This is a genomic window from Pseudomonas sp. NFX224 (genome assembly GCF_048565165.1).
Lineage (GTDB): Bacteria > Pseudomonadota > Gammaproteobacteria > Pseudomonadales > Pseudomonadaceae > Aquipseudomonas.
Map to the genome: position 1 here is coordinate 1,769,613 of NZ_CP183416.1, position 57,671 is coordinate 1,827,283.

Sequence of the window (57,671 nt, forward strand, 5' to 3'; positions counted from 1 at the left end):
CGATCAGCAGGGCGGCGGCAATGTGGATAGTTGTCGACATGACAAAAAGACCTTTGACTCAAAAACGGCAAGGATCACATGTCCGCCCTGTAGGCGCGAGCTTGCTCGCGATGGTCGTGAACGAAAACGCGTAAACCAGATGCCCATCGGCGCCCTCATGTTTATCGCGAGCAAGCTCGCGCCTACAGTTTCCTTTATGCAGCTTCCTGGAAATCCATCTCCGGCGGCTGGCGACGGAACCCACCGGTCAACACCGCGAGGTACACCACGCCAATGGCCAACCAGCTCAGCCCCAGGTAAATAGCCAGGTGATCGAGGCTGACCATCAACCACAAATCTGCCGCCAGACCGATGAACGGGAACAGCAGAAACAGCACGAATTCGCGCAGGCCTTTTTTCTCGCCGCCGATCCAGTAATGGAAGATCACCGACAGGTTCACCAGGCTGAACGCCAGGAACGCGCCGAAGTTGATGAACGAGGTTGAGGTGGTGACGTCGAGTTTCAGCGCCAGCAAGGCGACGACCGCACACAGCAAGATGCTGTTGATGGGTGTGCCGAAGCGCTCATGCAACGTGCCGAAGAACGACTTCGGCAGCACGCCATCGCGGCCCATGGCGTAGAGCAGGCGCGAGCCGCTGGCCTGTGCCGACAGACCCGAAGCGAACTGGCCGACGATCAGTCCGATCAGGAAGATCGAGACGAACAGGTCGCCGCCGATGTTGCGCGCAATTTCATAGGCCGCCGAGTCGACGCTGTCGAACTGGAACGACGGGTGGGCGATCTGCACGAAGTACGACACACCGACGAAAATCAGCCCGCCGATCAGGGTGATCAGCATGATCGCCCTTGGGATGGTGCGGCGCGGGTCGCGGGTTTCTTCGGTCAGGGTGCTGACCGCGTCGAAACCGAGGAAGGAGTAACAGGCGATGGCCGCGCCACTCATGATCAACGGCATCTGCATGTCGCCGTTGAAGAACGGTTTGATCGACCACAACGGCGTGCTCGCATCGCCGCCGAGGTAGTGCACGCACAGTGCGACGAAGGCGATCAGCACCAGGAACTGCACCAGCATCAGCAAGGCGTTGATGCCGTTGGCCAGTTTCAGGCCGACAATGTTGATGGCGCTGGTAATGCCGATGAACGCCAGCACCCAGACCCATTGCGGCACGGCCGGGAAGGCGGAGTTGAGGTACGCCGCGCCGATCAGCCAGATCGCCATCGGCAGAAACAGATAATCGAGCAGCACTGCCCAACCGGCGATGAAGCCGAGTTTCGGGCTGATGGCCTTGCGCACGTAGCTGTAGGCCGAGCCGGCCACCGGGAAGGCCGAGGCCATGCGCCCGTAGCTCATGGCGGTGAAGAACATCGCCACCAGTGCCGCCAGATACGCGGCGGGCACCATGCCGGCGGTGGATTGAGCGAGGATGCCAAAGGTGCCGAGCACAATGATCGGCGTCATGTAGGCGATGCCAAACAGCACCACCGACCCCAGTGACAGGGTGCGTTGCAAACGAGCCATGAGCGACTACTCCGGAATTATTAGATTTATGGCAGAGCCGAGTTCGGCGAAATTTCGGGGGTTGTGTTGTTGTTCTTGGGTGATGGTCAAACAGGTGTGTTGTTTGGGAGGGCCTCATCGCTGGCAAGCCAGCGATGAGGCCAGTCCAGGCTATGTAAAATCCGGATCAGCGCGCAGGAATCAGCAACTCTCGTAACCCATCCGCATGCTCAACCATCTCCCCCGGCAACTTCAGCCGCTGATCATCCAGATAGCGATAATCCTGGCGCGCCGCCGTCAACCGGTTCAGGTCCAGCTCCACCGCAAACTGTCCCTCTTCACGACCGGCCTCGAACAGCAACGTACCCAGCGGATCGACCAGCGCGCTGCCGCCGGCGAACAACAACCCGCCATCGCCCTCTTCCACCCGGTTGACCATCAGCGCGAACGCCTGGTTTTCCTGGGCGCGGGCCATGATCGCGGTGCGGTGGGTCGGGCCATACGGGTCCATGTTGCCGTTGGTCACCAGCAGCAACTCGGCACCGAGTTGCGCCAGGGCGCGGGCGGTTTCGGGGAATTCGATGTCGTAGCAAATCAGCAAACCCACGCGAACGCCGTTCCACAGGCACGTGGCGTAGCGGTCGCCGGCCTCGAACACACCGCGATCCGACGCCCACAGGTGCGTCTTGCGGTATTTCAGCGCGATGCCTTCGGGGGTGATCAGCAGCGTGGTGTTGTAGAAACGACCGTTGTCGTTCTCGGCGGTACCGACGACCACGGCAATCTTGCGTTCACGGGCGGCGGCGACAATCGCGCTGACGGTCGGACCGTCCAGCGGCTCGGCGACATCGACCACGGACTCGGCGCTCGGGAAGCCCATCAAGTGGCTTTCCGCAAACATGATCAGTTGCGTCTCGGCGGCGCAGGCGTTGATCGCCTCCAGAGCACGTTCGAGGTTGTAAGCCGTGTCGTTGTCACGGCCCGCCAATTGGGCGAGTTCGACCTTCATGGGTATTCCTTGTTCTAAGGCCGGGCTGGGAGAAAGATTGCCCGGTCGCTGTCTGTGCGCCAGTATGCGCAGCAAGCAAGCGGCCGGGAAATCACGCCGCTGGGGTAACACGATAGGGGTAGATGCATGACACTCTCATTGGACGACATCGCCTGGCACCGTTCGGTGGGGCAATTGATCGACGCCCTGGACAAGCCCAATTTCTGGACGCAACTGGTGCGTTTGCTGGACCAGTACGTGCCCTGCGACAGCTGGGTGGCGCTGCTGTTCAGCGCCGACCAACACCCGCAAGTGTTCGCCGAATGCCCCGGTGAAGACGGCGGCCCCGACCCGTTGTTCCAGGATTACCTGCGCGGCCTGTACCTGCTCGATCCGTTCTACATCGCCTGCCGCGAACAGTCGCGCACCGGTTTGTATCGCCTGTCGGAAGTGGCCCCGGAGCATTTCGAACTCACCGAGTACTATCAACGATACTTTCGTGTGAATGTCGTGGCCGACGAAATACAGTTTAATTGCCAGCTCGAAGGCGACCGCACGTTGTGCCTGTCACTGGGCAGCAAGCAGCGGTTCAGCGCGCAGCAAATAGCCTTGCTGTCGTTGATTCAGCCGTGGGTGCTCGGATTGTTGCGCCAGCGTCTACCCTATGAGATCAACGAAGTGGTGGCGCTCACCTCGGCGCCGGTACAAGGCGACTGGCGGGTGCAACTGGAAGCTTCAGTGCAGCAACTCAAAGGCGCACAGTTGACCGCCCGGGAGCTGGATGTCGGGCGTTTGATGCTCAGCGGCTGCTCGAGCAAGGAAATCGCCCGCAAACTGGAAATCTCCATCGAAACCGTGAAAGTCCATAAGAAACACATGTACAGCAAGCTGGGCATCAAATCCCAGTCCGAGCTGTTTTCGATTTTTCTCCAGGCACAAAATGCCTGAATAAAAACTGTAGGAGTGAGCTTGCTCGCGAAAATCGCCAAGGCAACGCAGTCATTCAGACTGCATGCGTTATCGTTGACGACCATCGCGAGCAAGCTCGCTCCTGCATGAGTCCGAACCCAAGGAAACCGTATGAGCCTGTCACTCCTGAGCCGCTACGCCTTCTTTGCCGCCTGTGTGATCTTCACCCTCGCCAGCCTGCCTTTCCTCGAACATGACTGGCTCTGGCCAATCACCGCTGTCACCAGCGTGCTCAGCCTGATCGGCCTGTTCGATTTACTGCAAAGCCCTCACGCAGTGCGCCGCAACTATCCGATCCTCGGCAACATTCGCTATCTGGTCGAAGGCATTCGCCCGGAAATCCGCCAGTACCTGCTCGAATCCGACAGCGACGCCCTGCCCTTTTCCCGGGCTCAGCGTTCGCTGGTCTATTCCCGGGCCAAGAATGAAAGCGCCGACAAACCGTTCGGCACCCTGATTGATGTGTACCAGTCGGGCTTCGAATTCATCGGCCACTCCATGCGCCCGGCGCCGTTGAGCGACCCGAGCGGTTTCCGCGTCACCGTCGGCGGCCCGCAGTGCACCCAGCCGTATTCGGCGTCGGTGTTCAATATCTCGGCCATGAGCTTCGGCTCACTCAGCGCCAATGCCATTCGCGCGTTGAACCAGGGCGCCAAGCTTGGCAACTTCGCCCACGACACCGGTGAAGGCAGCATCAGCCCCTATCACCGCGAACACGGCGGCGACCTGACCTGGGAACTCGGCAGCGGCTACTTCGGTTGCCGCACCAGCGACGGCCGTTTCGACCCGGAACGCTTCGCCGCGCAGGCGCAAACGCCGCAAGTGCGGATGATCGAAATCAAGATGAGCCAAGGCGCCAAACCCGGTCACGGCGGTATCCTGCCCAAACACAAAGTCACCAAAGAGATCGCCGAAACCCGCGGCATCCTGATGGGCGAAGACTGCGTCTCGCCGTCACGCCACAGTGCGTTTTCCACGCCGATCGAGATGATGCATTTCATCCAGCAATTACGTGAACTGTCCGGTGGCAAACCGGTGGGCTTCAAGTTCTGCCTGGGGCATCCGTGGGAGTTCATGGGCATCGCCAAGGCCATGCTGGAAACCGGCATCCTCCCGGACTTCATCGTCGTCGACGGCAAGGAAGGCGGCACCGGCGCGGCGCCCGTGGAATTCACCGACCACATCGGCGTACCGATGCGCGAAGGCCTGTTGTTCGTGCACAACACCCTGGTCGGCCTGAACTTGCGAGACAAGATCAAACTCGGCGCCAGCGGCAAGATCGTCAGCGCCTTCGACATCGCCAGCGTGCTGGCCATTGGCGCTGACTGGGCCAACTCGGCACGCGGCTTCATGTTCGCCATCGGCTGCATCCAGTCGCAAAGCTGCCACACCAACAAATGCCCGACCGGCGTCGCCACTCAGGACACCCTGCGCCAACGCGCGCTGGTGGTGCCGGACAAGGCCCAGCGCGTCTACAACTTCCACCGCAACACCCTCAAGGGCCTGGCCGAAATGCTCGCCGCCGCCGGCCTCGAACACCCGTCGCAGTTGTCGGCCAAGCACCTGGTGCGACGCATGTCGGCGACCGAGATCAAGCTGTTCTCGCAGTTGCACGTGTTCCTCAAACCGGGGGAATTGCTGACCGGTGAAGTGAATGGCGAGTTTTATTCGCGGATGTGGCAGATGGCGCGGGCGGACAGCTTCGAACCCAACGAAGTGGTCGCTGCCTGAACCGGACGGCCCCGGCAATGCGCTTCACCAACGAAGCGATTTGATCGGGGCCGGCTCTTTGAAGACGATGAAACCGTAATCACCGATCAGGTAAATCCGGTAGTACCGGGTCTCGAGCAGCGGCAGGAAATGCTGATACCCCACCCGCGTTGCATTACGCCGCTCTTTCTCCGAGACCACGTTGGTAATCCCCACCTTGGGCAGGTTTTCGGCCAGCATGTAAAAGTCGATGTTCAGCAGATAGTGCAACACCGGCATCTGCTTGAACGAGCCTGCGGCGCCTCGCAACCAGTGATCGGAATAGGTGACCGACATGTAAATGCGCTTGGCTTCGCGCAAGCCTTGATGGCTACTGATATCACGATCAAGGCTATTGAGCGCACTGGTGGCGAAGGTTTTCTGCACCGTCAGCACACGGCCATAGGCGAACGACAACGACAGCATCGCCAGCAGCGGCACCAGCAACAGCAGCGGCAATCGCTCATGCACAGACGCCAGCGCCAGATGGCTCAGATAGAACAGCAGCACCAGCAACACCGCAAACCCCATCAGCGTTCTGGCGCCTTCATTGAAGTCGCGAAAGAGCAGCGCCACCCCCGACACCAACAACAGCAGCGCCGGTACGCTCAGAACGCACAGCAGGCCGATCAACAGCCGCTTCGCCGCGCTCTCCTTGCGCTGAACGATGTTCATCCCCAGCCCGACCGCACCGGCGATGGCGCACAGCAACAAACCGGCGAACACCCAGGCAAATCCGCCATGGAACAGCAGCACGACTTTTTCCAGTACCCGGAGGATGTTGACGTCCAATTGCAGCAGGGGCTGCGCCGACCAATTCAGCAACAAGGCGCGGTTCTGCCCCAAGAATGGATAGGCGGTAACGCTGTAAATCAACCAGCCCAACACCACTTGAGCCAGCTTCCAGCCAATCAAGGCAGGCCACTGCGGCCAAGGCATTCTGTCGTTGGCAACCCTGAGCAACTCCAGGCAACACAACCCCAGAAACACGTTCAGGCTGATCTGGTAAAGACCCAGTGCCAAAGCAATCAGAAACGCAGGAACCAGCCATTGCACGCTGCGCCTGTGGTGACGGAAAGTGATCGCATAAATCACCGCGACCACGCTCAACGCCATTGCCGCGCCGTCATATTGATAGGACAGGTTCTGCAGGAAAAACGGGTTGTACCAGAGCGGCAACAGCACCAGGCAGCCGGTGATCGTCGGTTGTCGAAAATAGTGAAAGGTCAGGCTGGTCAGCGCCGATGCCATCGCCAGCGAGGCGATCAATAACGGCAAGGGAAAGATGTTCGGCGCTGCATTGTTGAAGGTCAGCGCGTTGTAGAACAGTTCGGTAAACAATCGCCCCTGCTCCGCCCACGCCATGCCGGCGGAGAGCGAGCGCCAGTTGTCATCGATGTAGGGATAGTCCGCGAGGATCAGCGGCAGCACATACACCAGCGTCGCCAACAGAAAAAACCGCCAGACCTGACGGCGCCCGAGCTCCTTGATGAAAAAATCGCTGAATCGCCCCATGTCAGCGCTCGCGCCGGTCTTTGCCGCCAATGATGTCTTTGACCACATAGCGCGGCCGGTGCTTGGCCTCGATGTAGATCCGGCCAATGTACTCGCCGAGAATGCCGATGCCGATCAATTGCACGCCGCCGAGAAACAGAATCGCCGTCATCAGCGACGGATAACCTGGCACGCTGTTGCCGAAGAAAATCTTGTCCATCACCATGTACAACGCATACAGCACGGCAAAAATTGAAACCGCGCCGCCGACATACGTCCACAAGCGCAACGGCACGGTGCTGAACGACGTCACGCCTTCCAGCGCCAGGTTCCACAGTTTCCAGCCATTGAACTTGCTGCTCCCTGCCACGCGCCGGGCCCGTTCGTATTCCACCACCACGGTGTTGAACCCGGCCCAGGACAGCACGCCTTTCATGAACAGCTGATGCTCGGGCAAAGTGCGGATCACATCGACCACTTTGCGATCCATGAGCCGGAAATCTCCGACGTTTTCCTCGATCCGGGTGTAGGCAATCCGATTCAACAGGTGGTAGAACAGCGACGCACTGTGGCGCTTGAAATAACCATCGGCCCCACGGTCCCGACGTTTGGCCAACACGACATCTGCGCCTTTCTGCCATTGCTCGACCAACAGCGGGATGACGCTGATCGGGTCCTGCAGGTCGACGTCCATCGGGATGACCGCATCGCCGGTGGCATGTTCCAGGCCGGCGAACAGCGCGGGCTCCTTGCCGAAGTTGCGGGAAAAGTTGATCAGCATGACCTGATCGTCCGCTTGCGCCAGGGTGGTGGCCTGTTCGGCCGTGCGGTCGAAACTGCCGTCGTTGACGAACACAATCTCCACCTCGGCGTCGAGCTTCAACTCACGCCGCACAGCCTGGTAGAAAATGTCGATCGCCTGTTCTTCATTGAACACCGGAACAATGAGCGAGATTTTCATGCGTCACGCTCGCGAAACACCACGTACCTGGAAAAAAGAAAACCGAACACCAGGCTCATCACAGAAAACATCGCGACGGTGAGCAAACCATGTAACCGCCACAGGTCACCGGCATAGCCGACGCCATAACTCAACGCCCCCATCGCCGCCATGAACAGCAGATAGCCACCGACCGACATCCGGCTGTCAAAGGTGTAGAGCGCATTCATGTAGAAGGAAAACGAGGCCGCTACGCAAAACGCCGCCAGATTGCTCACAGCCTGACGCAACCCCGCTGCCACGCTGAGCAGGAAAAAAATCTGCCAGTGAATGAGGGTGTTGGCGACCCCGATCACTGCGTAGCTGGACAGCCCTCGCCACAAACGTCTCATGCTGACGGTCCTTGATTAGAACGTTGCACGTCCATAAGTATTTGAGCTTGTCTACTGTCAGAAATCGCAGGTTCGTGTGCCTTTCAGACCAGCGGTAAGGGCCTGAGGCACAGTCAGGAGACATTCCGAAATATCCCGACTTTGCAATTGCGAGCGATTCAGTCCACCCTGCGCGCCGCCGATGAGCGGCATGTAATTTTTGTCGTCTTCGACTACTCCTTTGTTCAACACCCCGTTTACGAGCCTGCCGTCATGACGTTAGCGCGCGATCACCGAATCGACTTTTTTCGCGGTCTGGCACTGATCTTCATTTTCTGGGATCACGTGCCCCACAATCCTCTGGGTCAAATCACCCTGCGTAACTTCGGCTTCAGCGATGCGGCGGAAGTCTTCGTGTTCCTCGCCGGTTATGCGGCGGTACTGGCCTACGGCAAAGTCCTGGCGCGGGAAGGTTTCCTGATTGCCTGCGTGAAAATCCTGCGTCGCGCCTGGGTGCTCTACGTGGTGCATATTTTCCTGCTGGCGATGCTGATGGGCATCGTGTTCTTCGCCAACAGCCATGTGGAAACCCGCGACCTGGTCGAAGAAATGGGCATGCACCACTTTATCAGCGACCCGCAACAGGCCTTGATCGATGAACTGCTGCTGCGCTTCAAACCCAACCTGATGGACCCGTTGCCGCTGTACATCGTGCTGTTGGCAGGGTTGCCGCTGGCGCTGCCGATATTGGTGCGCAAGACCTGGGTGGTGGTAGCGATGTCCGTGGCGTTGTACCTGATGGTGCCGTTGGCTGGCTGGAACCTGGCCGCGATCAAGGACGGCGTGTGGTACTTCAACCCCGTTGCCTGGCAATTGCTGTTTGTCCTCGGCGGCGCCGCTGCGATTCACTCACAACGCCCACGCCTGCCCGAGACCCGACCGTTGATCCATCAGCCGTTGTTCATGACGGCGGCGGTATACGTTGTGGTCGCCGGCGTGTTGACCGTGTTGTGGCGCTGGCCGCAGATTCACGACGCGCTGGTGCCGTCCGGCCTGAGCAACCTGCTGTACCCGATCAGCAAGACCGACCTTTCGCCCGTGCGCCTGTTGCACTTTCTGGCACTGGCTTACGTCACCGCGAAACTGCTTCCCGACACCGGTTGGACACAGAACTGGCTGGCGCAGCAAAGCTGTCGCATGGGGCGTTTCTCATTGGAGATTTTCTGCCTGGGGGTGTTGCTCGCACCTTTGGCGGACATGCTCAACGCCCTGACCGACGACGCTTTCGCCATGCAAATCTTCACGGCGCTGGTGGGCGCTGGGTTGATGGCCTTGTTGGGAGCGTGGCTTGAGTTCAACAAGCGCTTGAACCAGACCAGTAAACGATCGCAGCCTTCGACAGCGCCTACAGAATCAAACCGCATTCCCTTGTAGGAACGGCCGCTGGCTGCGATCTATTGATCGTCAAAGCAAAAGCCCCGGCCAATCGACCGTAATGCTGTTCACTTAACCGATGGAGCAAACAACCGAAAACCTGTGGCGAGGGAGCTTGCTCCCGCTGGACTGCGCAGCAGTCCCATTTTTCAGGGCCGCTTCGCGCCCCAACGGGAGCAAGCTCCCTCGCCACAGATTCAGTGTTCGTCCTTGAGTGAACAGCATTACGGCCAATCGACCGGGGCTTTTTCATGTCTGGCGTTACGGCTTATTGAGCCGAACGCACCGCACCCTGCGAAACATTCGTCGGCTGCAGCTTGAACACGTAGAACAACACCGTCAGCAGCACCAGGAACGCAGGTCCCACATACAGCGCCACGCGGGTGTCTGGGAAGTACGCCATCAAGCCGACCACCAGCACCAGGAACGCCAACGCCAGATACGAGCTGACCGGGTACAGCCACATGCGGTATTTCAGGCCCGCTCGTTCGCTGGCACTCAAGCCTTGGCGGAATTTCAGCTGGGCCAGCAGGATCATCACCCAGGTCCAGATCGCGCCGAAGGTGGCAATCGCCGTCACCCAGACGAAGACTTTCTCCGGCACCAGGTAGTTGAGCAACACGCCCACCAGCAACGCACCGATCGATAGCAGCAACGCGCGACGCGGCACGCCGTTGTTCGACGTCTTGGCGAAACCGGCCGGGGCCTGACCATTCTGCGCCAGGCTGTAGAGCATCCGTCCGGTGCTGAAGATGCCGCCGTTGCACGACGACAATGCCGCGGTGATCACCACGAAGTTGATGATGCCGGCAGCCGTCTTGATGCCCAGACGCTCGAACGTCATCACGAACGGACTGCCCTGAGTGCCGATTTCGTTCCACGGGTAGATCGACAGGATGACGAACAGCGCGCCCACATAGAACAGCAAAATCCGCCAGAACACCGAGCCGATCGCGTCGGGAATGGTCTTCTGCGGGTTCTTCGCTTCACCGGCCGTCAGGCCGATCATCTCGACGCCCAGATAGGCGAACATGACCATTTGCAGCGATATCAACACGCCTTGCACGCCGTTAGGCATGAAGCCGCCGTGCGCCCACAGGTTGGAAATCCCCAGCGCCACGCCGTCATTGCCGAAGCCGAAAGCAATGATGCCGATGCCGCCGAACACCATCGCAATGATGGTGACGATCTTGATCAGGGCGAACCAGAACTCGAATTCACCGAAGGCCTTGACCGCGATCAGGTTGATCGAGCCCATGCTGACCAACGCCGCCAGCGCCCAGATCCAGCGCGGTACCTCGGGGAACCAGACGCCCATGTACACCGCCACGGCGGTGATCTCCGCGACACACGTCACCAGCCACAGGAACCAGTAGTTCCAACCCGTGAGAAAACCTGCGAGCGGGCCGAGATAGTCTTGGGCGTAACGGCTGAACGAACCCGCAACCGGGTTGTGCACGGCCATCTCACCGAGCGCGCGCATGATCACCAGGATCGCCAGGCCACCGATGATGTAAGACAGCATGATCGCCGGGCCGGCCATTTCGATGGCCTTGGCCGAACCGAGAAACAGACCGACGCCGATACAGGCACCGAGCGCCATCAGGCGGATATGCCGTTCGCCGAGTTCGCGTTTGAGCGGACCGCCCTGAGCGGTGTCGCCGTGGGGCAGAGGATTGCCTACGGACATGGGGGTACAACCTCGTCTTGTTATTGGATATGACCACCGAGTGGCGAAGCGTTGACCGATAAGCCATGGCTTGCCGTCACCGGGACTGCTTCGTGGGCAGAACCGTCTCGCAGGATGGAAACCTGCAAGATCAGCGGGGTGTGCAGTATAAAAAGCGGCCGCAAGCGTTTTTTACTCTATAAACCACAAAAATCAGGGGTAACTCGCGACTGAATCGGGATTTACGGAGAAGGATTGTCTGGGCTTTGTAGGATTTTTCGCTATTTGCAGCGGCGGCGAGTATTGCACGGTATTGGTGCAGCGTCATGTCCCTACGTGGGCCGTATTTACCCACTGGAAACCTCTAAATCAGCACTTCCAGCTTGCATGCCCCCCCTGTGGCGAGGGAGCTTGCTCCCGCTGGGGTGCGCAGCAGCCCCAAACCATAGAGCTGGTTTAGTCAGGCACATTCCGATTGCAGGATTTTGGGGCCGCTTCGCGGCCCAGCGGGAGCAAGCTCCCTCGCCACAGGTTCAGCAGTTGGCCGATAGTTGGATCCTCACAATTTTTTCACCAACGCCAACCACCGTCTAAGCTTCAGACAAGTCCGATCAATCTGCGTGAATGGATCAGTCGACTATGGGCGCTTTATGGCAAACCGATTCGAGTAAAACCGTGGTCCCGACTGAACCTGTGGATGAAGCGCCATTACCTGAAAAACCCCCTCGCAGCCGCACCAAGCACGGCTGGAAGGCGTTTTGGCTGTTGCTGCTGATCATTGCCATCGTGGTAGGGCTCGCGGCTGCCAAGGAAATGCGCACCTCAAGATTCCAGGCCCGCGAGGCCAGCAAGTTCGCCAAGACCCTCAGCTATGAACTCAAACCCGGTCCCAGCGACTCGATTCACTATCCGGGCGCCGGCCCGTTCGATTTGCGCCTGGGCTACAGCTCGCTGGGCGAGTTCCTGCCACGGTTGCTCAAGCGCGACTACGTGATTACCGCCCAGACCCGATTTTCCCCGGCGTTGATGAACTACACCGACAAAGGCCTTTTCGTGCCCTATTCGGAGAAAATCCAGGCCGGTTTGTCGATCACTGACTGCAAGGCGGCACCGCTGTATCAATACAACTATCCGCAACAGCTCTATGCCAGCTTCGACGCGATCCCGCCGGTGGTGGTCAGTAGCCTGCTGTTTATCGAAAACCGCTTCCTGCTCGACCCGCGCCAGCCCTTGGCCAACCCGGCGGTGGACTGGCCGCGGTTCGGCATGGCGGCGTATACCCAGGTCGCCAAGATGCTGCACCTGCCCGGTCAATCGGCGGGCGGCAGCACACTGGCGACGCAACTGGAGAAGTACCGCCACTCACCCGACGGCTTGACCGCGTCGGGCGGCGAGAAAATCCGCCAGATGATTTCTGCCAGCGTGCGCGCCTATCAGGACGGCCCGGACACCCTGAAGGCCCGGCAGAACGTCGTGCGTGATTACCTCAACAGTGTGCCGCTGTCGGCCGTGCCAGGCCACGGTGAAGTGCACGGCATGGCCGAAGGCCTGCGCGTGTGGTACGGCGCCGATTTCAACAAGGCCAACGAACGCCTGGCCAGCGACGCTACGGATCCAAAAAGCCTGGCCGACAAAGGTCTGGCCCTGCGCGAAATGCTGTCGCTGATGATTGCCCAGCGCCGCCCTTCCCATTACCTGACCAAGGGTCGCGATGAACTGGCCGACCTCACCGACAGCCATATCCGCTTGCTGGCCCAGAACAACGTGATCGATGCGCCGTTCGCCGCTGCGGCACTGGCCAGCAAGGTCACCTACCGCGATTGGGCGACCCAGCCGACCATTCAGCCGATCGAAACCAACAAGGGCATCAGCGTGGCGCGCAGTCGTTTGGCGGGCTTGCTCAATCGGCCGCTGTACGACCTCGATCGCCTCGACCTCTCGGCCACCAGCACCCTGCAAGGCGAACTGCAAACCGAGGCGACCGCGTACCTGAAAAAACTCGCCGACCCGGCCTATGCCGCAGAAATCGGCCTGATGGGCGAACGCTTGCTGACCCCCACCAGCACCACCCAGGTGCGTTACAGCTTCACCTTGTTCGAGCTGACCCCGGACGGTTCCCGAGTGCGGGTGCAGACCGACAGCACCGACCAGCCATTCGACATCAATGAAGGCAGCAAACTGGAACTGGGCTCTACCGCGAAAATGCGGGTGATGACGACTTACCTGCAAATCATCGCCGAGCTGCACGATAAATATGCCGGCATGTCCGTCCCGGACCTGAAGAAAGTCGTGGTGCCGGAACAGGACCGTCTCAGTCGCTGGGTCGTCGATTACCTGATCCAGAACAAGGACCGCAGCCTGCAGCCCCTGCTCGGTGCTGCGCTGGACCGCAAATACTCCGCCAGCCCCGGCGAGGCGTTTTTCACCGGCGGCGGGTTGCATGTGTTCCATAATTTCCGCAAGGAAGACAACGGCCGCATGCCGACCCTGCGTGACGCCCTGCGCGAGTCGATCAACCTGCCGTTCATTCGCCTGATGCGTGACCTGGTGCGCTACACCACCTACTCCGGCCCCAACAACAGCGCCGAATTGCTGCTGGACGACCGTGACCCTCGGCGTCAGGAATACCTTGCCTCGTTCGCCGACCGCGAGGGCACTTCGTTCCTGCTCAAGTTCTGGAAAAAATACCGCAACAAGGACACTCAGGCACGGCTCGAAACGTTCCTCGACAGCATGCGCCCGACGCCGATCCGCATGGCCGCCGTGCACCGTTACCTGCTGCCGCATGCCAGCCAGGAAAGCTTCAACACGTTCGTGCGTTCACACCTGACGGGCACCAAGCTCACGGAAAAACTCACCGACGATCGCCTTGTGCGGCTCTACGATGCTTATGGCCCCGGCACCTACGACCTGCCGGACCAGGGCTTCATCGCCAAAGTGCACCCGCTGGACCTGTGGATGATGGGTTACTTGCTCAATCACCCGGACGCCACCTTCAAGGACATCGTCAAAGCCAGCCAGTTTGAACGCCAGGAAGTCTACAGCTGGCTGTTCAAGAGCCGGCACAAAGGGGCTCGCGACAGCCGCATCCGTACCATGCTGGAGATCGAGGCGTTCCTCGACATTCACGCGCGCTGGCAGAAAGTCGGCTATCCGTTCGACCACCTGGTGCCATCGCTGGCCACCGCCATCGGCAGTTCCGGCGACCGCCCTGCGGCGCTGGCCGAGCTGATCGGCACCATCCTCAACGATGGCGTGCGGATGCCGACGCTGCGTATCGACAGCCTGCATTTCGCGGCGGATACGCCGTATGAAACCAGCCTGACCAGCGACCCGGATGTCGGCAAACGGGTGATGCCGTCCGAAGTCGCCACGGCCATGCGCGAAGCCTTGTCTCAGGTGGTGGATGCCGGTACAGCCAAACGGGTGTCCGGTAGTTTCAAACTGCCCAATGGCATGCCGCTGGCCATGGGCGGCAAGACCGGGACCGGCGACAACCGTATCGAAGCCATCGGCTCGGGCGGGCGAATTCTCAGTTCGAAATCCCTCAACCGCACGGCCACGTTCGTGTTCTACATCGGTGATACCCATTTCGGCACGCTGACCGCATTCGTACCGGGACGCTCGGCGGAAAACTTCACCTTCACCTCGGCGCTGCCGGTGCAGGTGCTCAAGGGCATGGCGCCGATTCTGACGCCGTATCTGCAACCGGGTACGCACACGATGTGTGAGCCAAACACGAGGACGGCTGTTCGTTGAGCGAGGTTCGACGCTTTGGGCGCAGTGGCGGTAAATATGTATTTTTCACTCCCTGATTTTGTGAGCGTCATAGCGCCTTCCATACTGTTACCAACCATTTTTTGAGCTTTTTTCGGGCATTTCATTTGCCTATTCTGGTCGCTCCATATTGATCAACGGACGATCACGCAATGCCCAATCTTCCTCAGGCGGTCCAGGGATCTGCCCCGCCTTCAATGACCTCATCCGAAACCAGCATTCACTTCGAAACGGTCAGCAAAGCCATCCCCGCGTGGCTGCGCAGCACCTCCATGGCCCGGGTCAGCGCCTTAAAAAACGTCAGGCTCACCCTTCCTGACTGGCACAAAAACGCTTTGCCAGCCGATCACCACCGCTTGAAAAATGCAGTCAAGCTCGGCTGGAACGCGCAAAACGATGTCGATAAGGCGTTGCGTGGTTTGCAGGATGTGAAGGCCTTTGCCAAGCCACTGTTGCAACAGGAATTAAAGAAGCGCTTCAGCGTTGAGGTCGATGTCGAGGACACCTGGCTGCGCTTGTATGAGCCAGTGAAATCACCGTGGTGGGTGCATGACTTCGAATCAGGCACTCGCAGCCGCACCCTCTCCTTGCTTGATGCGGCGCTGCATAATTTTTCCAGCGGCGAGACCTTCAGCACCGACTCCGAATTCATTACCCGCCCCAATGCCGCCGGACACTTCGACGTAAAAACCCTCAAGCACAAAATCAGCATCGAGCAGTTCAAATCCCTGTGCCGGGAACTGAACATCGGCGCCCGCTACGAAAAGCATTTGAACGAGTATTTGCTTTCCACCAACAGCGTGGCCAACAACGTATTGCGCCATAAAGTCATCCTCAGTCAGAAGAGCACGCTCAATGCAGCGGCGCGCATGGCGCTGATGAAACATGACATCGACCAGGATGCGTACGAGGTCGTGCAGGGCATGCTCGATGACCGTAGAAACCTGCATTGGCAGGGGCAACCCGTGAGCTATTACAACCTGTGCATGATGGATGCATCCCTCACCGGTGTTGTCCTGATCACACCCGATGTATCCACTGCCAATGCCCCTGTCCCGGTGATCGCGTATATCCCCCATGACCCGGAGCACCCGCTCAAACAATATGCGTCGTCGCTCGAATTCATGGGGGAACTGACACGGCAATTGCGCGATAGCGCCTCAGCCGAAAGCTACCAGCAGTTCTTCAGCCAGTTTGTCGATCAGCAGCAACGCGGGCATTTTTTTTCCGGGCTGAATGACCGTCTGAGCAACGTCAAATGGCACCCCGCCGCGCCGGGCACCAACCTGCCGAGCTGGCGTGAAACGCCCGTGGACAACCCCAATCTGCAATTCGACCTGATGAAAATCCAGGACGATCGCCAAACCAGGTTCAACGGTGATCTGTGGAGATACTTCTATCGGCAGAAACTGAACAAGATCCTCAACGACGCCCGGGAGATCGCGATTTCCACCGAATACGCCGACCGCATGGCCCGTTGGGCCTGGTGGGACAATCTGGAAAAAATACTTTCGGACATGCTCAACGCAGCGCTGCTGGTTGTGACACCGCTGGTGCCCGGCTTGGGTGAGTTGATGCTGCTGTACACCGGTTATCAGCTGACCGATACAGTGGTCGAAGGCATTGTCGATCTGGCTGAAGGTCATCTGGCGGAGGCCGGTGAACAGGTCATCGGCATGCTGGAAAACATCGTTCAGCTGGGTGTTTTCGCGGCAGGGGGCGCCGTGGTCAATATCGTACAGACGAAGCTGTCGCCGTTTTTCGAAAGCCTGAAACCGGTGCAGTTGGCAAATGGTGAGACACGGCTGTGGAACCCTGACCTCAGCCCGTATCAACGAGCCGACGTGGTTCTGCCAGTGGATGCCCGTCCTGATGGGCAGGGTATTCACCCGTATCACGGCCGGAAAATTCTGCGCCTGAACAATCAACACTTCGAAGTGCTGGAAGACCCGATCACCGGGCAACAGCGTATCCGCCACCCCGAACGATTCGATGCCTATGCACCGACACTTCGTCACAATGGCCAGGGTGCCTGGGTCAGCGAAACGGAAAACCCGCGCGAGTGGGAGGGCACGACACTGATGCGACGCCTGGGCCATACGACCGATGCCTTCAGCGACGCACAACTGGAAGAAATTCGCCAGATCAGCGGCACCGATGAAACCGAATTGCGCAGGATGCACATCGAGAGCGCCCCGCCACCTCCCTTGCTGACCGACACCTTGCAACACCTGGGGGCACCGGTGAATCCGCCTCCTGCGTTGTCCCCGGAAATGGCCGAACTTTTCAGCGGTTATCCCGAATTGCCTGAAACCGTCGCGGAAAAAATCTTCGCCGGTGCCACCCGGTCAGAGCGCCAGCAAATGACCCGGCACAAGCGCCTGCCCTTGCGCCTGAAAATCCAGGCCCGGGAACTTCAGTTCGAGACCCAGGCGGTCCGCGCCGCCCACGGCCTGTACGACGACGCGTTGGTCAGCGGCGATACCGAACGCCTGGTGCTTGGCACCCTGCGTATGCAACCCGGTGTCTTCGGCAACCTGCGCATCGAAATCCGCCAGGGCGCGCTCGACGGCGAACTGCGATGCAGCGCCGGGCCCGAAGATGCAGAACATGTACAGGTCATGGTTCGCGACGAGTCCGGAAAATATGAAGTGCGTGACGCCGAAAACCGTCAGATCCATGCAGCCGATGATCTGCTTCCAGCGCTGCTCCAGGCCATGGGCAGGGATGGACGGCGAGCGTTGGGATATCGATCGGGCGATACCGAATTCTTCAAGCAGTGGATCATCGCCAAGATCGAGACGCCGAGCGAGCGCCGGACAGTTCTGGCCACGCCACCGATTCGTACCGTGGCCGAGCATGAGACCATGCTGTTGGTACGCGGTGCCGGTACCAGCAGGTCAGGCGCAACGCTGCACGAACGGATTCACGACCTGCATCCACATTTCAGCGACAACGAGGTGGACGTCTTTGCCCGGGCCCTGATCGAAAAGGGCGAACCGATGAAACTTCTCGATGAACAGGAAAAAGATATCCTCGAACTACGCCGGACTGTCGAATTCTGGCAGCACCAGTTCGCCGGGCTGGATGCCGACAATCCAATGCCGCTACGCGGCACGCGCCTGCACATTGCCGAGCGTCTGCTTGAGTGTGTCGAGCGAAAAAACCGTGACCTCGGCAACCGTGCCAATCCGGATGACTATGCGCTGGATCTATCGCGGGAGCTTTTGCCCGTGGATCTGGAAGCTGCATGGCCGAAGCGAGCGGAGCTGAAAAATTTCCTCGATAAAGTGACGGTGCTGAAGCTCGACAACACGCGCTTCAAGGCAACGCCGGATGGCTTGCTGAAAAACTTCCCCAATCTGCGCCAACTCAGCGCCAGACGCTGCGAGCTCAAGACGTTGCCCGACAGTATCGGAGCCATGCACCGGCTGGAGCGCCTGCAGTTGAGCGACAACGCCATTGTGCTCGATACCGCTGCAGTGCTGCGTCTCAAGCCATTGACTTTCCTGGAAATACTCAGGCTCGACAACAACCCCTTGGCGATGGCGCCGGACATTGGGCGCATGCCCAGGCTCAAACTGGTGGCCTTGAAAAATACCGGCCTGACCACCTGGCCCGATGGCACCCTGGCCAAAACCCGACCAAGGGGGTTTCTCCTGGACCTGCGGGACAATCCCCTCAGCGTTATTCCCCAGGTGGTGCCCGGCAGGCCAGAAGCTTGGGTCATTGCCCGAACCCGACTCAATGTCGGTGATTTGTCAGAGATGAACCAACTGCAATACCAGGAAATTCGTCGCTCAGTGGGATTGCCCCCCGAACCTCTGGTGATTTCTCACCCGGCGGATTACGGGGCCGCTGCCAATAATTGGGCCGATGTGCCCGGGTTCGGGGTAGAACGGATCGCCTCGTTCCGGGAACTGTCCGACGACCCCCGGTCCCATGAGTTTATCGAGGCCGTGCTCAAACAGGAAAACACCAAGGACTTTGCTACGGGTGGCTCTGCTCGCCAGCAATTGGTACAGCGCATGGCACGCATGATCGATGCCGTGTATATCGACACTCAACTGCGCGAGCAGCTCTACACCATGGCCAGCGCCCCTGTCGATTGCGCCGATGCCGGTGCGCAATTGTTCAATAGCATGGGCATTCGCGTGCTCGCCTCCGAAGCCTATTCGTACACCACCGACCGTGCAGCGCTTCAACGCAAACTGGTGACTCTGGCCAAAGGTGCCGCACGGCTGGATCACGTCAACGAAATTGCCCGTGCCGATGTCGCCAGTCGTGGCGGTGACACGGACGAAGTCGAAGTCTATCTGGCCTACCAGACCGGTCTCGCCCAGCGATTGAATTTGCCATGGCAGTCCGAAGGCATGTTGTACCGAGCGGTTTCCGACGTGACTGACAGCATGATCAATCAGGCGTACGACACGGCTCTGGCCTTGGGTGAAGGCGACGGCCTGATCAACACGATGCTTGAACAGGATTTCTGGGAGCGTTACTTGCGTGAAACATGGCCGACTGAAATGGAGGCGAACAAACGACTGTACCAGCGCAAATACGAGAAACTGGAGACACTGCGTACAACCCAGCTTCAGTGGCTCGAGGCGACGTCGGACGTTCATAAAACCGACCTACGCAACCAGCTCAAGGTACTCATGAACGATCTGCCCGCTCCAGAGACCGTAATCTTTGCCGATGAACCCATCAGTGAAGCCCACTTCGACAGGATGCTCACCGACCTGGGTGACAGCGAAAAAGAGCTGGCCAGGCGCTTGACCCGAGAGGCCCTGCGCAAAGCTGGCCAATAACTTCCATCAAGCAAGCCAAAGGCAGCCTGACCCATCAGGCTGCCGCACATCAAGGCGCTGCGGCAATGAATATCAGTTGCACACTGCCGTAATAAACACCCGGCCTGTATCCACCACCAGGTACTTTCGGCTGGATCTCCAGCAGGAAGCGTCCACCGGCCATGGCTTGGGCTGCCGATACCACTTCGCGCGGTTGCGGGTCATGACTCAACTCCTGGCCGTTGAAACTGACACGCAAATAGATGTTCTGGTCGTCACGCCCGTTGGACAAATAGGGTTCCGCTTCCAGCCGTGCCTCAATCGCGCTGGTGTCGTGCTTGACGTCGAAATTCTTGCGCAGCCCCTCCAGCGTTTTTGTGTGGATGTTAAAGGGCAACGTCTGTTCGAGATGTATCCAGTTCGTCTCGGCGGGTATCACGTAAAACCCCAGTGTCGGGATATCCACCGACACCTCGAACGTGCGCTCTTCCCGTGCCGCGAACGTGAGGGCACTGACCAGTGCCATAACACCCGCACATACGGCGATGATCGATTGCTTGACCATGTCTGCTACCTGTTACGTCAAAGAAAACGCGAGCAAGCCCATGCCACTCGCCCCTGGCGGAGTTATTGGCTGGCAATGCGCAGTGTTTTTTTCGAGGCGCCCTCGACCAGATTGAAACGGTATTCCCGACCGGGCTTCTTCTCGAACTCGAAGGTTTTGCCTGCCAGAACATGATGTTTGGTGACCGGTTCACACTCGGTTTCATTCTTCAGCGAGCAGTTGCGAAACTCATCGATCAGCACCACCGTGTTGCCGTTGTTACGCAAGCGGTAAACACCGGCACTGTCGTCGACCACACTTTCGAACCGGCTATTTTTGGGGCGTACGAAAAACACCGTGCCGAATCCGGTCATCACGTTGACCCCCGCTGACAGGTTGTCTTTGTAGGCTTCGCGCTCCTCACTCGACACGGCGAACTCGTCCTCCTTCTCCGGCACCACCGGAATGAAGCGCACGCGAAAATAGCGCTCGGTGTCGCGATTGCCCAACAGCAGCAAGCGCGTACCCTGCATGCCTTTGGCGGGCACGATCAGTCGTGCGGGGCTGGCCATCAAGCCGTCCCGGCCACTGCCGTCCGTTTGCGTCTTGACCGGAATTTCACGATGGCTGCCATCGGCGTCGTAGACGATTTCGAGAATGTTGACCTTGACGAACGCCGTGCTGTCGCCGCTGTTGAACACGCGCTTGAGATAGGTGCTTTTGTCGGCGTCCAGATAGTCGTAGACCGTGCCGACGTTGATTTGCGGCCCGGCGCTGACCGCCAGGGAAAGACCACTTGAACACAACAAGACCCACAACCGTTTCATACCCTTGAACCTCATCCTTTTGCACCTATCGCAGGCCGGCATCATCGCTACGCCGCCCATCAGACTTCCGAATCCCAGATCACCGTGACACTGCCGCTGTAAGGGCTGGCCACATTCGGCTGCCGCAGCATCCACTCCACTTCCTCCTTCCGCACCTCGAAGTGCAGGATGCCGGGCGCCCTGTCCACGTAGAAACCGGGCTGGAAAATTTGCGCACCTTCAGTTCCGGCCCTGAGCCGCTGATGCCTGACCGGCTGGCCGGACTGATCGGTCAAGCCATTGGGCAGGCTGACGAAGACCTGCAACTCCACTTGCCGCCTGCCGAGCGCGTCCTTGATCGTGCAATCGAACGCGTTCCAGGACTGGCATTCGTAATACATCTTGAAACGCGACGATGCCGAAATATTGAAGGTCTGGTCGCGGAACAGGCGCACGGGTTTACGTCCAGCTTGCAGCCAGCCCTGCCAGCCACCGGCCGGTACCAGATTGATTTTTTCGCCGCCAGGGGGAATGTCGACCTTGAGCGTGTGCTGAACATCCAGCACAAAATTCAGCGTCAGGTCCGGATCGCTCGGCAGCATGACGTCGCCCATGTCGAAGTCACCACCCGGACCAATGCGATAACTCATATCCCCCGTATAGAGCCCCGATGACATCGTCAACGGGTTGGGGGTCTTGAGTTCATAGGAAAAGTCCAGGTAGTCATACGTCATGGCCGGTATCGGAAAACTCGCCGTCTTGACGCAGGTGCCTTGCACCGGGGTCTTCCAGAAAAACCGGTAGTAGTTGTCTGAATACAGACCGACACCACTGTAGGTGCAAGGAGGTGCCGCGTTTACCCAACCATCATGCGGCCCGCCCCATAAGTTGCGATGCCCTTCGATTGGCGTTGCGGCCCCCGTCAGTTTGACAACGGTATCGCTGAGGATGTAACGGGAACCGAAGCCGGCAATCCGCACCTCGACAGTTTCCGTTTCGCCTGTTTCCCTGTTCGTCACCGTCAACGGACGCCACAGCGCCGGAACGCTGAACATCGCGCTGTTGCGGGGTGATGCATTGGGCTGCATGGGGCTCGCCGAGTCGAACCGCATGGGCAAGCGGATGCTGAAGGTCTCGTTGTCCCGGCACTCACTGGGATAATCGGCACAGTAGCCACTGACCGGTGTTTTGTTGACGAACAGGTTGCGCTGCGGGTTGGCAGAGTCCGGCGTGAACAGCGCCCGGATTTCCTGGGTCACTGCCTGCGCGGGAGGTGCCGCTACCACGGCCAGCATCCCCAGCCAGCAACCACGCCGCAGACAGCGATAAAAAGTAGACGTTACATTCATGATCACACTCTCTTGAACATCTGAAGCCGCGCCGTTCAACCCGCCGTGCGCCGGTTGGGGTTGGCATCTGCCAACGTGTCCGGGCTGCACCGCAAGTCACCGATCATCAGCACATTGTTTTCACTGCGGTGCTTGTCGACATCGAGGCGGAACTGGCACAGCAACTGATCGGCGTAACGCACCTCAAGGGTGGGCGAGCCGGCATTCATTTCCATCGAAAAGAAACCATCTACTTCGCTGACCCCACGGCTGGCGTGATTGATCACGTGATGGCCCTTGAGCGGTTGGCCTTGCGGGTCGACCAGCCGACCGAGCACGGTCAGGGTTTTCATCACCCGCACCTTGCGATACTCCACGCCGCCCTTGTTCAGGTGATAGCGCGTGCGTGCCGGTTCGATGCTCGCGGCCGGGACGTCATGGCCTTCGAAGTCGAAGCTCACCGAGCTGTTTTTGTAAGCGGTGAGCGGGATGAAATTACGCCCCGGCCTCAAGGCTGCGCTGCCGCCACTCAGGTCATCGGCGCGCAGGGCGATGCCGTCGATATCGGACTCGACGTCGACGATCATCCCTGCCCCACGGCCCTGATGCTGGCTGGTCAAGGCCATGCGCCGGGCGCCAACCACCAGTGTGCTGTCCAGGTTCAGGCCGCCGGTAAAGTTGTCGTTGAACGACGAGCGCTGAATGAAGCCGTCACCATTGACGGCGTCAGTGCGAAAATTCGCCAGGCTCGAAAGGCCGACTCCATAGGTATCGCTGAGCGCCGTCACCGAGACGCTTTGCAGCACGTGGTCTTGCAGGTCTTTGCGGTAACCGAGCGAGCCATTGTTGTCACGGCTGCCATCGCGGGCCGTGCGGCTGCCGATGCTGCCGGAAATTTGCTGACCCGGACCGCCCAGCGCCATGTTGATGCTCAAGTCGACGCCACGATTGCGCGCATCACCGCTGCTGAAACTGCCCGGACGATCGAACAGCGACAAGCGCCAGTTGGCATCACTGCCAAACAACACAGTGCGTTGCGTCCAGCCCAGATCCAGACCGACACCTTCGACATTGCCTTCGCTGTGCGAGACCCGCGCATTGAGCGAGCTCTTGCGGCTGATCCGGTGGTTCAGCGCCAACGATGAATTACTGGTCTGGCCGGTGAACACATTACGTTGCCGCACGCGGGTGCCGTCGGGCAACGTGTCGTAGGTATGGGTGGTGTCGAGCCAGCTGCGGTTGTGGCTCGCCACCAGACTGCCGGAGCCATAGTTGTAGAGCGCTTGGAGATCGGCACCGGTGCCGTGGTCTTCGGTCTGATAAAGGTTGGCGTAGAGGCTGACGCTATTGGCCAGGCTCCAGTCGATGGAACTGCCGTACTGCAACGTGTTGCGAACCTGCCGAGCCGACAGCCCGAGAATCACCCGTGGGTGCAGCAGGTAATTGATCGCGGCGCCCGCCGTGGCATCGCCGCTGTCCTGCTGATCCCAGTTGCTGAACAGTTTGCTTTCCTGTCCGGCAAACAGGTTGTAGCGCCAGCGCTCGTCGTGGTTGCGCCAGTTGTTCGGTTTGTAGATCAGTTCCTGGGTGGTCGAGGTGGTCTGGCCGTCTTCGATCAGGCGCACTTCCACCTCGTAAATGCCGCCGGGCAAGGGTCGTGTGTCGAGGGTTTGCAAACCGGCCGGCACCGATTGTGTGTTGACCAGCAGGCCATCGCGGTAGATCTCCACCGAGCCCTGCCGATTGGCGGTGACATAAATCGGGTAAACACTGGGTTTCGGACTGTCGATCGCCAAGCTGTCGGAGCTGCCGTACATCACACCCACGGCGGTGTCGGGACTGGTGCCGAACGAGCGCGGCTGACGCGTCAGACCTTCGGAGTTGGGCGTGAAATAACCCAGACGGAAAAAACTGCCTTCCAGCTCACGCTGGGTATAAAGCTCATGCACCGCGTGGTAGGTCTTGTCATCCGGCCCACCCAGACGCGCCAGTTGCATGTTGAACGTCTGACTCCAGTTGCCCAGGCTGCCGCTGGCTTCCAGGCCAAAGCGCCCGCCCAGGTCTTGATCCTGGCCACCGTTCAGATTGAGCTGGTTGCGCACCATCAGGCCGCTGCTGCCACCCTCGGGTTGGTCGAAGTATCGTTTGGCTTCGCTGTCGCGCTCGGCATTTTCGGTGACGATCGACAGCAAGGAATTTTCAAGGTTGTAATGCACCGCGAGCATTTGCTCCGGGCATTGACCTGTGCAACTGCCCAGCGCCACCCCGGGTTTCAGAATCCCGGCCCAGGTTTCGCGTACGCTGGCGCCGAAACGGTTTTCTCTGGTATCGGTGAATTCAAGCAATGTCACCCGATCATCACGGGACAACACGACCATGGCCTCACCGAGCGGTTGTTGATCGAGTTCAACACGCACCGCCAGGGGAACATCGAAGAAATGCTCTTCAAACTCTGCCGGCAAGCCTTTGGCCTGGGCGAGCAAACTTCGCGGCGTGTTATCAACAGGAGTGGTTGCCGCAAATGCACTGCTACATAACAGCAGCGCAAGCGCCGCCGCGATGGGCGTCATCGGGAACATGAACGAGTACTCTAATTACAAGGAAGTCAAAGCACGGTCGGCAAACTTTAAAGTTTGCCGACCGGGTACGTTACCTGGAACAAGTAAACGTATTGCCGTCGCAGTGATGACTTAGACGGACGGTTCAACGACCAGCATGACAACACCGGTGTAATCGCCGGCTTCAGGCTTTTGAGTGGTGACGGCACTGATTTTGAACGGTGCACGATAGCGGGTATTGGATTCAGCGTCGCCCACGACTTCTTGCGAAGTAGTGGTCAGCGCCTTTCCGTTGAGTTCGACTTTCAAATCGATGGTCTTGTTGCCGGCAATCAGTTTCGGAACACCTTCGAGTCGTGCGTTGACCTTGCCGGCGGTATGCCGCACGTCGAAGTGCCCGTCGACAGTGCGCATGGCGTCTGTAGACGGGTTGTAGCTCATGTCCTGATCCTTGTTGACCAGATCAAAGTCAACCGGTACCGCATAGAAGTCGTCAGCATTGACAGTAGCAACCAGACTGATGGAGTGCCTGGCTTCGGTCGCGGCAAACGCCATCGAAGAACTCAGAGCCAGAACAGCCAGGGGAGCAGCGAACGCGATTTTCTTGAACATCTTTCAGTACCTGTTTTTTTAAAAGAGTAAGTGCTGAACATTCATGATGAGTAATAGCTGTCACGAGCAGCCATTGGCTCATCAGAACTTTCAACGCCGAAAGATGATCGACCAATTGATCTGGAAAGTAAGCAGGCAAGTTCCTGCAAGTGCGTAGCTAAAGTGCTACGACCGTGGAAAGAAAAAACCGGAAATCACTGTAAAATAGATGCCTGGATGTAAGAGGAATACTACAAACTTCGATTTTTCCGCACTTCAGATAAGGCGTCTTAACAGCAACAGCTGTAAGACCAATACCACACGCCCCATAAACAATAGACGAAAACAGAACATTAGAGAGTTAACACTATTTTCAGCGTTTTCATCTGCCTGAATGAGTGTCTTTTTTACGATTTTTGGCGCGTTGGTAGACACGACCAGACGCGAGTCCCGGATCTGCCGTTGGTCAGAAGTCCTTGCCCTACCATCAAGATATATCTTAAGTTGTATCTAAACACGACGAGAGAAAGAGAAAATGAGAGACCATCATTCCCCCCATCGCGAACACGGCGACGGCCGCGACGGCTTCGAAAAACGCCCGGGCCGCGAACGCGGCGGTCGCGGGCCACGGGTATTCGCCCCCGGCGACCTGAAATTGCTGTTGCTGGCGTTGATCGCCGAACAGCCCTGCCACGGCTACGACTTGATCCGCCAGATCGAAGGCATGTTCGACGGTGCCTACAGTCCCAGCCCCGGCGTGATCTACCCGACCCTGACCTTCCTCGAAGAAAGCGAGATGATCCTGGGCGATGCCGAAGGCGGCAAAAAACGCTACAGCGTGACCGACGCCGGGCGCCAGTCCCTGACCGAGCAAGCGGTCGCGCTGGAAGGTGTGCGGGTGCGCATCGATGTCAGCAAGCGCTCGCTGCGCGGCCATGATCGCCCGGCGGAAATTCACGAAGCAGTGCATAACTTGCGTCATGCCCTGCAACTGCACCATGGTCGTTGGAGCCCGGAAGAAATCCAGCGTGTGGCCACCCTGCTCAACAACACTGCCAAAGCCATTGTCGACGGCCCCGCCGTACAAGCTGCCCAGGAGAAAGCGAATGACTGAAGTGAACCCACAAACCATTCACCGCGTCATGCACGAGATCAAACGCCGTCGTCTGGAAGTCTTGCGCGTGGTCGACCTGACCCCGCGTATGCGCCGCATTACCCTCGGCGGCCCAGAGCTGGCCGGGTTCGTCAGCCTCGGCACGGACGATCATGTCAAATTGATGTTCCCGCAGAACGCGGCGGAACACGCGGCACTGGAAACCCTCGTGCTCGGCGCGGGCAAGAACGACGGGGCGATGCCGGCCATGCGCGACTACACCCCGCGTCGCTACGACCTGCAAACCCTGGAGCTGGACATCGACTTCGTCCTGCACGGCGATGGCCCTGCCTCGACCTGGGCCGAGCAGGCCAAGCCCGGGCAATTCCTGCACATCGGCGGGCCTCGGGGTTCGATGATCGTGCCGGACATCTTCGACAGCTATCTGCTGATTGGCGACGAAACCGCCCTGCCCGCCATCGCTCGTCGCCTCGAAGGCCTGGCCGCCAATCGCCGCGCGCTGGTGATTGTGGAAGTGGAAAACGGCAAGGAACAGCAGGTGCTGGAGAGCGCTGCCGAGGTCAATGTGATCTGGGTGTTGCGTGAAGGGGGCAAGGACCATTTACTGACGACAGTGCGGCAGGTCCAGGTGCCCGAAGGCAGTCTGTACGCATGGGTCGCGACCGAGAGCAAAGTATCGCGGCAGATCCGTCGGGTGTTGCTCGATGAGCACGAGCTGGACGATCAGTTCGTCAAAGCCGTTGGCTATTGGAAGCTGGGGGACAGCGAAGAGCAATAACCGGGTTCCGTCGTAGCAGCTGGCGCAACCTGCTGCTACGAATTTCGAATCGTGCTCACTTGAGCGCGCCACCGATCCAGCCCGATCAGCACAACCGAAAGCAGCACAAACCCCGCCAACAATCCCCCCGCATTCAAAAACACCTGTGGATAACCCAGCTTCTCGACGTCAATGAAGGGATACGGATACACCGCCAGCAAATGCCCGCGCAACAGCGCATAGCCGAAGTACACCAGCGGATATATCACCCACAGGGCGATATGGTGCAAACGCAACAAGCCTTTGGGCACACAGCAAAACCAGTAGACCAGAAACAACACTGGCATCACGTCATGCATCAGCTCATCGGCCAGCCATTGCCAGCCTTCGGGATGCCAGAGATGGCGTAACAACAGGCTGTACGCCAGGCCAACCACAGCGATGCTCACGGCAATGCCACTGCTGACCCATGGCTGCAAGAACCAGCGACGCGCTGCGGATTCCCGGGATGTCAGTTCACAAGTGAGTACGGTGGCTACCAGCGTATTGCTCAACACGGTGAAGTAGCTGAAGAAGCTCATCAGCCCGCCCAGCAGGCTCGCGCCCAGGGTCCAGCGTGAATGGAAAATCAGGTACATCTGAATGCTCAATCCGGCCCAACCGAGAATGGCAGCCACAGCCACAAAACGACGTCGCACGGCAGGCGTGTTGAGCATGTTCAGAGCGGTCGCTTGGTACGCATCAACTTCACGTACAAACGCTCGACCTTCTCCCGCGCCCAAGGGGTTTTACGCAAAAACGTCAGGCTCGACTTGATGCTCGGGTCACTCTTGAAGCAGCGAATATCGATACGCTCGGCCAGCCCCGACCATTCGTAGTGCTCAACCAAAGCGTTGAGGATTTGCTCCAGCGTTACGCCGTGCAACGGGTCGTGGTTCTGTTCGGTCATGCCGGGCCTTTCGCGATGTTGGAATGAGGAAGCCGCGCACCTTACGTTAAATGTAGGTGAAACGGAAAAGATCGCAGGCTGCGACATTTCGTGGACTGTTACAAAATCCGAAAAGATGCATGTCAGTAAAAGCCCTTTCTCTATTTGTAACAGAACATTATCCTTGCGCCCGTTTTAGCTGAAACGCTTCTTCTCACCTGAATCACCTCTGCTGTTTCCGTTCATCCCCCAGAAAAAGATCAAGATTTCCTTCTATGCCTGATTTCCCATTCTTGCAAGACAGCGCTGTCTCTATGCCGATCGCTTGCCGAAAAGCCCTGCAACTCCTTGGCGGCTTCACCGCGCTGGGCCTTGCCACTTGCACCCAGGCCGCCCCGGCTTTCGACAGTGATTCACCGTGGATGCTCGGCGATTGGAACGGCACTCGCACAGAACTGGCGGAAAAAGGCTACGACTTCAAAGTCGATTACACCGGAGAAATGGGCAGCAACCTGCATGGCGGTTACGACCACGACCGCACCGCGCGCTACAGCGACCAGTTTGCTCTGGGCAGCCATCTGGACTTGCAGAAGATTCTCGGCTGGAGCGATGCCGAATTTCAGCTGACGATCACCGAACGCAGCGGCAACAACATCAGCAACGACCGCATCAACGATCCCCGCGTCGGCGGCTTCACTTCGGCCCAGGAAGTCTGGGGCCGGGGCCAGACCTGGCGCCTGACGCAGATGTGGTATCAGCAGAAGTTCTTCGATCAGCAGCTCGACGTCAAAGTCGGCCGCTTCGGCGAAGGCGAAGACTTCAACAGCTTCCCCTGCGACTTCCAGAACCTGGCGTTCTGCGGTTCCCAGGTCGGCAACTGGGTCGGCGGTATCTGGTACAACTGGCCGGTCAGCCAATGGGCGATGCGGGTCAAGTATCACCTGACGCCGGAGCTGTACGCGCAGGTCGGCGTGTACGAGCAAAATCCGTCGAACCTTGATCGCGACAACGGCTTCAAGCTCAGCGGCAGCGGCACCCAGGGCGCGATCCTGCCGGTGGAGCTGGTGTGGACGCCCAAGCTCAACGGCCTGCCGGGCGAATACCGCGCCGGTTATTACTACAGCAACGCCAACGCCACCGATGCCTACAAGGACAGCAACGGCCAACCCGCCGCCCTGAGTGGCGAGGCATACCGCAGCGCTTCGAGCAAACACGGCGTGTGGCTCGGCATCCAGCAGCAAATCACCCGCATTGCCAGCGACCATTCGCGCGGCCTGAGCGTGTTCGCCAACGGCACGATGCACGACAAGAAAACCAACGCCATCGATAACTACGTCCAGGCTGGCGTCGTCTACAAAGGCCTGTTCGACGCCCGCGCCAAGGACGATATCGGCTTCGCCATGGCCCGTGTGCACGTCAACCCGGCCTATCGTAAAAACGCCGAAGCGACCAATCAGGCCCATGCAGTTTTCGACTACGACGATCCAGCGTTCCTGCCGCCGCAAGACACCGAATACAGCGCCGAGCTCTATTACGGCGTACACGTCACCAACTGGCTGACCGTGCGCCCGAACCTGCAATACATCCGCCATCCCGGTGGCGTGAACGAGGTCGATGACGCCTTGATTGGCGGACTGAAGATCCAGTCGTCGTTCTAAAAAACACCACAAAACCCTGTAGGAGCGAGCCTGCTCGCGATGGACGTCAACGAGAACGCTACAAGCCTGACACCCCGCGGCGTTCTCAGGTTTCTCGCGAGCAGGCTCGCTTCTACAGGGGATTGCGTTAATCCAACAGTTTTCATCTGAACCATGCCCCCACACGATCGTCATCTACAGTGAACGTGCGTGGGACTACTTGAAATATCACGGAGAATCACACTATGAGCACTGATGGTGCCTTGAGTCGAAGCCGTCTGCTGCCGAGTCTGCTCGGCATTCTGCTTCTGCTAATGGGCCTGGCCATGCTGGCCGGGGGGATCAAGCTGAGCATGCTCGGCGGCTCGCTGTATTACCTGCTGGCCGGTATCGGCCTGGCGCTGACCGGCATTCTGCTGTTGATGGCTCGCCGCGCCGCGCTGGGCCTGTACGCAGTGGTGCTGTTCGCCAGCACCGTGTGGGCGCTGTGGGAAGTCGGCCTTGACTGGTGGCAACTGGTGCCGCGTCTGGCGATGCTGTTTGCGCTGGGCATCGTCATGCTGCTGCCGTGGTTCCGTCGTCCGCTGCTGCGTGATGGCGCCGCCCCGATGGGCACTGGCGCGCTGGGCGTGGCCGTGGTGCTCGCCGGCGTTACCGCTTTGGCCAGCCAGTTCACCAACCCGGGTGAAATCAAGGGTCAACTGGACCGCGACAGTGTCGATGGCATGACCAATACCGCCCCGGCCATGCCGGACGGTGACTGGAATTCCTACGGCCGCAGCGCTCACGGCGACCGTTACTCGCCACTGACGCAGATCACCCCGCAGAATGCGCACAAACTGGTTGAGGCCTGGAGCTATCGCACTGGCGACCTGCCAGGGCCGAACGATCCGGGCGAAACCACCGCCGAAAACACCCCGCTGAAAGTCAACGGCATGCTCTACGTCTGCACACCGCACAGCCAGGTGATTGCACTGGACCCGGACACCGGCAAGGAAATCTGGCGTTTCGATCCGAAGCTCTCCACGCAAAACGCGGCGAACTTCAAGGGTTGGGCACACATGACCTGCCGTGGCGTGACCTATCACGATGACGCGGTGTACGCCTCCGAACAGAGCCCGACCGGCAGCGCCAGCGCTGCGGTGGCCAGCGCCTGCCCGCGTCGGATCTTTCTGCCGACTGCCGACACCCGCCTGATCGCGCTGAACGCCGACACCGGCAAGATGTGTGAAGACTTCGGCGATAAAGGCCAGGTCGACCTGCGCGCCAACATCGGCGGCTTCACGGCCGGCGGTTACTACTCCACCTCGCCACCTGCGGTCACCAAGGATCTGGTGGTGATTGGCGGTCATGTCACCGACAACGTGTCTACCGACGAGCCAAGCGGCGTGATCCGCGCGTTCGACGTGCACACCGGCAAACTGGTGTGGAACTGGGACAGCGGCAACCCGGACGACACCACGCCGATTGCCGAAGGCAAGGTCTACACCCGCAACTCGCCGAACATGTGGTCCATGTTCGCCGTCGATGAAAAACTCGGCATGCTCTACCTGCCGATGGGCAACCAGACTCCGGACCAGTTCGGCGGCGCACGCACGCCTGAATCGGAACTGCACGCCGCCGGCCTGACCGCCCTCGACATCGCCACCGGCAAAGTGCGCTGGCACTTCCAGTTCACTCACCATGACCTGTGGGACATGGACGTGGGTGGCCAGCCAACCCTGACCGACCTGAAAACCGCTGACGGCGTGAAACAAGCGGTATTGGCTTCCACCAAGCAAGGCAGCATCTACGTGCTGGACCGCAGCACCGGCCAGGCCATCGTGCCGATCAACGAAGTGCCGGTGCCGCAAGGCGCAGTGGAAGGCGACCACACTTCGCCGACCCAACCGAAATCCGACCTGAACCTGATGCCGCCGCCGCTGCAAGAGCGCGACATGTGGGGCGTTACGCCGTTCGACCAGTTGATCTGCCGGATCGACTTCAAATCCATGCGCTACGACGGCCCGTTCACGCCGCCATCGCTGCAGGGTTCGATCGTTTATCCGGGCAACTTCGGTGTGTTCGACTGGGGCGGTATCTCGGTTGACCCGGTGCGCCAGATCGCTTTCGTGAACCCGAGCTACATGGCGTTCAAATCGAAAATGATCCCGGCCGCTGAAATCGCCGCCCAAGGCCCGCGCAAAAGCGAAACCGAAGGCGTGCAGCCGAACAAAGGCGCGCCGTACGGCGTAGTCCTCGAAGCGTTGCTGTCGCCGATGGGCCTGCCGTGCCAGGCGCCTGCCTGGGGCTATGTGGCGGCGATCGACATGACCACTGCCAAAGTCCTGTGGAAACACAAGAACGGCACCGTGCGTGACAGCTCGCCGGTTCCGATCCCGCTGAGCATGGGCGTGCCAAGCCTGGGCGGCACCTTCACCACCGCCGGTGGTGTTGGCTTCCTCAGCGGCACCCTCGACCAGTACCTGCGCGCCTACGACGTGAAAAACGGCAAGCAGCTGTGGGAAGGCCGACTGCCAGCCGGCGCGCAAACCACGCCAATGACCTACACCGGCAAGGACGGCAAGCAATACGTGCTGGTCGTTGCCGGCGGCCACGGTTCGCTGGGCACCAAGCAGGGTGACTATGTGATTGCGTACAAACTGTCCGAGTAAGTTGTAACGGCAGTAAAACAAAGGCGACACCCTCACAGGCGTCGCCTTTTTTATTGCCGCCGCCGCCCCTCCTACAAATGCATCGCGGCACAATCCAGCTAACCTGAATCCCTGCTGAACACACCTTCGAATTCCCCATTAACCCCAAAGCATCATTGAAACCACCGCCAACCTGCCCCATCTAAGACCCATACCCATTGCGCAGGTGCCCAAATGAGCGACCAGCAAGAATTCCCCGAAGACCCGAGCGAATACGCCGATCCGGAAAACGCCCCGCACCCTAACCCCGGTAAAGGCCTGGCCCTGCCTGGCCAGAATCTGCCGGACAAGGTCTACATCATCCCGATCCACAACCGACCGTTCTTCCCGGCCCAGGTGCTGCCGGTCATCGTCAATGAAGAGCCGTGGGCCGAGACCCTCGACCTGGTCGCCAAATCCGATCACCACTCCCTGGCCCTGTTCTACATGGACACGCCCCAGGAAGACCCGCGCCACTTCGACACCTCGGCCCTGCCGCTGTACGGCACGCTGGTCAAGGTGCATCACGCCAGCCGCGAAAACGGCAAACTGCAATTCGTCGCCCAGGGCCTGACCCGCGTGCGCCTCAAGACCTGGCTGAAACACCATCGCCCGCCGTACCTGGTGGAAGTCGAATACCCGCACCAGCCGACCGAGCCGACCGACGAGGTCAAGGCCTACGGCATGGCGCTGATCAATGCGATCAAGGAACTGCTGCCGCTCAACCCGCTGTACAGCGAAGAGCTGAAGAATTACCTCAACCGCTTCAGCCCCAACGACCCGTCGCCGCTGACCGACTTCGCCGCCGCCCTCACCTCGGCCACCGGCAATGAATTGCAGGAAGTGCTCGACTGCGTGCCAATGCTCAAGCGCATGGAAAAAGTCCTGCCAATGCTGCGCAAGGAAGTCGAAGTCGCGCGCCTGCAAAAAGAAATATCCGCTGAAGTGAACCGCAAGATCGGTGAGCACCAGCGCGAGTTCTTCCTCAAGGAACAACTCAAGGTCATCCAGCAGGAACTGGGGCTGACCAAGGACGACCGCAGCGCCGACCTCGAACAGTTCGAGCAGCGTCTGGTGGGCAAAGTCCTGCCGACGCAGGTGCAGAAACGCCTCGAAGAAGAAATGAACAAGCTGTCGATACTCGAAACCGGATCGCCGGAGTATGCGGTCACCCGCAATTACATCGATTGGGCGACCTCGGTGCCGTGGGGCGTGTACGGCGAGGACAAACTCGACCTCAAGCATGCGCGCAAGGTGCTGGACAAACATCACGCCGGTCTCGATGACATCAAGGACCGCATCCTCGAATTCCTCGCCGTCGGTGCCTATAAAGGCGAGATCAGTGGGTCCATCGTGCTGCTGGTCGGCCCGCCGGGCGTGGGCAAGACCAGCGTCGGCAAATCCATTGCCGAATCCCTTGGTCGGCCGTTCTACCGCTTCAGCCTCGGTGGCATGCGCGACGAAGCCGAGATCAAGGGCCACCGCCGCACCTACATCGGCGCGCAGCCGGGCAAACTGGTGCAGGCGTTGAAAGACGTCGAAGTGATGAACCCGGTGATCATGCTCGACGAGATTGACAAGATGGGCCAAAGCTACCAGGGCGACCCGGCCTCGGCGCTGCTGGAAACCCTCGATCCGGAGCAGAACGTCGAATTCCTCGACCATTACCTCGACTTGCGGATGGACCTGTCGAAAGTGCTGTTCGTCTGCACCGCCAACACCCTGGATTCGATTCCCGGTCCGTTGCTGGACCGGATGGAAGTCATTCGCCTGTCGGGCTACATCACCGAAGAAAAAGTCGCCATCGCCAAGCGTCACCTGTGGCCGAAGCAGCTGGAGAAGGCCGGCGTGTCGAAAGGCAGTCTGAGCATCAGCGACACCGCACTCAAAGCCCTGATCGACGGTTATGCCCGTGAAGCTGGCGTGCGTCAGCTGGAGAAAAACCTCGGCAAGCTGGTGCGCAAAGCGGTGATGAAGCTGCTCGACGAACCGAAAGCGGTGATCAAACTCGGCCCGAAAGACCTCGAAACCTCGCTCGGCAAACCGGTGTTCCGCAACGAGCAGGTGCTGTCGGGAACCGGCGTGATTACCGGACTGGCCTGGACCAGCATGGGCGGCGCCACTTTGCCGATCGAAGCGACGCGCATCCATACCCTGAACCGCGGATTCAAACTCACCGGGCAACTGGGTGACGTGATGAAAGAATCGGCGGAGATCGCCTACAGCTATGTCAGCTCCAACCTGAAGTCATTTGGCGGCGATCCGAAATTCTTCGACGAGGCTTTCGTGCACCTGCACGTCCCGGAGGGTGCCACCCCGAAAGACGGCCCGAGCGCCGGCGTGACCATGGCCAGTGCCCTGCTTTCGTTGGCGCGCAATCAGGCGCCGAAAAAAGGCGTGGCCATGACCGGCGAACTGACGTTGACCGGGCATGTGCTGCCGATTGGCGGGGTGCGTGAAAAGGTGATTGCGGCGCGACGGCAGAAGATTTTCGAGCTGATCTTGCCGGAAGCCAACCGGGGGAATTTCGAGGAACTGCCGGAGTATTTGAAGGAAGGAATTACCGCGCACTTTGCCAAACGGTTTGCGGATGTGGTGAAGGTGCTTTTCTGATGTTTCTGTAGCGCCTGCCCCGCCGCTATCGCTGGCAAGCCAGCTCCCACAGGATTTTATGGTGGACACACATTTTGTTCACACTGCCGATCACTGTGGGAGCTGTCTTGCCAGCGATGGCGTCCTCCCAGTCACCGTCTCCTTCGGCGGCTGTCACAATTTGTCTCATCTCGGTTATGCTCGCCGTTCGTCGTGAACGCCGGAGCCACTGACCTTATGTCCCCCACTCGCCTGTTTATCCCCCTCGCCCTCGCCTTGCTGGCCGGATGCGCCACGCAACCTGCACACAATGTGACCGTGGAAAAACAAAGCGAATGCCCGGTGAAACTCAGCAGCGGACAAAACCTGATCCTGACCCTGCCGAGCAACCCGACCACGGGTTATCGCTGGTCGATCCAGGATTCGGCCGGTGGCGTGTTGCACGCGTTAGGTCCCGAGGTTTATCGCAACCCCGAAGATGCCGGTATCGTCGGCGCCGCCGGCGTATCGACCTGGCGCTTCCAGGCCTTCGCCCCCGGTACCGGGCGCTTGCGCCTGACCTCGCAACAGCCATGGGCGCCGGAAGTGCTGCCGGTTGATTCGTTCGACTGCGCAATCTCGGTGAACTGACCGTGGGCTGGCTGATTCTGGCGCTGATGGGCGCGGTGACGTTCCTGTATGGTCTGAGCGTGCATGCCGCGTTGCTCTGCCTGCTGGTCAAGCCGCTGCCGGTGCTGGCCCTGCTCGGCTGGCTGCACGATGCGCCGCCCACTGATTATCGACGCTGGATCAGCCTCGGCCTGATTTTCTCCCTGATCGGCGATGTGTTGCTGGCATGGCCGGGGGATTTGTTTGTGTTTGGCCTGAGCGCGTTTCTGATCGCGCACTTGGCGTATCTCAAAGCCTACTTGAGCGATTGTCGGCGTCTGGCGTTGCTGCCCCTGATAGTCGCCCTCGGTGTCGGCGCCACCCTATTGGGAATTCTGATCTCCCATGGTCTGGGGCCATTGCTGATTCCGGTGATCGTCTACGGTCTGGCTATCAGCGCCATGCTCTGGCGCGCACTGGCCCGCCTCGGCACCGAAGTGCCCAAGCGCTCGGCGCTGCTGGCCGCGGGTGGTGCTGTGGCGTTTGTGTTCTCCGATAGCGTGATCGGCATCAGCCGCTTTGTGATGCCGTTTGATGCGGCACCTTATGTGATTATCCTCAGTTATTGGTTGGGGCAATGGGGGATAACAGCCTCCGCATTTCCCCAATCGCAGCGCCCTTTGTAGCAGCTGCTACCTGGATTGCGCGCTCATCCGCCGGTTTATCAGACAACCCGCGCATCCCCGCGCCAACTTGGCTAAAATGCCGGCCTTTTCCACCTACACCGCTGGAACCGCCGTGAGCAAAGAACCCGATCGCCTTTTCGCCCAGCCTTTGGCCCAGGTGCCTGACTTCGCCTTTAACGAGGACGTGGTGCGGGTGTTCCCGGACATGATCAAGCGCTCGGTGCCGGGTTATCCGACTATCGTCGAGAACCTCGGCGTGCTTGCCGCGCAGTTCGCCCAGCCTAACAGCGTGCTGTACGACCTGGGTTCGTCGCTGGGCGCCGTGACCCAGGCCCTGCGCCGCCATGTGCGCACCGACGGTTGCCGCGTAATCGCTGTGGATAACTCCGCCGCCATGGTCGAACGCTGCCGCGAGTACCTCAACGGTCAGGATTCGATGTTCCAGGAGTTGCTGCCGGTCGATGTGATCGAGGGCGACATCCTTGCCCTGGAGTTCCAGCCAGCCTCGGTGGTGGCGTTGAACTTCACCCTGCAATTCATCGCCCCGGACCAGCGCACCGCGCTGCTGTCGCGCATCCGCCAGTCGCTGTTGCCCGGCGGTGCGCTGATCCTTTCGGAAAAACTGCGTTTTGAAGACGAGCAGGAGCATGCGCTGCTCACCGACCTGCACATCGCCTTCAAGCGCGCCAACGGCTACAGCGAACTGGAAATCGCCCAGAAGCGCAGCGCCATCGAAAACGTCATGAAGCCCGACAGCCTCGAAGAACACCGCGAGCGCCTGTTGGCCGCCGGGTTCTCGAAAGTCGTGCCGTGGTTCCAGTGTCTTAACTTTGCCTCGTTGATTGCCTTGCCATGATTGATCTGTCCCCCCTCGCCCGCCGTCTGGCCGGCACACCACTGGCTGATTGGGCCAACACCCTGCAAGCGCAACTCGACAAGAAAATGGAAAAGGGTCACGGCGACCTGGAGCGCTGGCAGAGTGCGCTGGATGCCTTGCCGAAGATTCAGCCGAGCGAAGTCGATTTGCTCAATGGCTTGAAGCTCGACACCGACTGTGATGACGCGACCCGCGCGCAAATGCGCAATGCATTGATGGGCTTGTCGCCATGGCGCAAAGGGCCGTTCGACCTCTTCGGTGTGCACGTCGACACCGAATGGCGCTCGGACTGGAAATGGTCGCGGGTGTCGCCGCATCTGAATCTGAAAGGCAAACGCATCCTCGACGTCGGCTGCGGCAACGGCTACTACATGTGGCGCATGCTCGGTGCCGGTGCGGACAGCGTGATCGGTGTCGACCCGAACTGGCTGTTCTTCTGCCAGTTCCAGGCCGTGCAGCGCTACCTGTCCGAACCGAATGCCTGGCACCTGCCGTTCCCGTTCGAAGACCTGCCGCCGAACCTCGAAGGGTTCGACACGGTGTTCTCCATGGGCGTGTTCTACCACCGCCGATCGCCGATCGAGCATTTGCTGGCGCTGAAAGATTGCCTGGTCAAGGGCGGTGAACTGGTGCTGGAAACCCTGGTGGTCGAAGGCGATAAACACCAGGTTCTGGTGCCGGAAGACCGCTACGCGCAGATGCGCAACGTGTGGTTCCTGCCGTCGGTGCCAGCGCTGGAATTGTGGCTGCGTCGCGCCGGCTTCACGGACGTGAAGTGTGTGGATGTGAGCACCACCACCGTCGAGGAGCAGCGTGGGACGGAGTGGATGAAGTATCAGTCGCTGAGTGACTTCCTTGATCCCGAAGACCACAGCAAGACCATTGAAGGTTTGCCGGCGCCGATGCGGGCGGTGATCGTCGCCCGCAAATAATTATCCCAATGAAGATCCCTGTAGGAGCGAGCCTGCTCGCTCCTACAGGGGTTCGGTGTTTAGTCTGAAGGCTTCGCGCGCCGCGCCTTGAAAAACTCGCTGAGCACCGCCCCACACTCCTCCGCCAACACTCCGCCTTCATACAGCACACGGTGATTCAAAAAGCCCTGGGTAAAAAACTGTCCCTGGCTCTGCACGATCCCCGCTTTCGGCTCCAGCGCGCCATACACCACCCGCGCGATCCGCGAATGCACGATCAACCCGGCGCACATGCTGCACGGTTCCAGCGTCACGTAGAGCGTACTGCCCGTCAGACGATAGTTGCTGACGGCCTGGGCGGCGGCGCGGATGGCGACCATCTCGGCATGGGCGCTTGGATCGTTGCCGCTGATCGGGCAATTGAAGCCGCGACCGATGATTTCACCGTCCTGGACCAGCACCGCGCCCACCGGCACTTCGCCGAGGGCCGCCCCTTGAGCTGCCAACGCCAGCGCTTCACGCATGAAGTCGCGGTCATGGCTGCGGTCGATGATCGCGGCGGGACGAATCTGACGCATCACGCCACCTCGATAGCGGCCATCAGGCCGGTTTCCATGTGATCGATCACGTGGCAGTGGAACATCCACACGCCGGGGTTATCCGCCACCAGCGCCACTTGCGCGCGCTCGTTCTTGCCCAGCAGATAGGTGTCGGTGAAATACGGAATGACTTTGTGCCGATTCGAGGCGATGACCTTGAAGCTCATGCCGTGCAGGTGAATCGGGTGCTGATACTGAGTCATGTTCTTCAATTCGAAAATGTAGCTCTTGCCCTTTTCGAGCTTGGCAATCGGCCGATCGGCGCAGGTCTTGTCGGTGATGTCCCAGGCCTTGCCGTTGATCTGCCACAGGCTCGGCGGCTTGCCGTTGTCGACATTGACCGACACCGAACCCACCCATTCGAAATTGAAGTTGAGTTTCTCGGCATTGGCCAGGTCCGGTTCGGCGACCGGGTTGGCGGGCAGCGCGGGTGGCCATTCGGTTGGCGCATCGGAATTGGCCACCGAACGGAACGTCCCCAGGCGCACCGGACCGTTGCGCAAGGACAACTCTTCACCGGCCGCCGGGGCCTTGATCGCCAGGCAAATGCGCATGCCGGGGCCAAGCCAGTATTCCTTGCCCAACGGGCGCGGTTCGACCGGGTTGCCGTCAAGCGCATAGATCTGCGCTTCGACGCCAGGAATGTTCAGGCGATAGGTCAGGGTATTGTCGAGGTTCAGTAGCCGTACCCGAGTGATTTGCCCGGCAGGCAAGTCAATGACTGGCAGCGGGACCCCGTTGATGGTCGACAGGCGCCCCGCCGTGCCACCACGGGCCGCTTCACGGGGAATGCTGAACTCGACGAAATTGCCTTGGTCATCGATGTGCCAGTTTTTCAGGCTCAAGGTCTTTTCGTACTTGAAACCGGTCGGCTCGCGCTCTTCGACAATCAATGGGCCGACCAGCCCGCGACCCAGTTCCTCGCTGCTGTTCACATGCGGGTGATACCAGTAGCTGCCGGCATCCGGCACACGGAATTTGTAATCGAAATACTCCCCCGGCAGCACCGGAAGTTGTGACACGTAAGGCACGCCGTCCATTTCCAGCGGCAGACGAATGCCGTGCCAGTGAATGGTGGTCGCCACCGGCAGGTGGTTGATGAAACGCACCCGCAGCCACTCGCCCTGGCGCACCCGCAACTCGGTGCCCGGCGCCGACGGACCGAACGCCCAGGCCGGGGTCTTGTGCCCCGCCACCAGTTCGACATCCAGCGGCGCCGCGATCAGCTCATAGTCGTGGCCCGCTTCGGCGTCAGCCCGCTTGCCCAGCCAGTATCGCGACGCGCCCCCCGCACCGACACCAACGACAACAAGACCGGCCAGGCCACCGAGGATTTGGCGACGGGTAAACGACATGGACTCAACTACCTCACGTATCAGCGACAGGCCCGGGGCCTGCAAAAGGCGAATACGATACACCCGCAATTGTGAAAGAAACAGCAAAGCGTCGGTGACCGACGGCCGCAGACCGGTGTTAACGCGGGTCTACTTCCTACAGCCTTGGTCTATGTATCCCCGCCACCAACCGCCATGGTTCCTACAGATCCAGCTGTAGTCCGTGCGGCATAGTGCCCCCTTCAACCCATCCATTTCTCAAGGAGAGAGACGTGAATTCCTATGATACAAATAGCCAATTCCCACTTCCCAGCCTCGACGACCTGCGCGCCCTCAAGGATCTGGTGATTCCCTTTGTAGAAGCCTGCCCGGACATGCAGGACATGGCTTATCGAGAGGCCCAGGGCATTCTCGATCAATACGGCATCCGCCACATCGACCCGGATCAGGTCTGGTGGCACCGTTTCGACAACACCTCGGTCACCAGCAACAAGGCCTTCCTGTTCTGGGAGCACTATCCCAAACCCATTGAATCGCTGACCCTGCCGCAATTGGTGGTCCAGCGTTTTCATGGCCACGACCAGGACAACCCCGATCTGCTGGACAGCGATGGCGGATTCTACGGCGAAGGGGCGAACGCACGGATCTACAACGAAACCAACGAAGTCAAAATGCGCCCGAGCCAGGTCATCAAGGACCTGTGGCGCATCAACTTCCATGACCGCTACTGGGAGAAAATGGATGAGTTCTGGCAAAAACACACGGATGACTACCGAACCCTGACCAAGCTCAATTTCATCGCCAAGGCCCTGGAGGAACACGACGGCTCGCGACTGAACAATGAAAACCTCAAGACCGTGCTCAAGGCCGTGGCCGGGAATATCGCCTGGCCGATTACCCTGGACATGCTCAAGGGGGAAGCCGCCGCCGTCGAAGGCTTGCGAGTTGCCCCGCTGTACATCGGCATCTATCGCGCAACCGATATCCTGCGCATCATCGACCGCCACGGCCGGCAGATTCTCTACACGCCAGGCGAACTGGACGCCTTCCATGTCTTCGAAACGTCCCACGACCTGCACTGGTGGCTGCTCTGCCAGAACAACCACGCGGACAACCGGGCACGTTTCATGACGCACTTTCCCTTGTCAGCCCAACAACAGGATTCGGATAATATCGGCCTCAACAACACCCTGGACCTGCTCTATGTCACCTGGGGTAAATACGACAGCAGCCTGTTCGACCAGGATGCGCCCGATATCACGATCGATGCCTTCACCTGGGTTGGCGCCTCGGTCATGGAGCGCATGTTCAGCGACGCCGAACTATCACTGCGTTCCAATGCCGACTTGCGGGAAAAAATGTGGATCGGTTACCTGAGCACCGTCACTCGCCTCTTCGGGGCCATGGCGGTTGCCGGTTGGCCGATTGCCCTGGCAGCGGTCGGGGCCGGGATTGCCAACATCGGACTGAACATCGATCAGGCAGTCAATGGCATGAATGCCCAAGACCGCAAGGCCGGGGTTCTCAGCGCTGTTTTCAGCAGCATCAACACGGTGTTCAACGCCCTCGCATTGGGCGGAGCCGCCGAACTGGCCGAAATCCAGGAAGCCAAAACAGAGTTCACTGCGCAGGACAATCTCCCGCCGGAAAAGGAGTACCCGACCGAGGCCGTGCCGAAAATCGAGCTGGCGGCACCAGGTCGTACCTATGTTCCCAAACCTGAAGGCCCGCTGACCCCGTTCGAAACCAATGAAGTGCTCGACGGCCTGGACGTCGTGGCGCAGGAGGGCAAGTTTCGCAACATCTACAAGTCGCCTACCGGCGGCAACTACATCCGGATCGATGACATTTACTACCAGGTCCGCTACGTCAACGATATGCACAGTTGGTTCATCATCGACCCTGTCAACCCGTTCTCCTTCCACCGCAACTTGCCGGTCCGGCTGAACGCCGAGGGTGAATGGGTCCCCATGACACGGCCCGGGCTGCGGGGTGGCGGAAAAATTTTCGGCGACTTGCCTTGGGGACGCAGGCCAGACCCCCTGCCCGATATCGCCACGCCCATGACCCCGTATGACATGCCCCTGCACTTGCGCGCCGAGCTCAAACCCTACGTCACCGACGCTAACTCAACCCGTGAGCTCAGCGATGATTACGACGATATCTTCAATCCGGACGGCGCCGTGAAGCGCTTCAAGACCCTGAGGAAGAGCCTGTATCAGGACGCAACGAACTTCTACCAGAACCACCCGCCACTCCCTGCCAGGCCGGACATTCCGCTGTTCAGCCCCGCAACCCGGCCCAAGACCATCATCAAGGCGCTGCTAAAGGAATCACCCGGGATAGTGATTGGTGAAAGTCACTCCAGCATTGGTAGCAAACAGTTCCTGATCGAGAACATGGCGATTCTCAGGAAGCAGAACGTCAACACCCTGTACATGGAACATCTGCTCACCGATTTTCACCAGGTCGACCTGGATGTCTTCAACCGAGGCGGCCCGCTCTCAGAGGATCTGGAGCACTATCTCACGAACCTCGATCAAGGCTATGGGATCGATCCATCGAGTCGCTTCACCTTTCTGAACGTGGTCAAGACCGCACAGAAAAACCACATCCGCGTGCAGGCTATCGACTGTGCCGGCAGTTATCGCGTCGACGGCATGCACCAGGTCGCCCCCTACCACCGCCAGACCATGATGAATTACTTCGCCAGGACCGTTATCAGGGGCGATCAAGCCGTCAGGGGCTCACATCGCTGGGTGGCGCTGGTTGGCAATACCCACGCCAATACCTTCAACGGTGTCGCCGGTATCAGTGAACTGGAGGGCGCTGTCGGCCTGCGGGTAAAAAGCGCCGATTTCGCTCAGCCGACCACCATCAAACACGATCCGGGGGAAACCGGAACCAGCGGCCTTGACGGTACGGAAGAGACGGTCAAGAACGACTGGCTCCTGCAATTGGAATCGCCCGAACTGGCCCGGGAGCAAGTGCTGGAGACGGCGCTCAGCAAGTCCGGCATGATCACCCTCGACACGTATGGCAACCAGTTTCGACTGGTTCACCGTAGCCGGAGCGGCCTGCTGGCCATCACCCCGGTACATGCGGACGCCACCGGTTTCTACTTCACCCGGCCGCAATGGGGCAGCATCAGCGGCAAACGATTCGCCAGCCTGGCCGATCTCAGAGCAGCACTCGAGCGCAACGGTTTGAAACTCACGCGCATCCCCTGAAATAGACAAAAGCCCCCGATCTCGCGATCGGGGGCTTTTCTTGCCACTATCGTTGCGGGCCTGAATGCTCAGGCCCGATCACGATCATTCCCACTCAATGGTCGCTGGCGGCTTGCTCGACACGTCGTAAGTGACGCGGGAGATGCCTTCGATTTCATTGATGATGCGGCCGGAAACGGTTTCCAGCAGTTCGTAAGGCAGGTGTGCCCAACGTGCGGTCATGAAGTCGATGGTTTCCACAGCACGCAGGGCCACGACCCAGGCGTAACGACGGCCGTCGCCGACCACGCCAACCGATTTCACCGGCTGGAACACCACGAATGCCTGGCTGACCTTGTGGTACCAGTCGGCTTTACGCAGTTCTTCGATGAAGATGTGGTCGGCGCGACGCAGCAGGTCGGCGTACTCCTTCTTCACTTCACCGAGGATGCGCACGCCCAGGCCCGGGCCCGGGAACGGGTGGCGGTAGACCATATCGTACGGCAGGCCCAGTTCCAGACCCAGACGACGGACTTCGTCCTTGAACAGCTCGCGCAGTGGCTCAACCAGCTTGAGGTTCATTTCTTCCGGCAGGCCGCCCACGTTGTGGTGCGACTTGATCACGTGGGCCTTGCCGCTTTTCGCGCCAGCCGACTCGATCACGTCCGGGTAGATGGTGCCTTGGGCCAGGTACTTGATGTTGTCCAGTTTGTTGGACTGGGCATCGAACACGTCGATGAAGGTACGGCCGATGATCTTGCGCTTCTTCTCCGGGTCGGCTTCGCCGGCCAGGTTGTTGAGGAACTGGTCCTCGGCGTTGGCGCGGATCACCTTGACGCCCATGTTCTCGGCGAACATGGCCATCACTTGCTCACCTTCGTGCAGGCGCAACAGGCCGTTGTCGACGAACACGCAGGTCAGCTGGTCGCCGATGGCTTTGTGCAGCAGCGCGGCAACCACGGACGAGTCCACACCACCGGACAGGCCGAGCAGGACGTTGTCGGTGCCGACCTGGGCGCGAACCTGGGCGATGGCGTCTTCAGCGATTTTCGACGGGGTCCACAGGGCTTCACACTCGCAGATGTCGAGGATGAAGCGCGACAGGATGCGACCGCCCTGCTTGGTGTGGGTCACTTCCGGGTGGAACTGCACGCCGTAGTAGCGACGCTCGTCGCTGAACATGCCGGCGATCGGGCAGCTCGGGGTGCTGGCCAGGATGTGGAAATCTTCCGGCATCTTGGTGACCTTGTCACCGTGGCTCATCCACACGTCGAGGCCGAACAGGCCGTCGGCGTCGATGTGGTCTTCGATGCCGTCGAGCAGAAGGCTCTTGCCGACCACGTCTACGCGGGCATAACCAAACTCACGCAGCTCGGAACCTTCAACCTTGCCCCCCAGTTGCTCGGCCATGGTCTGCATGCCGTAGCAGATACCGAAGACCGGTACACCCAGGTCGAAGACTGCTTGCGGGCAGCGCGGGCTGTTGGCTTCGTGAACAGACTCCGGGCCGCCAGCAAGGATGACGCCTTTAGGAGCGAACTCGCGAATCGCATCTTCGTCCATGTCGAACGGGTGCAGTTCGCAGTACACGCCGATTTCACGCACGCGGCGGGCGATCAGCTGGGTGTACTGGGAACCGAAGTCGAGGATCAGGATGCGGTGGGCGTGAATGTCGAGGGCCATGATTCAGTCTCGTCTAAAAAATTCGGAAACAGTCGTGATTCAGAAACAACTCGGGGCTGAATAAAACAGCCCCGGTCGTTAACTTTTTGCTAGAAGGCTCAACCTACGCGGTAGTTTGGCGCTTCCTTGGTGATCTGCACGTCGTGAACGTGGGACTCGGCCATACCAGCGCCGGTGATCCGTACGAACTCAGGCTTGGTGCGCATTTCTTCGATGTTGGCGCTACCGGTGTAGCCCATCGAGGAACGCAGGCCGCCCATCAGTTGGTGGATGATCGCGCTCAGGGTGCCTTTATAAGGAACACGGCCTTCGATGCCTTCCGGAACCAGCTTCTCGGCGCCTGCCGAGGAATCCTGGAAGTAACGGTCGGAGGAACCTTGAGCCTGGGACATGGCGCCCAGCGAACCCATGCCGCGGTAAGCCTTGTACGAACGACCCTGGAACAGTTCGATCTCGCCCGGCGCTTCTTCAGTACCGGCAAACATCGAGCCCATCATCACGCAGGAAGCACCGGCAACGATGGCCTTGGACAGGTCACCGGAGAAACGGATGCCGCCGTCGGCGATCAACGGTACGCCAGTGCCTTCAAGGGCAGCGGCAACGTTGGCGATGGCACTGATTTGCGGGACGCCGACACCGGCGACGATACGGGTGGTGCAGATCGAGCCAGGGCCGATACCGACCTTGACGGCGTCAGCGCCCGCTTCGGCCAGGGCCTTGGCTGCTGCGCCGGTGGCGATGTTGCCGCCGATCACCTGCACTTCAGGGAAATTCTGTTTGACCCAGCGAACGCGGTCGATCACGCCTTTGGAGTGACCGTGAGCGGTGTCGACCACCACCACGTCAACGCCGGCGTTGACCAGGGCTGCAACGCGATCGCCGGTATCTTTACCGGTGCCGACGGCAGCGCCCACGCGCAGACGACCTTGATCGTCCTTGCTGGCCAGCGGGTAAGCCTTGGCTTTTTCGATGTCGTTGACGGTCATCATGCCCTTGAGGGTGAATTTGTCGTCGACGATCAGCACGCGCTCGATGCGGTGCTTGTGCAGCAGTTCACGCACATCGTTCTTGTCGGCGCCTTCCTTGACCGTGACCAAACGCTCTTTAGGCGTCATCACTTCACGGACAGTGGCTTCCAGACGGTTCTCGAAACGCACGTCACGGGAGGTGACAATGCCGACCAGGTCGCCATTGTGCAGCACCGGAACGCCGGAGATGTTGTGCATGCGGGTCAGTTCGAACAGTTCGCGCACGGTAGCGTCGGCGTCGATGGTGATCGGATCCTTGACCACACCGGCTTCATAACGCTTGACCTTGCGGACTTCGGCAGCTTGCTGCTCGATGGTCATGTTCTTGTGGATAATGCCGATACCACCTTCCTGAGCCATGGCAATTGCCAGACGGGCTTCAGTGACGGTGTCCATGGCGGCGGAAACCAGTGGAATATTCAGCTCGATGCCACGGGTAAGGCGGGTCTTGAGACTGACTTCGTTAGGAAGCACCTCGGAATAACCGGGCACTAGGAGAATGTCGTCGAATGTCAGAGCTTCTTGGCTGATACGCAGCATCGCGGGGGCTCCCGAGCGGGAAAATGGAAGCGCGCCATTATAGTCAGACACCCCCTCGGGTTCAATGTAAAACTCTGCCTATTATCGATGTTACAGATATACGGGAGAATACGGCGTTCAGAGTTCGACTTTGACCCAACTGACCGGCTGATCCAGCCAATCGGCAATTTCATCGAGGAAGCTCTGTTTGAACCCGGCCTCGGCCCAGTTGTTGAAGATGAAACCGAGGTTGGAGAAGCCGCATTCCTGCAAAAACAGAAAACCGTTGATGTCGTCTTCATGCCCGCATTCCGGGCAGGTGAAGTTGTCGGTGCGCCCGGGCATCCAGTCTTCAAGGCTTTCGAACAGGGCTTCGCCAATTTCCTTGCGGCACTCGGCGCAGCCCGCTTCCTCAAGGAAGCCCTTGGCCGGCGTGTAGATGCAGCGCTTGGTGACGATTTCCAGGCCATTGACCGGTTCGCCGAACGGCAGGGCCTCCGGATGCAGGACCACCGCGCGCGCGCCGTCGCCGATGGCGTGGGCCATGCGATTGCCGGTGCGACCGCAGGTGGTCAGTTCTTCCTGGATGATGTTCTTGCGCACCAGCCAACGCACGATCGCCCGGGCCCGGGGCTCATGCACCGGCAGCGTGGAAATTTTCGGGACGATGATGCTTTGCGAATTCATGGGGTACAGGCCTGAAGAATGACCTGTAGGAGCGAGCCTGCTCGCGATGGTCGTAAACGATAACGCGGGGAATCTGGTTCCCCGCGGTGTTCTTGAACCCATCGCGAGCAGGCTCGCTCCTACAGTGAAATGTGGCGAGCCTATAGAAGGTATAGGCCCGCCATAGCTGTTTTTACAGTTCTACGACCACCGCCTGCGAAGCACGGGTCGCCTTGGCACGGGCGGCTTCGATCGACTCGTCGCGGGCCAGTGCCACGCCCATGCGGCGCTGGCCGTTGACTTCAGGCTTGCCGAACAGGCGCAACGCCGTATCCGGCTCGCTCAAGGCAGCGCCCAGGTTGGCGAAAGCGGTCTGGGTCGACTGACCTTCCACCAGGATCACCGCCGAAGCCGAAGGCCCGAACTGACGGATCAACGGAATCGGCAAGCCCAGAATCGCACGAGCGTGCAGTGCAAATTGCGACAGGTCCTGGGAAATCAACGTCACCAGACCGGTGTCATGCGGGCGCGGCGAAACTTCGCTGAACCACACCTGATCGCCCTTGATGAACAACTCGACGCCGAACAGACCACGACCACCCAAGGCTTCGGTCACGGCTTTGGCAACGCGCTCGGACTCGGCCAAGGCAATCGGGCTCATGGCTTGCGGCTGCCAGGACTCCTGATAGTCGCCCTTCTCCTGACGGTGACCGACCGGCGCGCAGAACGTAGTGCCGCCGACGTGGCGCACGGTCAGCAGGGTAATTTCGTAGTCGAAATCGATGAAGCCTTCGATGATCACGCGGCCTTTACCGGCGCGGCCACCTTCCTGTGCGTAATCCCAGGCTGTCTTCACGTCATCGGCGCTGCGCAGCAGGCTCTGGCCTTTGCCCGACGAACTCATGACCGGCTTGACGACACACGGGAAACCGAGGTCTTCAACGGCCTTGCTGTAGTCCTCGAAGGTGTCGGCAAAGTGATACGGCGAGGTCGGCAGGTCCAGCTCTTCGGCGGCCAGGCGACGGATGCCTTCGCGGTTCATGGTCAGCTGCGCGGCGCGGGCGGTCGGGATCACGGTGAAGCCTTCGGCTTCCAGCTCAACCAGCGTCGCGGTGGCGATGGCTTCGATTTCCGGCACGATGAAGTGCGGCTTCTCGGCTTCGATCACGGCACGCAAGGCCGCACCGTCGAGCATGTTGATCACGTGGCTGCGGTGCGCCACCTGCATGGCCGGCGCGTTGGCGTAGCGGTCCACGGCAATCACTTCAACGCCCAGACGTTGCAGCTCGATCACCACTTCCTTGCCCAATTCACCACAGCCACACATCAATACGCGGGTCGCGGTGGGCGACAATGGGGTTCCGATACGGGTCATCTGAAGGTCCTCAAGGAGCGGATCATCGAGGGAAGCACGCTTCCCATGGGGAGAAAGCGCGGCATTTTACATGAACTTCAGCCGACGACAGCCTGTTTGCGCAGACGCCAGGCCATGATCAGCCATACAGCGGTCACACCAGCGAACTTCGAGCCGAGTGCGGTGATGACCACAGCCGGCGTCAGTGCGTCGATCATGCCGAAAAAGATAACGGTGTCGAGTGGAATGCTCAACGCCGAACTTATCCACAGACGGTCGTGCAGCGGGCGTTTAGTGATGCTGAACACCAGCCAGTCGATGCACTCGGACACCGCGAACGCCGTGGCGCTGGCCAGGGCGATCGACGGATCGGACGTGACATAAGACAGCACCAGTGCCACCAGCATCGCCGCAATCGCGCCGTGGCCGAAGCGGGTTTGCACCATATCGCGCAGGATGAATACCAGCCCGCCCCAGGCCGACCAGATGATGTCCAGGTGCGGGGCGGTGGAAAAGGCGAAGTTGATCAGCACGACGCTGCTGATGTAGGCGATCAAGAAGAGCATGGGCGGAAAGGTACCTGTCAATTTGCCGCACAGAATACTGTAGGAGCGAGCTCGCACGCATGGGAATGCGGTCGACTGTGTGCGAGCCTGCTCGCGATAAAGTGCGCAGCACTTTCCAAGAGACGGCTCAGGCGCCTGGGGTTTTACCGATCATCCACACCAACCCACTGGCTTTGGCCCGCTCATGACACAACCCCAGCACCTTGCGGCGCTCGGCGTTGTCCATGCGGCTCCAGCGGGTGATTTCTTCCACCGTGCGTTGGCAACCGGTGCAGATGTCATCGTCATCCAGCGCACAAATGCTCACGCAGGGTGATGCGACCGGGCGTTCTGGCGCGCTCATTCTGCTTGCTCGGCCAGATCGCGGGCGTAGCGCTGCGAGTTATGCACATAGTGAGCGGCACTGGCTTCCAGCATTTTTTTCTGCGGCTCGGTCAGTTCGCGCACCACTTTGCCCGGCGAACCCATGACCAGTGAACCGTCCGGAATCTCTTTACCTTCGCCGATCAATGAATTCGCACCGATGATGCAGTTCTTGCCGATCTTCGCGCCGTTGAGGATCACCGCGTTGATCCCGATCAGGCTGTAGTCGCCCACGGTGCAGCCGTGGAGCATGGCGTTGTGGCCAATGGTCACGCCGGTGCCGATGGTCAGCGGGTAGCCCATGTCGGTGTGCATCACGGTGCCGTCCTGCACATTGCTGTTCTTGCCGATCAGGATCAACTCGTTGTCGCCGCGCAGCACGGCGTTGAACCAGACGTTGGCGCCCTCTTCCAGCTTGACCTTGCCCACCAGCACGGCATTGGGGGCGACCCAGCTCTGTGGGTGGGTTTCGACACGGGCGTCGCCCAGACGGTATTTCATCGTGATTTTCCTCAGGGCTCAGGCAGCCGCAAATTCAGCCATTCGAACGATGGCTCAGGTATTGATAAAGCTTTTGGGTGGCTGGTGCAGGCTGATTTTCGCGTCATAAAGCAGATTGATCAACTCGACGACCATGATCGCCGTCAGGCCCCAGATCTTGTACTCGCCGTAGCGGTAGCTCGGCACGTACCAGCTGCGGCCCTGATAATCGATGCGATGGGTGTGCTCACGCGGGTCTTTGCGGAAGAATTCCAGCGGAACGCTGAACACCGCGGCGATCTCGGCATCATTGGCCCGGTATTCGACGAAATCCGGAATCACGCCGACATAAGGCGTGACCTTGATGCCGTGCAGGGAGATCAGCGGGCTGAGCGGGCCGATCACCTCGACCAATCCCGGCGGCAGGCCAATCTCTTCTTCGGCTTCGCGCAGGGCGGTGAAAATCAGGTCCGGGTCTTCGGGGTCACGGCGTCCACCGGGGAAGGCGACTTCGCCGCCATGGGTCGAGAGCCCGCTGGCACGCAGGGTCAACACCAGTTCCGGTTCGTCACTGCGGGTGATGGGCACCAATACGGCGGCCTCGGGGAAACGGCAGTCGGTCTCCAGCGTGCGCGGTGTGTGGTTGCTTACCCGATGCAGTAGCTCGTCCAGCATGAGTGTTCTCGATCTGTGCCTTACCCGGCATCATGCACCAATCGCTGCGACCGCCCAACCCCCGCAACAATCCCATGTCGCGAAACGACAACTTGCCGACAGACACCGCCGCACGCCAAGATAGGCGCAGCATTCAGGAACCCAAGCATGAAATTTTGCAGCCAGTGCGGCAACCCGGTGACCCAACGCATTCCCGAAGGCGATTCACGCCTGCGTTTTGTCTGCGACAGCTGTCACGCCATTCATTACCAGAACCCCAATATCGTCGCCGGCTGCGTCGCGACCTGGGGCACCAAGGTCTTGCTCTGCCGCCGCGCGATAGAGCCGCGCCTGGGCTACTGGACCCTGCCCGCCGGCTTCATGGAGAACGGTGAAACCATCGAGCAGGCGGCCATTCGCGAAACGTCCGAGGAAGCCTGCGCCCGGGTGCGCAACCTGAGCATCTATACGCTGATCGATGTGCCGCACATCAGCCAGGTGCATGTGTTCTTCCGCGCCGAACTGGCGGACCTGGACTTTGCCGCCGGCGTAGAGAGCCTGGAAGTGCAACTATTCGACGAAGCGGACATTCCGTGGGACGAGCTGGCTTTCCGCACGGTGGGCCGTACCTTAGAATGCTTCTTCGCTGACCGGCGGACCGAGGTCTACCCCGTGCGGTCCGAATCGATCCCGCCGCTGACGTCACCTGCGATCACTTGATGCCTCTTTATCATCGGTAGGCAATGACAGATCGCAGCCTTCGGCAGCGCCCACAAAAACACCTATAAATATATATAGTCGCGACACCTCCTGGGGAATCGTTTCAATGCGCTGGTTGCTTGCCCTGTTCTGTTTGTCGTTCGTAGCGGTGTCCCAGGCTTCAGCCGTGGGATCGCTCGACGGCAAGGTCATCGAGAAAGTCCTGGTTCTCAAGTCTTCCCATCAATTGCAATTGATCAATGACGGCAAGCCGATCAAGACCTATCGCATTTCCCTGGGCAAACGCCCCAAGGGACATAAGCTGATGGAAGGCGATAAACGCACGCCGGAAGGCTTCTATTGGCTCGACTGGCGCAAGACCAGTGAAAAATTCAATCTGGCGATGCACATTTCCTACCCGAACATCAGCGATTCCGCCCGCTCACGGCGTGAAGGCGTCGATCCCGGCGGCATGATCATGATCCATGGCACCCCGGACACCGAAGACAATCCTGAGCAACTGTTCCACACCCTGGACTGGACCGACGGCTGCATCGCCATGCGCAACATGGACATGCGCGAAGTCTGGAACCTGGTGCCGGACGGCACGATGATCGAAATCCGCCCGTAATTCCCTACGAGCATTGATCGCCCTCGAAAAATAAATTCAAAAGATCGCAGCCTGCGTCAGCGCCGACAGAGGAATTCAAGACAACAAAAAACCCGCTGAAATCACTTTCAGCGGGTTTCTCATTTCAGCAGCCAGAGAATCAGAAATCCTCCAGCCGCCACACTTCATAAGCCGGTGTCTCGTAGGGGTGGCTCTGTTTGAGAGCCGCCACCACCGCGCGAATCAACTCATCGACCACCACAAGCTCAACTTTCCATTCCTCGACCTGCTCGACCTGCCCTGCCTCGCCGATGAACGGCTGACTGCCGTCCAGTGGGCGAAACTGACCCAGGCCCAGCACCTGCCACGCGCAGTGGTCGTAAGCACCGATCCGCCCGCCACCGGCAGCGAATACGGCACTTTTGACCACGTCGACATGACTGTCGGAAACGAAGAAGCTGAGCTTGTACACGGCTATCAGTTCACCCACACCCGAGCATTACGGAACATGCGCATCAGCGGTGCATCTTCGTTCCACTCATCCGAACGCCACGAGTTCTGCACAGCGCGGAACACTCGCTCCGGGTGCGGCATCATGATCGTTACGCGACCGTCGCGACTGGTCAAACCGGTGATCCCGCGCGGCGAGCCGTTCGGGTTGGCCGGGTAGCTCTCGGTGACCTTGCCGTGGTTGTCGACGAAACGCATCGCCACGCAACCGGACAGGTCGGCTTCCAGCAACGCTTCTTCGCTGGAGAACTCGGCATGACCTTCGCCGTGGGCAATGGCGATCGGCATACGCGAACCGGCCATGCCTTGCAGGAAGATCGAGTTCGATTCCTGGATCTGCACCATCGCAACGCGGGCTTCGAACTGCTCGGAACGGTTACGCACGAAGTGCGGCCAGAACTCGCTGCCCGGGATCAGCTCGTGCAGGTTGGACATCATCTGGCAACCGTTGCACACGCCGAGAGTGAAGCTGTCGTTGCGCTCGAAGAAACCCTGGAACGCATCGCGGGCACGGCTGTTGAACAGTGCCGATTTTGCCCAGCCTTCACCGGCACCCAATACGTCGCCGTAGGAGAAACCGCCGCAAGCGACCATGCCCTTGAACGCGTTCAAGTCGACACGGCCGGCCAGAATGTCGCTCATGTGCACGTCGATCGCGTTGAAACCGGCGCGGTCGAACGCAGCGGCCATTTCCACCTGACCGTTGACGCCCTGCTCGCGCAGTACGGCAACCTGCGGGCGAATGCCTTTCTTGATGTACGGTGCGGCCACGTCCTGGTTGACGTCGTAGCTGAGCTTGACGCTCAGGCCCGGGTTGTCTTCTTCCAGCAGAACGTCGAACTCCTGATCGGCGCAGTCGGCGTTGTCACGCAGACGCTGGATCTGGTAGCTGGTCTCGGCCCACTGGCGCTGCAGCAGACGACGCTGGCCTTCGAACACGGTGTCACCGTTGAAGGTGATGTTGATCTCGCCGTTGTTGATCGGCTGGCCGATCACCGACACGCAGTCGCCCAGGCCCGCAGCGCTGAACTGCGCGAGGATGTCCGGTGTGGCGTCCTGGCGAACCTGGATCACGGCACCCAGTTCTTCGTTGAACAGGATGGCGGCGATGTCGGCGGAAGTTTCTGCCAGACCGTCGAGGTTCAGGCTCAGGCCGCAGTGACCGGCGAAGGCCATCTCGACAACGCTGGTCAGCAGACCGCCGTCGGAACGGTCGTGGTAAGCCAGCAGGTGACCGTCGGCGTTCAGACCCTGGATCACGGCGAAGAACGCCTTCAGGTCTTCGGCGTCATCGACGTCCGGAGCCTGCTTGCCGAGCTTGCCGTGAACCTGCGCGAGGATCGAGGCGCCCATGCGGTTCTGGCCGCGACCGAGGTCGATCAGAATCAAGTCGGTGGTGCCCTTGTCCATGCGCAGTTGCGGAGTCAGGGTCTGACGGATGTCAGTCACTGGCGCGAAACCGGTCACGATCAACGACATTGGCGAAGTCACGGACTTGTCCACGCCTTCATCGTTCCAACGGGTGGCCATGGACATCGAGTCCTTACCCACCGGAATGGTGATGCCCAGCTCTGGACACAGCTCCATGCCGACCGCTTTCACGGTGTCGTACAGACGTGCGTCTTCGCCCGGGTGACCGGCCGCCGACATCCAGTTCGCCGACAACTTGATGTCGGAGATCTTGCCGATGCGCGAGGCAGCGATGTTGGTCAGGGTTTCGCCGATGGCCATGCGGCCCGACGCCGGAGCGTCCAGCAGTGCCAGCGGAGTACGCTCGCCCATTGCCATGGCTTCACCGGTGTAAACGTCGAAGCTGGTGGCGGTGACGGCAACGTCGGCCACCGGAACCTGCCATGGGCCGACCATTTGGTCACGGGCCACGAGGCCGGTGATGGTGCGGTCGCCGATGGTGATCAGGAAGCTCTTGCTGGCCACGGCCGGGTGATGGAGAACGCGCTCGACACAGTTCGCGATGTCGAGGGTCGACGGATCGAAATCGTCGCCCAGTTCGTTTTCACGAACCACCGAACGGTGCATGCGTGGAGCCTTGCCCAGCAGCACTTCCAGTGGCATGTCCACCGGGCTGTTGCCGAAGTGGCTGTCGGTCACTGTCAGTTGCGGTTCGGCAGTGGCTTCACCAACTACGGCAAACGGGCAACGCTCACGCTCACAGATCGCCTTGAAGCGTTCGAAATCAGCCGGGCCGACGGCCAGAACGTAACGTTCCTGGGATTCGTTGGACCAGATTTCGTGCGGGGCCATGCCCGGCTCGTCGTTTGGAATGTTGCGCAGCTCGAAACGGCCACCACGGTCGCCGTCATTGACCAGTTCCGGGAAGGCGTTGGACAGACCGCCCGCACCCACGTCGTGAATGAAGCTGATCGGGTTCTTGTCGCCCAGTTGCCAGCAACGGTCGATGACTTCCTGGCAGCGACGTTCCATTTCCGGGTTTTCGCGCTGTACAGATGCGAAGTCCAGGTCCGCCGAGCTGGTGCCGGTGGCCATGGAGGAAGCCGCACCGCCGCCCAGGCCGATCAACATTGCCGGGCCGCCGAGTACGATCAGCTTGGAGCCGACCAGGATCTCGCCTTTCTTGACGTGTTCTTCACGGATGTTGCCCATGCCGCCAGCCAGCATGATCGGCTTGTGGTAACCGCGAACTTCCTCACCGTGCGGGGTGGTGATCGACTGTTCGAAGGTACGGAAGTAGCCGGTCAGGGCCGGACGACCGAACTCGTTGTTGAACGCAGCGCCGCCGAGCGGGCCTTCGATCATGATGTCCAGCGCGGTAACGATGCGCTCAGGCTTGCCGTATGGCACTTCCCACGGCTGTTCGAAGCCCGGGATCTGCAGGTTCGACACGGTGAAACCGGTCAGGCCAGCCTTTGGCTTGGCGCCACGGCCGGTTGCGCCTTCGTCACGGATCTCGCCACCGGAACCGGTGGATGCGCCCGGGAACGGGGCAATCGCGGTCGGGTGGTTGTGCGTCTCGACTTTCATCAGGATGTGCACCGGTTCCTGCACCGCACCGTACTGGCGGGTTTCAGGGTCCGGGAAGAAACGACCGGCCACGGAGCCGACGATCACCGAAGCGTTGTCCTTATAAGCCGACAGAACGCCTTCGCTGTGCATCACGTAGGTGTTCTTGATCATGCCGAACAGGCTTTTTTCCTGGCTCTCGCCGTCGATGTCCCAACTGGCGTTGAAGATCTTGTGACGGCAGTGCTCGGAGTTCGCCTGGGCGAACATCATCAGTTCGATGTCGTGCGGGTTGCGCTTCAAGCCGACGAAGGCGTTGACCAGGTAATCGATCTCGTCTTCCGCCAGGGCCAGGCCCAGCTCGGTGTTGGCTTTTTCCAGCGCGGCGCGGCCGCCACCCAACACGTCGATCGCGGTCAGGGGTTTTGGCTCGGCGTGGCTGAACAGGCCGGCGGCCTGTTCGAGGTTGCCCAGGACGATCTGGGTCATGCGGTCGTGCAGCGCATCAGAGATCAGTTGCGCTTGAGCATCGCTGAACTGGCCGGCCACGTAGAACGCAATGCCGCGTTCCAGGCGCTGGATCTTGGTCAGACCGCAGTTGCGAGCGATGTCGCTGGCCTTGCTCGACCATGGCGAGATGGTGCCGAAACGCGGCAACACCAGGAACAGACGACCGGTCGGTTCCTGGACCGGAACGCTTGGACCGTACTTCAGAAGGCGCGCAAGCACCTGCTGTTCGTCGCCGGTCAGGACGCCGGTAACTTCGGCGAAGTGAGCGAATTCAGCATACAGGCCACTGACAGCCGGGACCTTCTGGCTCAGTTGCTCAAGGAGCTTACTGTGGCGAAAGGCAGAAAGGGCAGGAGCGCCGCGCAGGATCAACATCTTCGGGACAGCCTCGGGAAGGGGTGTGCTTTGAGGCCGTGCATTCTAGCCTAAACAGCCCGCGACATCACCCGAAACGCTACGCACGGTTGCACTCGGGTGCCAATCTGTGTTTCCGACTCGAAAGTCAGGTTAATCGGGCGTGTGTCGATCGCTTATTTTTACTGTAACAAAGTGCGGGAAAGGCCCATTCCTGCTGGGTTTCGCTCGGTTTTGTGATCTCTAGCAGACAACCCCTTCGCTGTCGAGATATGGCGCCCGTGGTCCTTTGCGTATACTGCGCAAATGTTTTTCCCAACGGCTTTGCGTCCGCGGTACGCCAAATGGCTGATCGCAACCGGACTCTTCCTGGTGCTCATTGGCTGTGTTGATAAACCCAACACGCTGGAGCGCGTAAAGGAGGATGGCGTGCTGCGGGTGGTCACCCGAAACAGCCCCGCTACCTACTTTCAGGATCGCAACGGTGAAACCGGCTTCGAATACGAGCTGGTGAAGCGCTTCGCCGACGATCTGGGAGTCGAGCTGAAGATCGAGACCGCCGATAACCTCGACGACTTGTACAATCAGATAGGCAAACCGAATGGCCCGGTGCTGGCGGCTGCCGGACTGGTCAGCAGTGACGACCGCAAGAAACAGGTGCGCTTCTCCCACTCCTATCTGGAAGTCACCCCGCAGATCATCTACCGCAACGGCCAGTCGCGCCCCACCGACGCGAAAGACCTGGTGGGCAAGAAGATCATGGTGCTCAAGGGCAGCACCCACGCCGGGCAACTGGCGGAGCTGAAGCAGAAATTCCCCGGCATCGACTACGAAGAGTCCGACCAGGTTGAAGTGGTCGACCTGTTGCGCATGGTCGACGAAGGCCAGATCGACCTGACCCTGGTCGACTCCAATGAAGTCGCGATGAACCAGGTGTACTTCACCAACATCCGCGTCGCCTTCGACCTCGGTGACGCCAACAATCAGAGCTGGGCGGTGGCGGCAGGCGACGACAATAGCCTGCTCAACGAGATCAACGACTACCTCGACAAGGTCAAGAAGAACGGCACCCTGCAACGGCTCAAGGACCGTTACTACGGACACGTCGACGTCCTCGGCTACATGGGCGCCACCACTTTCGCCCAGCATTTGCAGCAACGCCTGCCCAAGTACGAGAAGCACTTCAAGGCCTACGCCAAGATTGAAAAGGTCGATTGGCGCCTGCTGGCCGCCGTCGGTTATCAGGAATCCCTGTGGCAACCGGCCGTGACCTCGAAGACCGGTG

The 57,671-nt window shown here is 59.8% G+C and carries 44 protein-coding genes (2 of these 44 cut by a window edge); 18 read left to right on the forward strand and 26 right to left on the reverse strand.

Annotated elements, in window-relative coordinates; all coding sequences use genetic code 11:
- The 3 genes from ACNYC6_RS08000 to ACNYC6_RS08010 all read right to left on the reverse strand — a co-directional run.
- Positions 1-40 carry the beginning of an NUDIX hydrolase gene (locus tag ACNYC6_RS08000; RefSeq protein ID WP_419711833.1) on the reverse strand. Its footprint begins 374 nt before the window's first position, so 40 of the gene's 414 nt are visible here — the first part of the coding sequence; its start codon is at positions 38-40; its stop codon lies off the left edge, out of view.
- 154 nt (positions 41-194) lie between these two features.
- Entirely contained in the window at positions 195-1,520 is a 1,326-nt protein-coding gene (locus ACNYC6_RS08005) for an APC family permease (RefSeq protein WP_419711834.1), read from the reverse strand.
- A 166-nt stretch (positions 1,521-1,686) separates the two neighbouring features.
- Positions 1,687-2,508: a carbon-nitrogen hydrolase family protein gene (locus tag ACNYC6_RS08010; RefSeq protein ID WP_419711835.1), complete on the reverse strand. Its 822-nt coding sequence runs from the start codon at positions 2,506-2,508 to the stop codon at positions 1,687-1,689.
- Positions 2,509-2,634: 126 nt separating this feature from the next.
- Between ACNYC6_RS08010 and ACNYC6_RS08015 the strand changes: the two genes are divergently transcribed.
- Entirely contained in the window at positions 2,635-3,435 is an 801-nt protein-coding gene (locus ACNYC6_RS08015; RefSeq protein ID WP_419711836.1) for a response regulator transcription factor, read from the forward strand.
- A gap of 132 nt (positions 3,436-3,567) precedes the next feature.
- Positions 3,568-5,187 carry an FMN-binding glutamate synthase family protein gene (locus ACNYC6_RS08020; protein WP_419711837.1) on the forward strand — a complete coding sequence of 540 codons (1,620 nt, stop codon included), beginning with the start codon at positions 3,568-3,570 and terminating at the stop codon, positions 5,185-5,187.
- 24 nt (positions 5,188-5,211) lie between these two features.
- On the opposite strand, the gene ACNYC6_RS08025 is transcribed toward ACNYC6_RS08020, so the two are convergent.
- The 3 genes from ACNYC6_RS08025 to ACNYC6_RS08035 are packed head-to-tail and all read right to left on the reverse strand — an operon-like array spanning position 5,212 to position 8,031.
- Entirely contained in the window at positions 5,212-6,720 is a 1,509-nt protein-coding gene (locus tag ACNYC6_RS08025) for a glucosyltransferase domain-containing protein (protein ID WP_419711838.1), read from the reverse strand.
- Position 6,721: 1 nt separating this feature from the next.
- Entirely contained in the window at positions 6,722-7,660 is a 939-nt protein-coding gene (locus ACNYC6_RS08030; RefSeq protein ID WP_419711839.1) for a glycosyltransferase family 2 protein, read from the reverse strand.
- The gene (locus tag ACNYC6_RS08035) at positions 7,657-8,031 is read right to left on the reverse strand and encodes a GtrA family protein (protein WP_419711840.1); all 375 of its coding nucleotides are present in this window, start codon (positions 8,029-8,031) and stop codon (positions 7,657-7,659) included. The genes ACNYC6_RS08030 and ACNYC6_RS08035 overlap by 4 nt, the downstream gene beginning before the upstream one ends.
- Before the next feature lie 252 nt (positions 8,032-8,283).
- Here ACNYC6_RS08035 and ACNYC6_RS08040 point away from each other — a divergent pair, with 252 nt between their 5' ends.
- Positions 8,284-9,444, forward strand: a complete 1,161-nt coding sequence (locus ACNYC6_RS08040; protein ID WP_419711841.1) for an OpgC family protein — start codon at positions 8,284-8,286, stop codon at positions 9,442-9,444.
- A gap of 268 nt (positions 9,445-9,712) precedes the next feature.
- Here ACNYC6_RS08040 and ACNYC6_RS08045 read toward each other — a convergent pair whose 3' ends face one another.
- Complete coding sequence (locus tag ACNYC6_RS08045; RefSeq protein ID WP_419711842.1) at positions 9,713-11,134, reverse strand: amino acid permease; 1,422 nt, start codon at positions 11,132-11,134, stop codon at positions 9,713-9,715.
- Between the two features lie 618 nt (positions 11,135-11,752).
- Between ACNYC6_RS08045 and ACNYC6_RS08050 the strand changes: the two genes are divergently transcribed.
- Together ACNYC6_RS08050 and ACNYC6_RS08055 are read left to right on the forward strand one after the other, a co-directional pair.
- On the forward strand, positions 11,753-14,872 hold the full coding sequence (locus ACNYC6_RS08050) for a transglycosylase domain-containing protein (protein ID WP_419711843.1): 3,120 nt from the start codon (positions 11,753-11,755) through the stop codon (positions 14,870-14,872).
- A gap of 170 nt (positions 14,873-15,042) precedes the next feature.
- Complete coding sequence (locus ACNYC6_RS08055; RefSeq protein WP_419711844.1) at positions 15,043-19,701, forward strand: dermonecrotic toxin domain-containing protein; 4,659 nt, start codon at positions 15,043-15,045, stop codon at positions 19,699-19,701.
- A 49-nt stretch (positions 19,702-19,750) separates the two neighbouring features.
- Here ACNYC6_RS08055 and ACNYC6_RS08060 read toward each other — a convergent pair whose 3' ends face one another.
- The 5 genes from ACNYC6_RS08060 to ACNYC6_RS08080 all read right to left on the reverse strand — a co-directional run bounded on the left by ACNYC6_RS08060 (position 19,751) and on the right by ACNYC6_RS08080 (position 25,528).
- A complete protein-coding gene (locus tag ACNYC6_RS08060; protein WP_419711845.1) occupies positions 19,751-20,245 on the reverse strand; it encodes a CS1 type fimbrial major subunit in 495 nt (164 codons plus the stop codon).
- Positions 20,246-20,307: 62 nt separating this feature from the next.
- Positions 20,308-21,051, reverse strand: coding sequence for a molecular chaperone (locus tag ACNYC6_RS08065; protein WP_419711846.1), 744 nt, complete (start codon positions 21,049-21,051; stop codon positions 20,308-20,310).
- A 59-nt stretch (positions 21,052-21,110) separates the two neighbouring features.
- Positions 21,111-22,382: a hypothetical protein gene (locus ACNYC6_RS08070; protein ID WP_419712931.1), complete on the reverse strand. Its 1,272-nt coding sequence runs from the start codon at positions 22,380-22,382 to the stop codon at positions 21,111-21,113.
- 32 nt (positions 22,383-22,414) lie between these two features.
- Positions 22,415-24,937 (reverse strand): CS1-pili formation C-terminal domain-containing protein, encoded by a 2,523-nt coding sequence (locus ACNYC6_RS08075; protein WP_419711847.1) that lies wholly within the window; start codon positions 24,935-24,937, stop codon positions 22,415-22,417.
- Positions 24,938-25,048: 111 nt separating this feature from the next.
- Positions 25,049-25,528 (reverse strand): CS1 type fimbrial major subunit, encoded by a 480-nt coding sequence (locus tag ACNYC6_RS08080; protein ID WP_419711848.1) that lies wholly within the window; start codon positions 25,526-25,528, stop codon positions 25,049-25,051.
- 514 nt (positions 25,529-26,042) lie between these two features.
- Here ACNYC6_RS08080 and ACNYC6_RS08085 point away from each other — a divergent pair.
- Together ACNYC6_RS08085 and ACNYC6_RS08090 are read left to right on the forward strand one after the other, a co-directional pair.
- Positions 26,043-26,621 (forward strand): PadR family transcriptional regulator, encoded by a 579-nt coding sequence (locus ACNYC6_RS08085; RefSeq protein WP_419711849.1) that lies wholly within the window; start codon positions 26,043-26,045, stop codon positions 26,619-26,621.
- A complete protein-coding gene (locus ACNYC6_RS08090; RefSeq protein WP_419711850.1) occupies positions 26,614-27,399 on the forward strand; it encodes a siderophore-interacting protein in 786 nt (261 codons plus the stop codon). Before ACNYC6_RS08085 ends, ACNYC6_RS08090 begins: the two co-directional genes overlap by 8 nt.
- Before the next feature lie 35 nt (positions 27,400-27,434).
- Here the strand turns inward: ACNYC6_RS08090 and ACNYC6_RS08095 are convergent, their stop codons facing one another.
- Together ACNYC6_RS08095 and ACNYC6_RS08100 are read right to left on the reverse strand one after the other, a co-directional pair.
- Positions 27,435-28,094: a Pr6Pr family membrane protein gene (locus ACNYC6_RS08095; protein ID WP_419711851.1), complete on the reverse strand. Its 660-nt coding sequence runs from the start codon at positions 28,092-28,094 to the stop codon at positions 27,435-27,437.
- Positions 28,095-28,096: 2 nt separating this feature from the next.
- A complete protein-coding gene (locus tag ACNYC6_RS08100; protein WP_008016727.1) occupies positions 28,097-28,327 on the reverse strand; it encodes a VF530 family DNA-binding protein in 231 nt (76 codons plus the stop codon).
- A gap of 254 nt (positions 28,328-28,581) precedes the next feature.
- Between ACNYC6_RS08100 and ACNYC6_RS08105 the strand changes: the two genes are divergently transcribed.
- From ACNYC6_RS08105 to cmoB, 7 genes are all read left to right on the forward strand, one after another.
- The gene (locus ACNYC6_RS08105) at positions 28,582-29,964 is read left to right on the forward strand and encodes a carbohydrate porin (protein WP_419711852.1); all 1,383 of its coding nucleotides are present in this window, start codon (positions 28,582-28,584) and stop codon (positions 29,962-29,964) included.
- 224 nt (positions 29,965-30,188) lie between these two features.
- On the forward strand, positions 30,189-32,597 hold the full coding sequence (locus ACNYC6_RS08110; RefSeq protein WP_419711853.1) for a glucose/quinate/shikimate family membrane-bound PQQ-dependent dehydrogenase: 2,409 nt from the start codon (positions 30,189-30,191) through the stop codon (positions 32,595-32,597).
- A 213-nt stretch (positions 32,598-32,810) separates the two neighbouring features.
- Entirely contained in the window at positions 32,811-35,228 is a 2,418-nt protein-coding gene (gene lon / locus ACNYC6_RS08115; protein ID WP_419711854.1) for an endopeptidase La, read from the forward strand.
- Between the two features lie 216 nt (positions 35,229-35,444).
- On the forward strand, positions 35,445-35,837 hold the full coding sequence (locus ACNYC6_RS08120) for a protease inhibitor I42 family protein (protein ID WP_419711855.1): 393 nt from the start codon (positions 35,445-35,447) through the stop codon (positions 35,835-35,837).
- A 2-nt stretch (positions 35,838-35,839) separates the two neighbouring features.
- The gene (locus tag ACNYC6_RS08125; RefSeq protein ID WP_419711856.1) at positions 35,840-36,481 is read left to right on the forward strand and encodes a lysoplasmalogenase; all 642 of its coding nucleotides are present in this window, start codon (positions 35,840-35,842) and stop codon (positions 36,479-36,481) included.
- Between the two features lie 76 nt (positions 36,482-36,557).
- Positions 36,558-37,337, forward strand: coding sequence for a carboxy-S-adenosyl-L-methionine synthase CmoA (gene cmoA / locus ACNYC6_RS08130; RefSeq protein WP_419711857.1), 780 nt, complete (start codon positions 36,558-36,560; stop codon positions 37,335-37,337).
- Complete coding sequence (gene cmoB / locus ACNYC6_RS08135) at positions 37,334-38,290, forward strand: tRNA 5-methoxyuridine(34)/uridine 5-oxyacetic acid(34) synthase CmoB (protein WP_419711858.1); 957 nt, start codon at positions 37,334-37,336, stop codon at positions 38,288-38,290. The genes cmoA and cmoB overlap by 4 nt, the downstream gene beginning before the upstream one ends.
- A 59-nt stretch (positions 38,291-38,349) precedes the next feature.
- On the opposite strand, the gene tadA is transcribed toward cmoB, so the two are convergent.
- Positions 38,350-38,847 (reverse strand): tRNA adenosine(34) deaminase TadA, encoded by a 498-nt coding sequence (gene tadA / locus ACNYC6_RS08140; protein WP_419711859.1) that lies wholly within the window; start codon positions 38,845-38,847, stop codon positions 38,350-38,352.
- Positions 38,847-40,223 (reverse strand): multicopper oxidase family protein, encoded by a 1,377-nt coding sequence (locus ACNYC6_RS08145; protein WP_419711860.1) that lies wholly within the window; start codon positions 40,221-40,223, stop codon positions 38,847-38,849. The genes tadA and ACNYC6_RS08145 overlap by 1 nt, the downstream gene beginning before the upstream one ends.
- Before the next feature lie 251 nt (positions 40,224-40,474).
- Here ACNYC6_RS08145 and ACNYC6_RS08150 point away from each other — a divergent pair, with 251 nt between their 5' ends.
- On the forward strand, positions 40,475-43,432 hold the full coding sequence (locus ACNYC6_RS08150) for a dermonecrotic toxin domain-containing protein (protein ID WP_419711861.1): 2,958 nt from the start codon (positions 40,475-40,477) through the stop codon (positions 43,430-43,432).
- Between the two features lie 84 nt (positions 43,433-43,516).
- Here the strand turns inward: ACNYC6_RS08150 and guaA are convergent, their stop codons facing one another.
- The 8 genes from guaA to ACNYC6_RS08190 form a co-directional block, all read right to left on the reverse strand.
- Positions 43,517-45,094 carry a glutamine-hydrolyzing GMP synthase gene (gene guaA, locus ACNYC6_RS08155; protein ID WP_419711862.1) on the reverse strand — a complete coding sequence of 526 codons (1,578 nt, stop codon included), beginning with the start codon at positions 45,092-45,094 and terminating at the stop codon, positions 43,517-43,519.
- Between the two features lie 98 nt (positions 45,095-45,192).
- The gene (guaB, locus tag ACNYC6_RS08160; protein ID WP_419711863.1) at positions 45,193-46,662 is read right to left on the reverse strand and encodes an IMP dehydrogenase; all 1,470 of its coding nucleotides are present in this window, start codon (positions 46,660-46,662) and stop codon (positions 45,193-45,195) included.
- 117 nt (positions 46,663-46,779) lie between these two features.
- Positions 46,780-47,328, reverse strand: coding sequence for a sugar ABC transporter ATPase (locus tag ACNYC6_RS08165; protein ID WP_419711864.1), 549 nt, complete (start codon positions 47,326-47,328; stop codon positions 46,780-46,782).
- A gap of 172 nt (positions 47,329-47,500) precedes the next feature.
- Positions 47,501-48,682 (reverse strand): formate-dependent phosphoribosylglycinamide formyltransferase, encoded by a 1,182-nt coding sequence (purT, locus tag ACNYC6_RS08170; RefSeq protein ID WP_150701974.1) that lies wholly within the window; start codon positions 48,680-48,682, stop codon positions 47,501-47,503.
- 77 nt (positions 48,683-48,759) lie between these two features.
- The gene (locus ACNYC6_RS08175; RefSeq protein ID WP_419711865.1) at positions 48,760-49,227 is read right to left on the reverse strand and encodes a preQ0 transporter; all 468 of its coding nucleotides are present in this window, start codon (positions 49,225-49,227) and stop codon (positions 48,760-48,762) included.
- Positions 49,228-49,354: 127 nt separating this feature from the next.
- A complete protein-coding gene (locus ACNYC6_RS08180) occupies positions 49,355-49,570 on the reverse strand; it encodes a DUF1289 domain-containing protein (RefSeq protein WP_419711866.1) in 216 nt (71 codons plus the stop codon).
- Positions 49,567-50,091 (reverse strand): gamma carbonic anhydrase family protein, encoded by a 525-nt coding sequence (locus tag ACNYC6_RS08185; protein WP_419711867.1) that lies wholly within the window; start codon positions 50,089-50,091, stop codon positions 49,567-49,569. Before ACNYC6_RS08185 ends, ACNYC6_RS08180 begins: the two co-directional genes overlap by 4 nt.
- Positions 50,092-50,145: 54 nt before the next feature.
- Positions 50,146-50,745: a CoA pyrophosphatase gene (locus ACNYC6_RS08190; RefSeq protein ID WP_419711868.1), complete on the reverse strand. Its 600-nt coding sequence runs from the start codon at positions 50,743-50,745 to the stop codon at positions 50,146-50,148.
- Positions 50,746-50,892: 147 nt separating this feature from the next.
- Between ACNYC6_RS08190 and ACNYC6_RS08195 the strand changes: the two genes are divergently transcribed.
- Both ACNYC6_RS08195 and ACNYC6_RS08200 read left to right on the forward strand, forming a co-directional pair.
- Positions 50,893-51,444: an NUDIX hydrolase gene (locus ACNYC6_RS08195; protein WP_419711869.1), complete on the forward strand. Its 552-nt coding sequence runs from the start codon at positions 50,893-50,895 to the stop codon at positions 51,442-51,444.
- 106 nt (positions 51,445-51,550) lie between these two features.
- Positions 51,551-52,054, forward strand: a complete 504-nt coding sequence (locus tag ACNYC6_RS08200) for a L,D-transpeptidase family protein (RefSeq protein WP_419711870.1) — start codon at positions 51,551-51,553, stop codon at positions 52,052-52,054.
- A 139-nt stretch (positions 52,055-52,193) separates the two neighbouring features.
- Here ACNYC6_RS08200 and ACNYC6_RS08205 read toward each other — a convergent pair whose 3' ends face one another.
- On the reverse strand, positions 52,194-52,505 hold the full coding sequence (locus tag ACNYC6_RS08205) for an NGG1p interacting factor NIF3 (protein ID WP_419712932.1): 312 nt from the start codon (positions 52,503-52,505) through the stop codon (positions 52,194-52,196).
- A gap of 5 nt (positions 52,506-52,510) precedes the next feature.
- Positions 52,511-56,407, reverse strand: a complete 3,897-nt coding sequence (gene purL / locus ACNYC6_RS08210; RefSeq protein ID WP_419711871.1) for a phosphoribosylformylglycinamidine synthase — start codon at positions 56,405-56,407, stop codon at positions 52,511-52,513.
- 285 nt (positions 56,408-56,692) lie between these two features.
- Here purL and mltF point away from each other — a divergent pair, with 285 nt between their 5' ends.
- Positions 56,693-57,671, forward strand: the 5' portion of a protein-coding gene (mltF, locus tag ACNYC6_RS08215) for a membrane-bound lytic murein transglycosylase MltF (protein ID WP_419711872.1). It continues 482 nt past the right edge of the window; only the first 979 of its 1,461 coding nucleotides appear in the window; the start codon lies at positions 56,693-56,695; its stop codon lies off the right edge, out of view.

Coding starts and splice junctions, on each gene's coding strand:
- ACNYC6_RS08175 (WP_419711865.1), bottom strand. CDS start 49,227: ATGCTCTTCTTGATCGCCTACATCAGCAGCGTCGTGCTGATCAACTTC.
- purL (WP_419711871.1), bottom strand. CDS start 56,407: ATGTTGATCCTGCGCGGCGCTCCTGCCCTTTCTGCCTTTCGCCACAGT.
- cmoB (WP_419711858.1), top strand. CDS start 37,334: ATGATTGATCTGTCCCCCCTCGCCCGCCGTCTGGCCGGCACACCACTG.
- ACNYC6_RS08060 (WP_419711845.1), bottom strand. CDS start 20,245: ATGGTCAAGCAATCGATCATCGCCGTATGTGCGGGTGTTATGGCACTG.
- ACNYC6_RS08195 (WP_419711869.1), top strand. CDS start 50,893: ATGAAATTTTGCAGCCAGTGCGGCAACCCGGTGACCCAACGCATTCCC.
- ACNYC6_RS08050 (WP_419711843.1), top strand. CDS start 11,753: ATGGGCGCTTTATGGCAAACCGATTCGAGTAAAACCGTGGTCCCGACT.
- ACNYC6_RS08025 (WP_419711838.1), bottom strand. CDS start 6,720: ATGGGGCGATTCAGCGATTTTTTCATCAAGGAGCTCGGGCGCCGTCAG.
- cmoA (WP_419711857.1), top strand. CDS start 36,558: ATGCCGGCCTTTTCCACCTACACCGCTGGAACCGCCGTGAGCAAAGAA.
- ACNYC6_RS08090 (WP_419711850.1), top strand. CDS start 26,614: ATGACTGAAGTGAACCCACAAACCATTCACCGCGTCATGCACGAGATC.
- ACNYC6_RS08145 (WP_419711860.1), bottom strand. CDS start 40,223: ATGTCGTTTACCCGTCGCCAAATCCTCGGTGGCCTGGCCGGTCTTGTT.
- ACNYC6_RS08005 (WP_419711834.1), bottom strand. CDS start 1,520: ATGGCTCGTTTGCAACGCACCCTGTCACTGGGGTCGGTGGTGCTGTTT.
- ACNYC6_RS08180 (WP_419711866.1), bottom strand. CDS start 49,570: ATGAGCGCGCCAGAACGCCCGGTCGCATCACCCTGCGTGAGCATTTGT.
- ACNYC6_RS08120 (WP_419711855.1), top strand. CDS start 35,445: ATGTCCCCCACTCGCCTGTTTATCCCCCTCGCCCTCGCCTTGCTGGCC.
- ACNYC6_RS08165 (WP_419711864.1), bottom strand. CDS start 47,328: ATGAATTCGCAAAGCATCATCGTCCCGAAAATTTCCACGCTGCCGGTG.
- ACNYC6_RS08015 (WP_419711836.1), top strand. CDS start 2,635: ATGACACTCTCATTGGACGACATCGCCTGGCACCGTTCGGTGGGGCAA.
- ACNYC6_RS08080 (WP_419711848.1), bottom strand. CDS start 25,528: ATGTTCAAGAAAATCGCGTTCGCTGCTCCCCTGGCTGTTCTGGCTCTG.
- ACNYC6_RS08035 (WP_419711840.1), bottom strand. CDS start 8,031: ATGAGACGTTTGTGGCGAGGGCTGTCCAGCTACGCAGTGATCGGGGTC.
- ACNYC6_RS08100 (WP_008016727.1), bottom strand. CDS start 28,327: ATGACCGAACAGAACCACGACCCGTTGCACGGCGTAACGCTGGAGCAA.
- ACNYC6_RS08110 (WP_419711853.1), top strand. CDS start 30,189: ATGAGCACTGATGGTGCCTTGAGTCGAAGCCGTCTGCTGCCGAGTCTG.
- lon (WP_419711854.1), top strand. CDS start 32,811: ATGAGCGACCAGCAAGAATTCCCCGAAGACCCGAGCGAATACGCCGAT.
- ACNYC6_RS08075 (WP_419711847.1), bottom strand. CDS start 24,937: ATGTTCCCGATGACGCCCATCGCGGCGGCGCTTGCGCTGCTGTTATGT.
- ACNYC6_RS08030 (WP_419711839.1), bottom strand. CDS start 7,660: ATGAAAATCTCGCTCATTGTTCCGGTGTTCAATGAAGAACAGGCGATC.
- tadA (WP_419711859.1), bottom strand. CDS start 38,847: ATGCGTCAGATTCGTCCCGCCGCGATCATCGACCGCAGCCATGACCGC.
- ACNYC6_RS08010 (WP_419711835.1), bottom strand. CDS start 2,508: ATGAAGGTCGAACTCGCCCAATTGGCGGGCCGTGACAACGACACGGCT.
- ACNYC6_RS08200 (WP_419711870.1), top strand. CDS start 51,551: ATGCGCTGGTTGCTTGCCCTGTTCTGTTTGTCGTTCGTAGCGGTGTCC.
- ACNYC6_RS08185 (WP_419711867.1), bottom strand. CDS start 50,091: ATGAAATACCGTCTGGGCGACGCCCGTGTCGAAACCCACCCACAGAGC.
- ACNYC6_RS08105 (WP_419711852.1), top strand. CDS start 28,582: ATGCCTGATTTCCCATTCTTGCAAGACAGCGCTGTCTCTATGCCGATC.
- ACNYC6_RS08190 (WP_419711868.1), bottom strand. CDS start 50,745: ATGCTGGACGAGCTACTGCATCGGGTAAGCAACCACACACCGCGCACG.
- ACNYC6_RS08085 (WP_419711849.1), top strand. CDS start 26,043: ATGAGAGACCATCATTCCCCCCATCGCGAACACGGCGACGGCCGCGAC.
- guaA (WP_419711862.1), bottom strand. CDS start 45,094: ATGGCCCTCGACATTCACGCCCACCGCATCCTGATCCTCGACTTCGGT.
- purT (WP_150701974.1), bottom strand. CDS start 48,682: ATGACCCGTATCGGAACCCCATTGTCGCCCACCGCGACCCGCGTATTG.
- ACNYC6_RS08095 (WP_419711851.1), bottom strand. CDS start 28,094: ATGCTCAACACGCCTGCCGTGCGACGTCGTTTTGTGGCTGTGGCTGCC.
- ACNYC6_RS08045 (WP_419711842.1), bottom strand. CDS start 11,134: ATGTCCGTAGGCAATCCTCTGCCCCACGGCGACACCGCTCAGGGCGGT.
- guaB (WP_419711863.1), bottom strand. CDS start 46,662: ATGCTGCGTATCAGCCAAGAAGCTCTGACATTCGACGACATTCTCCTA.
- ACNYC6_RS08040 (WP_419711841.1), top strand. CDS start 8,284: ATGACGTTAGCGCGCGATCACCGAATCGACTTTTTTCGCGGTCTGGCA.
- ACNYC6_RS08020 (WP_419711837.1), top strand. CDS start 3,568: ATGAGCCTGTCACTCCTGAGCCGCTACGCCTTCTTTGCCGCCTGTGTG.
- ACNYC6_RS08065 (WP_419711846.1), bottom strand. CDS start 21,051: ATGAAACGGTTGTGGGTCTTGTTGTGTTCAAGTGGTCTTTCCCTGGCG.
- ACNYC6_RS08055 (WP_419711844.1), top strand. CDS start 15,043: ATGCCCAATCTTCCTCAGGCGGTCCAGGGATCTGCCCCGCCTTCAATG.